Annotated in this window: 42 protein-coding genes and 1 pseudogene; 16 read left to right on the top strand and 27 right to left on the bottom strand. The window is 71.6% G+C overall.

Translation table 11 applies throughout. The features are described 5' to 3' along the window. Positions 1–272: 272 nt before the first annotated feature. Positions 273–596, bottom strand: a complete 324-nt coding sequence (locus ACWD4G_RS15675) for a hypothetical protein (protein ID WP_451293521.1) — start codon at positions 594–596, stop codon at positions 273–275. Positions 597–1,030: 434 nt separating this feature from the next. On the opposite strand from ACWD4G_RS15675, the gene ACWD4G_RS15670 reads away from it, so the two are divergent. Continuing rightward, a complete protein-coding gene (locus ACWD4G_RS15670; protein WP_451293520.1) occupies positions 1,031–2,176 on the top strand; it encodes a PLP-dependent cysteine synthase family protein in 1,146 nt (381 codons plus the stop codon). A gap of 92 nt (positions 2,177–2,268) precedes the next feature. Here ACWD4G_RS15670 and ACWD4G_RS15665 read toward each other — a convergent pair whose 3' ends face one another. Then, the gene (locus tag ACWD4G_RS15665) at positions 2,269–3,099 is read right to left on the bottom strand and encodes a DeoR/GlpR family DNA-binding transcription regulator (protein WP_451293518.1); all 831 of its coding nucleotides are present in this window, start codon (positions 3,097–3,099) and stop codon (positions 2,269–2,271) included. A 495-nt stretch (positions 3,100–3,594) separates the two neighbouring features. Here ACWD4G_RS15665 and ACWD4G_RS15660 point away from each other — a divergent pair, with 495 nt between their 5' ends. After that, entirely contained in the window at positions 3,595–5,871 is a 2,277-nt protein-coding gene (locus ACWD4G_RS15660) for a hypothetical protein (RefSeq protein WP_451293900.1), read from the top strand. 85 nt (positions 5,872–5,956) lie between these two features. Here ACWD4G_RS15660 and ACWD4G_RS15655 read toward each other — a convergent pair whose 3' ends face one another. The 5 genes from ACWD4G_RS15655 to ACWD4G_RS15635 form a co-directional block, all read right to left on the bottom strand. Next, positions 5,957–7,453, bottom strand: coding sequence for an alpha/beta fold hydrolase (locus tag ACWD4G_RS15655; RefSeq protein ID WP_451293516.1), 1,497 nt, complete (start codon positions 7,451–7,453; stop codon positions 5,957–5,959). A gap of 87 nt (positions 7,454–7,540) precedes the next feature. Then, entirely contained in the window at positions 7,541–9,988 is a 2,448-nt protein-coding gene (locus ACWD4G_RS15650) for a right-handed parallel beta-helix repeat-containing protein (RefSeq protein ID WP_451293514.1), read from the bottom strand. A 110-nt stretch (positions 9,989–10,098) separates the two neighbouring features. After that, positions 10,099–10,722, bottom strand: coding sequence for an Rv1733c family protein (locus tag ACWD4G_RS15645; protein WP_451293512.1), 624 nt, complete (start codon positions 10,720–10,722; stop codon positions 10,099–10,101). Between the two features lie 175 nt (positions 10,723–10,897). After that, on the bottom strand, positions 10,898–11,722 hold the full coding sequence (locus tag ACWD4G_RS15640; protein ID WP_451293510.1) for an MOSC domain-containing protein: 825 nt from the start codon (positions 11,720–11,722) through the stop codon (positions 10,898–10,900). Positions 11,723–11,809: 87 nt separating this feature from the next. Further along, the gene (locus ACWD4G_RS15635; RefSeq protein ID WP_451293508.1) at positions 11,810–12,259 is read right to left on the bottom strand and encodes a DUF6643 family protein; all 450 of its coding nucleotides are present in this window, start codon (positions 12,257–12,259) and stop codon (positions 11,810–11,812) included. A gap of 336 nt (positions 12,260–12,595) precedes the next feature. Here ACWD4G_RS15635 and ACWD4G_RS15630 point away from each other — a divergent pair, with 336 nt between their 5' ends. Continuing rightward, a complete protein-coding gene (locus ACWD4G_RS15630) occupies positions 12,596–13,918 on the top strand; it encodes a TerD family protein (RefSeq protein WP_451293506.1) in 1,323 nt (440 codons plus the stop codon). A gap of 40 nt (positions 13,919–13,958) precedes the next feature. On the opposite strand, the gene ACWD4G_RS15625 is transcribed toward ACWD4G_RS15630, so the two are convergent. Next, positions 13,959–15,134 carry a glycosyltransferase gene (locus ACWD4G_RS15625; RefSeq protein WP_451293504.1) on the bottom strand — a complete coding sequence of 392 codons (1,176 nt, stop codon included), beginning with the start codon at positions 15,132–15,134 and terminating at the stop codon, positions 13,959–13,961. Between the two features lie 57 nt (positions 15,135–15,191). On the opposite strand from ACWD4G_RS15625, the gene ACWD4G_RS15620 reads away from it, so the two are divergent. Together ACWD4G_RS15620 and ACWD4G_RS15615 are read left to right on the top strand one after the other, a co-directional pair. Next, complete coding sequence (locus tag ACWD4G_RS15620) at positions 15,192–15,998, top strand: glutamate racemase (RefSeq protein WP_451293502.1); 807 nt, start codon at positions 15,192–15,194, stop codon at positions 15,996–15,998. A 50-nt stretch (positions 15,999–16,048) separates the two neighbouring features. After that, positions 16,049–16,603 carry a hypothetical protein gene (locus tag ACWD4G_RS15615; RefSeq protein ID WP_451293500.1) on the top strand — a complete coding sequence of 185 codons (555 nt, stop codon included), beginning with the start codon at positions 16,049–16,051 and terminating at the stop codon, positions 16,601–16,603. Between the two features lie 49 nt (positions 16,604–16,652). Here the strand turns inward: ACWD4G_RS15615 and ACWD4G_RS15610 are convergent, their stop codons facing one another. Next, a complete protein-coding gene (locus ACWD4G_RS15610) occupies positions 16,653–17,636 on the bottom strand; it encodes an O-antigen ligase family protein (RefSeq protein WP_451293498.1) in 984 nt (327 codons plus the stop codon). A 293-nt stretch (positions 17,637–17,929) separates the two neighbouring features. Between ACWD4G_RS15610 and lnt the strand changes: the two genes are divergently transcribed. From lnt to ACWD4G_RS15595, 3 genes are all read left to right on the top strand, one after another. Further along, the gene (lnt, locus tag ACWD4G_RS15605) at positions 17,930–19,546 is read left to right on the top strand and encodes an apolipoprotein N-acyltransferase (RefSeq protein ID WP_451293496.1); all 1,617 of its coding nucleotides are present in this window, start codon (positions 17,930–17,932) and stop codon (positions 19,544–19,546) included. 67 nt (positions 19,547–19,613) lie between these two features. Further along, on the top strand, positions 19,614–20,087 hold the full coding sequence (locus ACWD4G_RS15600) for an NUDIX hydrolase (RefSeq protein ID WP_451293494.1): 474 nt from the start codon (positions 19,614–19,616) through the stop codon (positions 20,085–20,087). A gap of 129 nt (positions 20,088–20,216) precedes the next feature. Continuing rightward, positions 20,217–20,879: a DoxX family protein gene (locus ACWD4G_RS15595; protein WP_451293492.1), complete on the top strand. Its 663-nt coding sequence runs from the start codon at positions 20,217–20,219 to the stop codon at positions 20,877–20,879. 141 nt (positions 20,880–21,020) lie between these two features. On the opposite strand, the gene ACWD4G_RS15590 is transcribed toward ACWD4G_RS15595, so the two are convergent. The 6 genes from ACWD4G_RS15590 to ACWD4G_RS15565 all read right to left on the bottom strand — a co-directional run bounded on the left by ACWD4G_RS15590 (position 21,021) and on the right by ACWD4G_RS15565 (position 29,289). Continuing rightward, a complete protein-coding gene (locus tag ACWD4G_RS15590; protein WP_451293490.1) occupies positions 21,021–21,812 on the bottom strand; it encodes a thioesterase family protein in 792 nt (263 codons plus the stop codon). A 27-nt stretch (positions 21,813–21,839) separates the two neighbouring features. Continuing rightward, the gene (locus tag ACWD4G_RS15585; protein WP_451293489.1) at positions 21,840–22,496 is read right to left on the bottom strand and encodes a response regulator; all 657 of its coding nucleotides are present in this window, start codon (positions 22,494–22,496) and stop codon (positions 21,840–21,842) included. Next, positions 22,493–23,827 carry a sensor histidine kinase gene (locus ACWD4G_RS15580; protein WP_451293487.1) on the bottom strand — a complete coding sequence of 445 codons (1,335 nt, stop codon included), beginning with the start codon at positions 23,825–23,827 and terminating at the stop codon, positions 22,493–22,495. Before ACWD4G_RS15580 ends, ACWD4G_RS15585 begins: the two co-directional genes overlap by 4 nt. Positions 23,828–24,359: 532 nt before the next feature. Then, complete coding sequence (locus tag ACWD4G_RS15575) at positions 24,360–26,597, bottom strand: MMPL family transporter (protein WP_451293485.1); 2,238 nt, start codon at positions 26,595–26,597, stop codon at positions 24,360–24,362. 218 nt (positions 26,598–26,815) lie between these two features. Further along, the gene (locus ACWD4G_RS15570; RefSeq protein ID WP_451293483.1) at positions 26,816–27,073 is read right to left on the bottom strand and encodes an EF-hand domain-containing protein; all 258 of its coding nucleotides are present in this window, start codon (positions 27,071–27,073) and stop codon (positions 26,816–26,818) included. A 128-nt stretch (positions 27,074–27,201) separates the two neighbouring features. Then, positions 27,202–29,289, bottom strand: a complete 2,088-nt coding sequence (locus tag ACWD4G_RS15565) for a SpoIIE family protein phosphatase (protein WP_451293481.1) — start codon at positions 29,287–29,289, stop codon at positions 27,202–27,204. A gap of 292 nt (positions 29,290–29,581) precedes the next feature. Here ACWD4G_RS15565 and ACWD4G_RS15560 point away from each other — a divergent pair, with 292 nt between their 5' ends. Further along, positions 29,582–32,077 (top strand): SpoIIE family protein phosphatase, encoded by a 2,496-nt coding sequence (locus tag ACWD4G_RS15560; protein ID WP_451293479.1) that lies wholly within the window; start codon positions 29,582–29,584, stop codon positions 32,075–32,077. Positions 32,078–32,101: 24 nt separating this feature from the next. Here the strand turns inward: ACWD4G_RS15560 and ACWD4G_RS15555 are convergent, their stop codons facing one another. After that, positions 32,102–32,587, bottom strand: a complete 486-nt coding sequence (locus ACWD4G_RS15555) for an SRPBCC family protein (protein WP_451293477.1) — start codon at positions 32,585–32,587, stop codon at positions 32,102–32,104. Then, positions 32,584–32,946: an ArsR/SmtB family transcription factor gene (locus ACWD4G_RS15550; RefSeq protein ID WP_451293475.1), complete on the bottom strand. Its 363-nt coding sequence runs from the start codon at positions 32,944–32,946 to the stop codon at positions 32,584–32,586. Before ACWD4G_RS15550 ends, ACWD4G_RS15555 begins: the two co-directional genes overlap by 4 nt. A 118-nt stretch (positions 32,947–33,064) precedes the next feature. Between ACWD4G_RS15550 and ACWD4G_RS15545 the strand changes: the two genes are divergently transcribed. After that, positions 33,065–34,561: a glycoside hydrolase family 3 N-terminal domain-containing protein gene (locus tag ACWD4G_RS15545; RefSeq protein WP_451293473.1), complete on the top strand. Its 1,497-nt coding sequence runs from the start codon at positions 33,065–33,067 to the stop codon at positions 34,559–34,561. Between the two features lie 110 nt (positions 34,562–34,671). Here ACWD4G_RS15545 and ACWD4G_RS15540 read toward each other — a convergent pair whose 3' ends face one another. After that, the gene (locus tag ACWD4G_RS15540) at positions 34,672–35,940 is read right to left on the bottom strand and encodes a glycoside hydrolase 5 family protein (RefSeq protein WP_451293898.1); all 1,269 of its coding nucleotides are present in this window, start codon (positions 35,938–35,940) and stop codon (positions 34,672–34,674) included. Positions 35,941–36,013: 73 nt separating this feature from the next. On the opposite strand from ACWD4G_RS15540, the gene ACWD4G_RS15535 reads away from it, so the two are divergent. Both ACWD4G_RS15535 and ACWD4G_RS15530 read left to right on the top strand, forming a co-directional pair. Next, positions 36,014–37,063 (top strand): BadF/BadG/BcrA/BcrD ATPase family protein, encoded by a 1,050-nt coding sequence (locus ACWD4G_RS15535; protein WP_451293471.1) that lies wholly within the window; start codon positions 36,014–36,016, stop codon positions 37,061–37,063. A 128-nt stretch (positions 37,064–37,191) separates the two neighbouring features. Further along, complete coding sequence (locus ACWD4G_RS15530) at positions 37,192–39,489, top strand: glycoside hydrolase family 3 N-terminal domain-containing protein (RefSeq protein ID WP_451293469.1); 2,298 nt, start codon at positions 37,192–37,194, stop codon at positions 39,487–39,489. Here the strand turns inward: ACWD4G_RS15530 and ACWD4G_RS15525 are convergent. From ACWD4G_RS15525 to ACWD4G_RS15500, 6 genes are all read right to left on the bottom strand, one after another. Beyond that, entirely contained in the window at positions 39,453–40,346 is an 894-nt protein-coding gene (locus tag ACWD4G_RS15525; protein ID WP_451293467.1) for a carbohydrate ABC transporter permease, read from the bottom strand. The two genes, ACWD4G_RS15530 and ACWD4G_RS15525, sit on opposite strands and share 37 nt — an antisense overlap. After that, entirely contained in the window at positions 40,343–41,365 is a 1,023-nt protein-coding gene (locus ACWD4G_RS15520) for a carbohydrate ABC transporter permease (RefSeq protein WP_451293465.1), read from the bottom strand. The genes ACWD4G_RS15525 and ACWD4G_RS15520 overlap by 4 nt, the downstream gene beginning before the upstream one ends. A 2-nt stretch (positions 41,366–41,367) precedes the next feature. After that, positions 41,368–42,741 carry an extracellular solute-binding protein gene (locus ACWD4G_RS15515; RefSeq protein ID WP_451293463.1) on the bottom strand — a complete coding sequence of 458 codons (1,374 nt, stop codon included), beginning with the start codon at positions 42,739–42,741 and terminating at the stop codon, positions 41,368–41,370. Positions 42,742–42,926: 185 nt separating this feature from the next. After that, positions 42,927–43,553: a peptidyl-prolyl cis-trans isomerase gene (locus ACWD4G_RS15510; protein ID WP_451293461.1), complete on the bottom strand. Its 627-nt coding sequence runs from the start codon at positions 43,551–43,553 to the stop codon at positions 42,927–42,929. Further along, on the bottom strand, positions 43,550–47,824 hold the full coding sequence (locus ACWD4G_RS15505) for a glycoside hydrolase family 38 N-terminal domain-containing protein (protein ID WP_451293459.1): 4,275 nt from the start codon (positions 47,822–47,824) through the stop codon (positions 43,550–43,552). The genes ACWD4G_RS15510 and ACWD4G_RS15505 overlap by 4 nt, the downstream gene beginning before the upstream one ends. 138 nt (positions 47,825–47,962) lie before the next feature. After that, positions 47,963–48,847 (bottom strand): MurR/RpiR family transcriptional regulator, encoded by an 885-nt coding sequence (locus ACWD4G_RS15500; protein WP_451293457.1) that lies wholly within the window; start codon positions 48,845–48,847, stop codon positions 47,963–47,965. 234 nt (positions 48,848–49,081) lie between these two features. Between ACWD4G_RS15500 and ACWD4G_RS15495 the strand changes: the two genes are divergently transcribed. Continuing rightward, positions 49,082–49,843, top strand: a complete 762-nt coding sequence (locus ACWD4G_RS15495) for a sugar isomerase domain-containing protein (protein ID WP_451293896.1) — start codon at positions 49,082–49,084, stop codon at positions 49,841–49,843. 3 nt (positions 49,844–49,846) lie between these two features. Here ACWD4G_RS15495 and ACWD4G_RS15490 read toward each other — a convergent pair whose 3' ends face one another. After that, the gene (locus ACWD4G_RS15490; protein ID WP_451293455.1) at positions 49,847–52,972 is read right to left on the bottom strand and encodes a beta-N-acetylglucosaminidase domain-containing protein; all 3,126 of its coding nucleotides are present in this window, start codon (positions 52,970–52,972) and stop codon (positions 49,847–49,849) included. Positions 52,973–53,146: 174 nt separating this feature from the next. Between ACWD4G_RS15490 and ACWD4G_RS15485 the strand changes: the two genes are divergently transcribed. Then, on the top strand, positions 53,147–53,947 hold the full coding sequence (locus ACWD4G_RS15485; protein WP_451293453.1) for a VOC family protein: 801 nt from the start codon (positions 53,147–53,149) through the stop codon (positions 53,945–53,947). Between the two features lie 162 nt (positions 53,948–54,109). Here the strand turns inward: ACWD4G_RS15485 and ACWD4G_RS15480 are convergent, their stop codons facing one another. Next, positions 54,110–54,982: an AraC family transcriptional regulator gene (locus tag ACWD4G_RS15480; protein WP_451293894.1), complete on the bottom strand. Its 873-nt coding sequence runs from the start codon at positions 54,980–54,982 to the stop codon at positions 54,110–54,112. A 103-nt stretch (positions 54,983–55,085) separates the two neighbouring features. Here ACWD4G_RS15480 and ACWD4G_RS15475 point away from each other — a divergent pair, with 103 nt between their 5' ends. Continuing rightward, a complete protein-coding gene (locus tag ACWD4G_RS15475) occupies positions 55,086–55,226 on the top strand; it encodes a hypothetical protein (RefSeq protein ID WP_451293451.1) in 141 nt (46 codons plus the stop codon). A gap of 124 nt (positions 55,227–55,350) precedes the next feature. On the opposite strand, the gene ACWD4G_RS15470 is transcribed toward ACWD4G_RS15475, so the two are convergent. After that, positions 55,351–56,979: an alpha/beta hydrolase gene (locus ACWD4G_RS15470; protein WP_451293449.1), complete on the bottom strand. Its 1,629-nt coding sequence runs from the start codon at positions 56,977–56,979 to the stop codon at positions 55,351–55,353. Between the two features lie 293 nt (positions 56,980–57,272). Between ACWD4G_RS15470 and ACWD4G_RS15465 the strand changes: the two are divergent. Beyond that, positions 57,273–57,671: pseudogene (locus ACWD4G_RS15465) on the top strand (transposase); the annotation flags it as partial.

Genomic DNA, 57,671 nt, shown 5'->3' with positions numbered 1-57,671 from the left:
GTTGAGTCCGGAAGAAGACCGGAAGGAGATCGGAGTACGAAAACCAGCGAGGTGGCTGGGCGAAAACGCCGCCTGCTGTGGAACGGCTGCGTACAACTGCCGCTTCGTGGGGCGGCCTCCGACCGGCTGCCGCCTGCTCGTGGGGTGGCTGCGTACCGATCGCCGCCCGCTGTTCTGACCGGCGGGCTGGTTCGCAGCGTTATCGCCGGTAAACCCAGAGTGATGTGAGACCAGCGTGACTCAGGGGGTCCGGTCCCGCAACTCGCGGTGCGTCAGCCGCCGCGCCCCGCGGCCCTGCGTACCGCCTCTATGAACCGGCGCGCGGAAGGCGGCCCCGGCTTGCCCGGAGCCGGGTCGTGCTCGTTCAACGTAAGCGTGTAACGGGTGCCGTTGACATCGGCCAACGCCCGGTCCTCGTTGGCGAACCACGGCTTGGAGGCGCGCACCGCCTGCACCGGGGCGCTGTCGATCTCACTGCCGTAACTGGTCAACAGTTGCAGCCGGCCGTCCTCGATCCTGACCTGCCCCGCCCGGGTGAGCTGCCGCAACCTCTTCCCGATCCGCACACCCGTGGCCGTGAACTCCGGCTCCGCCATGTGCCCCGCCCCCTAGTGGATGTCGCCCGTCCTGTTGTCGTGATCCGGCGTGGGACCCCGGATTCACCTGATCCAGTGTGCCCGAGTGTCCCTGTCCTCCGTGCCCGGGTCCTGCTGTCCTCCGGGGCCACCGTCCCCTGTGCCCGAGGGGCGCTGTCTCCCGGCGCCCGGCCCCTTCGGCTCGGCTCGACCCGGCCCTGCCGTGAAGTCTGCACGTCCCCGAGGTCGAGCACCAGTGCGTACGGATGGCCGGGGCGGGCGTTCCGGCGCATGCGCGGCATGCGCCCCCCATGCGCCCCGCGCATCCCGTCACAGGAGTCCCTTTGAGGTACTCAAAGGGATGTTTATGCAGGTGAGAAGCGTGTGGAAGGTGTCTATCATCGGGACGTCCGACGCCGCGATCCGCCGTCGGCGCGATGCGTGAGGAGCACGCCGTGACCACCCCCCAGCCCCAACACCCGGGTGCGACCCTCGATGTCGACCACAGCGACAGCGAGTACCGGACCTGGCTCAAAGAAGCCGTCTGCAAGGTCCAGGCCGACGCCAACCGCTCCGCCGACACCCATCTGCTGCGCTTCCCCCTGCCCGAACACTGGGGCATCGACCTGTATCTCAAGGACGAGTCGACGCACCCCACCGGCAGCCTCAAACACCGCCTCGCCCGCTCCCTCTTCCTCTACGGCCTGTGCAACGGCTGGATTCGGCCGGGCCGCCCCGTCATCGAGGCGTCCAGCGGCTCCACGGCGGTCTCCGAGGCGTACTTCGCCAAGCTGATCGGCGTCCCCTTCATCGCCGTCATGCCCCGCACCACCAGCACCGAGAAGATCCGCCTGATCGAGTTCCACGGCGGGCGCTGCCACTTCGTGGACGACTCCCGGAAGATGTACGAGGAGTCGGCCCGCCTCGCCGTGGAGACCCGCGGCCACTACATGGACCAGTTCACCTACGCCGAGCGGGCCACGGACTGGCGAGGCAACAACAACATCGCCGAATCCGTCTTCCGCCAACTGGAGTTGGAGCGCTTCCCCGAGCCCGCATGGATCGTCGCCACCGCCGGCACCGGCGGCACCTCCGCGACCATCGCGCGCTACGTCCACTACATGCAGTACGACACCCGTATCTGTGTCGCCGACCCCGAGAACTCCTGCTTCTTCGAGGGCTGGACCACCTCGAACCCCGACGTCACCTGCGACTGCGGCTCCCGTATCGAGGGCATCGGCCGCCCCCGCATGGAGCCCAGCTTCGTCCCCGGCGCCGTCGACCGCATGATGAAGGTCCCCGACGCGGCCACCATCGCCGCCGTACGTGCCCTGGAGCAGGCCATCGGCCGCAAGGCGGGCGGCTCCACGGGAACGGGCCTGTGGAGCGCCCTCAAGATCACCGCCGAGATGGCGGCGGCGGGCCACCAGGGCAGCGTGGTAACCCTGCTGTGCGACCCGGGCGACCGCTACCTGGACAAGTACTACTCGGATACGTGGCTGGAGGAGCAGGGCTTGGACATCGAGCCGTACGCAACGGTCATCGAGAGACTGCTGGAGACGGGGGTATGGGTGGAGGGGGTGCCTGGTAACCGCCGTTGAGGGGGGCCCCTTAAGGGGCGCGGGGAACTGCGCGACCAGCCCCTGACGGCCCGCACTCTCAGGACGCCCCATCCCCTACGGCGAGTAGGAGCTCAACCCACCCCGCTGTCCTCACCCTCCCCGGCCACCACCAACCGCCGCAAATGCTCAGAGATCTCAGCCCGAGCCTGCTCGGGCAACCCCGCATCGGTCACCAAGGTGTCCACCTGCTCCAACGCCGCGAACGAACTCAACCCCACCGTCCCCCACTTGGTGTGGTCGGCGACGACAACGACCCGCCGCGCCGACTGCACGAGCCGCCGGTTGGTCTCGGCCTCCGCCAGATTCGGCGTGGACAGCCCGGCCTCGACCGATATCCCGTGCACCCCGAGGAACAGCACATCGAAGTGGAGCGCGGCGATCGCCTGATCGGCGACGGGCCCCACCAGCGAGTCGGACGGCGTCCGCACACCCCCGGTCAGCACCACGGTCGCCGCCCCCTGCCGGGGCCCCGACGACCGCTGGGCGGCATGGAACACATCGGCGACCCGCACCGAGTTGGTGACCACGGTCAGATCCGGCACGTCCACGAGGCGATGCGCGAGCGCGTACGTGGTCGTACCGCCCGAGAGGGCGATCGCCGACCCCGGCGCGACCAACTCGGCGGCGGCCCTCGCGATGTCCTCCTTGGCGCTCAGCTCCAGCCCGGACTTCGCCTCGAACCCCGGCTCGTGCGTACTGGCCTCGGCAACCGGCACCGCACCGCCGTGCACCTTCTCCACGGCGCCCTGGCGGGCGAGCGCGTCCAGATCGCGGCGCACCGTCATGTCCGAGACTCCGAGCTTGCGTGTCAGCTCATTGACCCGGACCCCGCCCCGCCGTCGCACCTCGTCGAGGATCAGGGCACGGCGCTGCTCCGCGAGGAGGTTCTGGTTCTCACTCACGCCCGCTACGGTCCTTTCGCCCCATCACGCCCGACATGCCTCCCATACCCCCTCCGACAAGGACATTCCCCCCGGTCCCGGCCCCGAGGACGTCCCATACTCGCACGTCGCACCGACAGCGGCGCCACCACCTGCACAGACGCGAGTACGTCACCATCCGTCCTCGCGCCCGCCACTATCACACGGATCGAGGAGATTCGGTGACCACAGGTGTACGAACCCCACCGAGCGGCGATCATCCGGGCCGGCACCTCACACCTGCCGCACACCTGCCACGCGGCGCATCACGGGGGAAGCAGCACAGTGGATCGTGCGACGGAAGACACGGAATATACGGACCGACCGGAACACACGGAAGAGGCACAGCCGCCCGACGAGGCGCACCTCCACGACCCGCCCGGCCCCACGCCCGCAGAGCCCGCCCGCCCCGCGTCCCACGGAACGGCGGCCCTCGAACTCCTGGTCCACGGCGTGGGCGGCACCACCCCCGAGCGCATGCTGGACGACCCCCGCACGGTCCGGGTCACCGGTGACGACACGGCGGCCGTCTTCCGCCGTATCGACGACGCCGACGCCGAGTCCCGCCCCGAGGACCACCAGGGCAAACCGGTCCCCGAGGCCTACGTCTGGTGCAACCTCACCTCGGGCAACGGCTCCCGCGCCCTGTGGCTGTTGCTGCTGCCGTTCATGGTCGTCAACCTCGCCCACTGGATGCGCCCCAGCACCCGCGACCGACAGCGGACGGTACGCCTCTACGGCCTCCTCGTCCGACTGACCGGCCTCACCCTGACCGTGCTGCTGGTCGCCGCCGCCTGCGAGGTCGCCCTCGACCTGATCGCCTGGCAGTGCGCCGGCACACGCGCGTGCGCGGGGGAGCACACCTGGCTCGGCTTCCTCTCCCCGACCGCCTCCGACCACGGCTGGTGGAGCGGGCCCGGGCGCCGCCTCGCCCTGGCCGCCGCGCTCCCCACCGCACTCACCGCCCTCCTCTGGTACCTCTCCCATCGCACCTGGAGCGCCTACGAATCCCAGCGCCCCATGGACCCGGACGGCGACCCCCACCCCACGACGCCCCACCCCACGGCACCCCGCTCCCGACCCCGCCCCGTCGACGCGGACACCGAACGGATCGCCCTCGGCCGCCCCGGCTTCTGGTACGGCCGCCGCCTGGTCGCCCGACTCCGCGCCGCCCACGCGGCGGCCGGCTTCCTGACGGTCTCGGCCGCCATCACCACCCCGACGGCCCACTACGACCTCCGAGCCGACGGCCCCGCCACCCTGGACCTCCTGGGCCGACTGCTCATCGCCGCCCTCGTCCTCCTCGCGGTGGCCGTGGTGTGGGTGGTCTGCCGCAGGGGCCGTTCGGAGAACCGCCTCGACCAGGACCTCGACGACCACCTGGTACGCCGTCTGCCCGCAGCCTCGATCACCCTGCTCCTGCTCGCCGTGCTGTACGCGGGCTGGTCCCGCCCCGACTGGACATCGACGGGCCGACTCCGGGGAGACACCGCCTTCGCCGGAATCGCCCTGGTCCAGGTCCTTCTGATCGTCGCCCTCGGTGCGGTCGCCCACTCCCTGCACCGCTCCCGCCCCGACCCGCGCACGGCGATGCGCGGTCTGGCGGGCCCCGCGGTCGCCATGCTGGCCTGCGCCCTCGGCGGCGTGATGTCGGCGGGAGTCTCCCAACGCGTGTCCGACTGGCTGGACGGCACCGGCGACCCCCTCCCGGGCCCACCGATCCTCCTCACCTGGCAGGCTTCGGCGATCCCACCCCTGCTGCTCGTCGCGCTCGCCCTCGCGATGTGGCTGGGCCGTCGCACCTGGGTGCTGCGGAGAGAGGCGACACGAGAAGTGGAAACCGAGTACGACCTGGACAAGGAGGGCGGAGAGCCGCACGAGTCCATGGACCCGGGCCGGACCCGCCGTATCGCTCAAGCCCGGGCCATGGCCGCCCTGACGGACCGCGCCCCCCGCATCATCGGCATCGTCTCCGCCCTCACCCTCCTCCTCGGCATCGCGGCCCTGACCGGCGCCCTGACCACCGGCGACACACCGGCGAACGCGGCGCACGGCTCGACCGCGTTCATCAACGGCGCCGCCCGGACCGCACAGGCCCTCGGCTCCTGGCTGATCGGCGCGGGCGTCCTCCTCTTCGTCACCTGGGGGCGCCGCGCCTACAAGGACCCCTCGGCCCGCCGCACGATCGGCATCCTCTGGGACGTGGGCACCTTCTGGCCCCGAGCCGCACACCCCTTCGCCCCACCCTGCTACGCGGAGCGCGCCGTCCCCGACCTGACCTGGCGGATGGCGACCTGGACACGTACGACGGGCGGCCGGCTGGTGATCTCCGGCCACTCCCAGGGCAGCGTCCTCGCGGCGGCCGCCGCCTGGCAGTTGACGGCCTCCGATCGAGGCAGAGTCGCGCTGCTCACCTACGGCTCACCCCTGGAGCGGCTCTACGGCCGCTGGTTCCCGGCCCACTTCGGCCCGTCGGCCCTTGCCTCGCTGCACCGCGAGGTCGACTGCTGGCGCAACCTGTACCGCCCCACCGACCCGATCGGGGGCCCGGTGCAGGTGCGCGGCGACGGAGGCCCCCAGGTCGACGCCGCCCCCCTGCGGGACCCCCTCGCCTACGGCCGCACCGCCGACCACCCGCTGCCCGCCCCGATCCTCGGCCACTCCGACTACCAGGCGGACCCCGCCTTCGCCGACGAACGCCGGCGACTGCTGGCACGCATCGGCCCGGACGTACCGGGTCCGCGCCGGAGCTAGCCGCCCACCGCCGGCGGTCGGCCGCGATGGCCGCGACGGCCGCGACGGCCGCGACGGCCGGGGCACGGGTGGCCCGGGAGCACGGTCAGTCGTCCGTACACGACACATCCCCTTCCGGCCGCTGCCCGGTGCGCAGGAACGTGGTCACCACACGGTCCCCGCAGGCGTTGTCGGGGTCCAGATAGACCCCGTGCCCACCGCGTTCCACCGTCACGAGCCGGGCCCGGTCGCCCAGCGCGGAACGCAACTTGAGGGCACCGGAGTACGGAGTCGCGGGGTCCCGCCGGTACTGGACCATCAAGATGTTGGACGGACCGTCGTCCGTGACGCGGGTCGGCGTCTCGGCCGGCGCGTCCTTCCAGAAGGAGCACGGAGTGATGTTCACCGGCATCCCGGCCGTGAGCGGATGCCGTGCGCGGTCGGCGGCAACCGCCCGCTCGTGCGCCGCGACCGAGGTGGGCCAGCGGACGTCGTTGCAGACCACCGCCATGGTGACCGCCGCGTCCTCGTCACCCATCGGCCCCGCCACATCGGGCGTCAGAACCGGTGTCGCCCGGGGGTCCTGAGCCTGCCGTATCAGCCGGGCCAGGTCGTCGAACGAGGCGTTGTCGTAGAGGGCGGTCTGCATCGCCTGCCGCAGCCGGTTCCCGGTGAGCGGCACACCGGCGGTGGTCGTCGCCCGTGGCACGCGGTCCAACTCGGCCGCCAGGGACAGGAACAACGGCCGTACGTCCTCCGCCCTCTCGGCCAGCCGCAGGCCCTGCGCCTCCCGCGCCGGGTCGGCCGCCCAGGCCGCGAAGTCCGGGAACCGGTCCTCCGCGCCCCGCGCCAGATTCGCCAGCCAGCGGCGGGCCACCCGACGCGGATCGGGGTCGTCGTTGCTGTCCAGCACCCAACGGTCGGTCCGCTCCGGGTACTTCTGCGCGTACACCGCGCCCACATACGTGCCGTACGACACCGCGAACGCCGACAGCCTCTCCTCGCCCAACGCCCGCCGGAAGCGCTCGATGTCCCGCACTTCGTTGGCCGTGGTGAGGCTGCGCAGCACCGGCCCGCCGTTGCGAGCGCAGGCCCGCGCCGTACGGCGGGAGCGGGCCACGTTCTCGGTGATGTCGCCGTCGGGGGCGGGCCAGGAACGCAGGCTCACCAGGTGCCGGTCCTCGGCGGGCAGGCCGCAGCCCGCCCGAGTACTGCCGCCCACGCCACGCGGATCGAGGCTGACGAGGTCGTACGTGCCGCCCAGTTCCCGGCGCAGCGCGTTCCCCTGCTGGGCCAGCCGCTTCACGCCGGAGCCGCCCGGCCCGCCCGGAAGCACCAGCAGCGCTCCGCGCCGCTCCTCGGGGTGCTCGCTGCGCAACCGGGAGACGGCGAGGGTGAGTCGGGGGCCGTCCGGGTCGCGGTAGTCGAGCGGCACCGGAAGCTCGGCGCACTCCTGTCCGGCGGGGCCGTCGGGCTGCGCGCAGGGGCGCCAGTGGAGGGTGGGTGAGGCGGAGGCCGCGGGGCCGGTGACCGCCGTCAGCGCGGTGGCGGCGGCCGAGAGCGAGAGGGCGAGGACAAGGGCTCGTCGAGTGCGATGCGTCATGCCGACCATGCTGTCCGCCGGACCACTTCCGCCCCATCCGGCCACCAACCCACCACCGGTGGGGATTACCCCCTGGGGCTCACCCCCTCACGGCAGCTCCGGCAGGTCCTCCTCGTACAGCAACGTCAGGTCGTCCGTGCTGGGTTCGTCGACCTGGGCGACGCGGCCCGCGTGGCGCTCCACCATCGCCTCGAACGTCTGGCGTGCCGTACGGCCGTTGCCGAAGGCGGGGCCCTTCGGGAGCGCGGTGAAGTACTTCAGCAGGGCGTCCCCGGCACCCGGCGCGAGCCGGTACTCGTGCTCCTCGGCCTGCTGCTCCACGATCCGCAGCAGTTCCTCGGGGACGTAGTCGTCGAAGGTGATGGTCCGTGAGAAACGGGATGCCACACCGGGGTTGACGGTCAGGAACCGCTCCATCTCGGCGGTGTAGCCGGCGACGATCACCACGACCGCGTCGCGGTGGTCCTCCATCAGCTTCACCAGGGTGTCGATGGCCTCCTTGCCGAAGTCCCGCCCCGAGTCCTCCGGCGACAGCGCGTACGCCTCGTCAATGAACAGCACACCGCCACGGGCCCGTTCGAACGCCTCCTGGGTGCGGATGGCGGTGGAGCCGATGTGCTCGCCCACCAGGTCGACGCGGGACACCTCGACGAGATGGCCCTTCTCCAGGACACCGAGCGAGGCCAGGATCTCGCCGTAGAGCCGGGCGACGGTGGTCTTGCCGGTGCCGGGGGAGCCCGTGAAGACCAGATGCCGTTTCACGGACGCCGCCTTGAGGCCCGCCTGCTGTCGACGGCGGCCCACCTCGATCATGTCGGTGAGGGCACGCACCTCGCGCTTGACGCTCTCCAGGCCCACCAGCGCGTCGAGTTCACCGAGGACTGCCTTCGACGTCCGTGACGGCTTCTCCGGCTCGGCGGCGGGCACCCCGGCCGTGTTCGGCTGCGGCTCGACCGTCCGCTGCACCGGGATGGAGCCCAGCAGACCGGGAGACTGGGCGGTCGTCGCCTGGGTGACCGTCTCCTGCGCCGTCGGGGGGCGTACGCCCGCGCTCTCGTCGCTGGTGCAGTCCTCGACCACCGGCCCGCCGCCGGTGGCCCCGGGCCCGCCGTCCGCGAACTCGTAACCGCCGCGCGCACAGCGCTCCGTACGGCACTTGCGCAGGGTGGCCCGGCAGCCGTCGATGATGTGGAAGCCGTAGCCGCCGCTGCCGGTCACCCGGCAGTTGTGGAAGCTGCCGCGGCCCTCCGCCGACACATAGAAGCCCGCCTCGGCGGGCGAGGTCACCGTGCAGCGCTCGATGGTGGGGTCCGCCCCCTTGGTGACGATCACGCCGGTCTGGGTGCCGTCCACCGTGCAGCCGTTGAGCGTGCCACCGCTGCCGTGGTCGCGGAACCAGGCGCCCGTGGCCGCGTCCTTGATGCGGCAGTCGTCGAGCTGGGCGGTGGCGCCGTCGCTCACCGACACCGCTGTGTTCCGCACCTGCGTCAGATCGCTGTCGACGACGTCCGCGCGCGAACCCCGGTCGAGTACGAACAGCGCGTCCGGCACATCGTGCACTCGGCACGACTCCAGCACCGCCGTCGCGCCGTCGCTGACCCAGACCGCCGGATAGTCACCGGTGCTGTCGAAGATCTCGCACTGGTTGGCGTCCACGCGCGTTCCCGGGTCCCACACCGACAGGCCGTTGCGCCCGAACTGCCGCACCGACGTACGGGTCAGCGTGAGGACCGAGCGGGAACGCAGGTCCACCGCGTTCTCCGGGATGTCGTGGATACGGCAGTCCGCGAGGGTCAGCACGGCGTCCGTGTCGAGGGTGACGCCGTCGGCGGTCGTACGGTGCACATCGCAGTCGGTGAGGTGGGCCGTGGCCCGCCCGGTGATCTGTACGCCGCTGCCGCGGATCTCGTAGACCTCGCAACCGATCGCCTCCAGCGCGGAGTTCTCCCCGGTCGCCGTCAGGCCCGAGCCCGAAGTGTGGTGAATCCGGCAGCGGTCCAGGCGCGGATGACCGCCGCCGCGCACCGCGACACCGGCCTGCCCTGCGGCCACCACCTCGCACTCCTCGAACACACCACCGCCGCCGTCCACCACGGCGATACCGATCCCGGCCGGATTGTCGACCGTGCACCGCCGTACGGTCGGGCGGGCATGCCCCCGGACCTCGATGCCGACCGCGGAGCGCGTGACGATCCTCAGGTCCAGCAGCTCGGGTGCGCCGTCCTCGACGAGCAGGGCGGGCGCCGCCGCGTCCTGGCCCTCGACATGCAGGTCCTGCACCACGGCCGAGGCGGCCACGGTCAGCGGCACCCCGTCCACGGGCGCGATACGGACCGAGCCGGGCGAGCCCTCCGGGCCGCGCAGCGTAACCCCGCGCTGCACGACGAGGTTCTCCCGGTATGTGCCGGGAGCGACGATGAGCACATCGCCGTCGCTCGCGGCCTCCAGGGCCGCGGCGAGCGATGAGTACTCACCCGTGCGGCGCCGCCACCGCGATGTACCGGTGTGCGTCACCTGGACCGTGCCCTGTGCCATGGCGTTGCTGTGCCCCCACCTCGTGGAACGCGGGTGATGCCGAACAGTTCGGCTGGTCGGTCCACCGTAGCGTGCGCGGGCAGGGCGAGTTGACCGTAGTGGCAAGGCGGTCAGCTACCGGTGCCCGTCCTGCCCCAGTCCGGTCCCGCCTTGTCCCATGCCTGGTCCAGGCGGGCGTATCTGCGGCGGACCATGCGCCAGACGATCAGCCGCCGGGCGCTCTCGACCACTCCGGCGGCGAGGACGGCGGTGCCGAATCCGGCCAGCACGGCATGGGTGGTCGCGGTGGCGGTGTCCAGGGGCCGGCCGACTATTCGGCCCTGTCCGTCCGTCCACAGCGTGAAGTGGTCCCCGGGGTGGGGGGTCTTGAGGCCGGCCATGACCGTGCCCTGATGGTCGGTGCCGTCCGGGCCGGTCCAGTCGGCGACCACCCGGCTCTGCCGGTCACGGGTCGTGGCGGTCTCGGGGTCGGGGTCCAGCGGGGAGCCGTCGACCTTCTTGACGACGGTGGCCGTCACCAGATGCCGGGACTTGTGCTGTTCGCGCACCGAGCGCTGCAGTGCGTCCTGGGCGGCTGTCCCGACGACGGCGCCGATCAGGGGCGTGACGAGGAGGATCACGACGAGGGCCCCGAGCGCGAGCCACGCCTCCGCCAGATCCGTCGCCCGGCGCAGCGGATTGCGTCGCCAACGCCACAGCCCCGCGCACGCCCGCAGCCCACCGATCGCCCGCACGATCCCCCACACCCCCTTCCGCGTCCGTGATCATCTCGACGGCCGTCTCATGAAGTTCTCATCACCCTCAACGGCCGGGCCGGGTGTGTGTGTTCCCCGTACATGGACCCGATCGCCCGGAATGAGGTTTGGTTTTCAAGGTTATTGGGGTCGGTCAAAGCCGAAAGGAACAGAACTATTCGAGAACGCGCAGAGGGTCACCGATCCGCACCATGCCCTCGGATTCCGGGATCAGGTTCTGCCCGAAGACGAGCTTGTCGCCGAAGCGGCGGTGCCGGGCGAGGGTGCGCAGGGGCTCCCGGCCGCGTGCGGCGGTGTCCTGGTCGGTGGTGGTCACCACGCAGCGCCCGCACATCTTGGCGACGCGGAAGGTGACCTCCCCGACGGCGACGCGCCGCCAGCCGTCCTCCTCCCAGGCGTCCGTGCCTCCGACCACCAGATTCGGCCGGAAACGATTCATGGGCAGCGGACCCTCTTCGGGGTGCTCGCCGTGTGCGATCAGGGAGTTGAGGGCGTCGAGAGAGGCGAGCGTCGTGATCAGCAGGGGGTAGCCGTCGGCGAAGCTCACGGTCTCGCCGGGACGGGCGTACTCGGGGTCGATCGCGCGGCGGGTCGCCGGGTCGTCGAGGTGCACCAGCCGTACGGGGATCTCCAGGTAGGCGCTGAACCAGGCGTGTGCCTCGGGGGCGGCCGGTATGCCCTCCACCTTGTCCCGCCACAGCTCCACCGTCGTCGTGTCGGCCGGCTCGGGCACGGGGACGGTGAGCGGCTCGCGGCCGGGCGCGGACAGCACGAGGCCGCCGCCGGGCAGCAGCCCGGCGGCGGCCAACGCCATACGCGGATGCGGACGTTGAGTGATGACCTTGCCCGAGTCGTCCACCAGCACCCAGCGGCGGTCGCCCGCCAGCCCCCAGGGCTCCACGACGGCCTCGTCGGGCGCGAAGCCCCGGGCCGCCTTCAGCGGGTGGACATGGATCGAGTGCAGTGCCGGATTCCCCATGGGGTCATCCTGCCAGCAGCCGATGACAACCCCACGCGGAATGTCCGGACGGATACCTCGGCCCCCGCGGTCCTTCCGGCCGCGGCCTCAGTACCCCCGGTACTGCTGTCCGTTGTTGTACGGGTCCTGCGGGTACGGGGCGGCCGGGGCCGGGCGGGGAGCCGCCGGGCGCATGGCCTCGTACCCGGTGCCGCCGCCCATGGGGCGCTGCTGCTGCGGCTGGACGCCCGGGTAACCGCGCGGACCCGCGGCCTGCTGCGGGATGTACGCGGTGGGCGCCTGCTGCAGCGGCGAGGGCTGCTGGGTCTGCGGATAGCCGTAGGCCGGGGAGGGCTGGGAGGGGCCCGCCGGAAGCGCGGGCAGCGCCGACGGGAGCGCGGGCAGATTGCTGCCCGGGGTGTCGTACTGGGCGGGGACTCGGATCGGCGCGATCTGAGGGGTTCCCCGCTCGGCGACGAGGGAGTCGTAGATCGGGGTGTCCGCGAAGGACGAGGCGGAGTAGTAACCGCCGCCATAGGTGGAGCGGGGGGAGGTCATGGCACATAAGTTAAGCCCACGATGTGCTGGTTGGGGAGACCGATAAGAGGGTTGTTTTCCGTGTCGGCGGTGACGCTGGATCGCCAATGCGAGCGAACTCGGCGAAAAAGGGCAGCAAAGAGCGTTCTGATCGTGTAAAGGGCGAGTTCCCGGCAGGTTACCGGGGGTTGACCACTCGTCTTTCGGTACGGGTTCTGGGGGTTCGGGCACCTGTGGGAATAGGTTTGGCGCCGACAACGGAGCCGTAGGGAACCGATCGGATCGGTTGGCCGGTGTGGTATCGGCTGGGCGATCACCATCGGGTGATCTTCTGGACGACCATTGATGGGGGCGAGCATGTCAATGCCGAAAGGATCGAACGTCGTCGTGCCGACGACGGCGCTTCGCGTGGAATTGGGCTGGCGTTCCGGACCGGGAGTACCCGACGCGGACGCCTCGGCGCTGCTGCTCGTCGCCGGAAAGGTGCGCTCCGACGCCGACTTCGTCTTCTACAACCAGCCGGCGCACTCCTCCGGCGCGGTCCGCCACGAGGGCAAACGGGACAACGGCGGCCAGGTGACCGACGTGCTCCTCGTCGACCTCGCGCGCGTGGAGCCCGCCGTGGAGACCGTCGTGCTCGCCGCCTCGGCCGACGGCGGCACCTTCGGGCAGGTGCCGGGGCTGCACATCCGGGTCGTCGACGACCGGGCGGGCACCGAGGTCGCGCGGTACGACAGCGCCGACGCGAGTGTGGAAACCGCCTTTGTGCTCGGGGAGTTCTACCGCAGGCAGGGCGCCTGGAAGTTCCGGGCCGTCGGGCAGGGCTACGGCAGCGGACTCGAAGGTCTCGCCACCGACTTCGGCATCACGGTCGACGAACCCCAACACGCTCAGCGGACGCCGACGGCCCCGCCGACACCGGTGGCACCACCCACCCCCGTCACACCGCCCACCCCGGTCGCCCCGCCGGTCACCGTGCCGCCCCCGGTGACGCACGCCCCGCCCGCGCCCCCGGCGCCACCCGCGCAGCCCCCGGCCCCCGTTCGCCTCACCAAGGTCACGCTCACCAAGGAGGCCCCGGCGGTCTCCCTGGCCAAGCAGGGCGGCACCTCTGGCGCCATGCGCGTCAACCTCAACTGGGAGGTGCGCAAGCAGTTCACCGGCTGGGGCAGCAAACTGGGCCGGGCCGTCGCCATGCACGCGGACCTGGACCTCGACCTGTGCGCCCTGTTCGAACTGTCCGACGGCAGCAAGGGCGTCGTCCAGGCCCTGGGCAACGCCTTCGGGGCGCTGCACCGGCCGCCGTTCATCCACCTCGACGGCGACGACCGCACCGGAGCCGTGGCCTCCGGCGAGAACCTCACCATCAATCTGGACCACAAGCACGCCTTCCGGCGCATCCTCATCTTCGTGACCATCTACGAGGGCGCCCGCTCCTTCGCCGACCTCCACGCCACGGTCACCCTCCAACCCCAGCACGGCGCCCCCGTCGACTTCTCCCTCGACGAATGCACCGTCCCCTCCACCGTCTGCGCCCTCGCCCTCATCACCCAGCAGAACGGCGACCTCATCGTCCAACGCGAGGCCCGCTACCTCGTCCCCGAACGCGGAGTGAGCCCACAGCGGACGGTCGACCACGCCTACGGCTGGGGCATGAACTGGACACCGGGCCGGAAGTAGAGGCCCATGCAGCCCGGAAGCAAAGGCCCATACAGAGGAGCTAGCCCTCCTCCGGGACCGTGTCCGGGCGGGAGTAGGTGCGGCCCTTCCAGGCCGCACCCCGGCCCCTGTAGTGCTGTACCGCCGAGTCGACCGTCATCAGGAGGTACAGGAACGCGGTGAAGGGCAGCAGGGGAGCGAGCCACAGGGGCTGGGCGTAGTAGCGGAGCATCGGGGCGTACGTCGCCGTCATCAGGGCCCAGGCCGCCGCCCCGGCGCCCACCGCCCAGGGGTCCGCCGTGATCAGGCCGATCAGGAGGGCGACGGGCGGGACCAGATACACCAGGGTCAGGCCCAGGACCGTGCCGAGGAGCAGCAGCGGGTTGTGCAGGAGCTGGGCGTAGGCGCTGCGGGAGATCATGCGCCACAGGTCGTGGAGGCGGGGGTAGGGGCGGATGCTGTCGACCCGTTCCGCGAGGCCCAGCCAGATGCGGCCGCCGGATCTCTTGACCGCCCGGGCCAGCGCGACGTCGTCGATGACGGCCTGGCGGATCGAGTCCGGCACACGGGCCCGTTCCGCCGCCTCCGCGCGCAGGAGCACGCAGCCGCCCGCTGCCGCCGCCGTGCGTGAACCCGCTACGGCGATCCGGCGGAACGGATACAGCTGGGCGAAGAAGTAGACGAACGCGGGGACGACGAGGCGTTCCCAGACGCTCTCCGCGCGCAGGCGGGCCATCTGCGAGACCAGGTCGTAGCCGCCGGTGCGCGCCGCCGCCACCAATCGGCGCAGGCTGTCGGGGCGGTGGGCGATGTCCGCGTCCGTGAGGAGGAGGAATTCCGGGCCACGCGCGCGTGCCAGGGCGATTCCGTGGCGTACGGCCCAGAGCTTGCCCGTCCAGCCGGGGGGTGGTTCACCGGGGGAGGAGACCGTGAGGGGCAGGGCGTCGGGGTGGCGGGACAGGGCGCGGGCGAGGTCGCCGGTGCCGTCCGTGCTGTTGTCGTCGATCAGGAAGATCTCCGCGCGGCCCGGGTAGTCCTGGGCCAGCAGCGACGGCAGGCTCTCGGGGAGGACCGACGCCTCGTCGCGGGCGGGCACGACCACACAGACGCGCGGCCAGTCCCCGGGGTCCCGCCGGGGTGGGAGGCGTACGTCCGTGCGCCAGAAGAAGCCCTGGCCGAGCAGCAGCCACAGCCAGGCGGCCAGTGAAACGGTGGCGGTCCACGCGATGCCGGTCACATCCGCAGTCTGCCCCACGGCGACGGGCCCACCGGGGCGATCGACTATCGTGGCCGGGTGAAGATCGCGCTCATGGACTCCGGTATCGGTCTGCTCCCCGCCGCCGTCGCGGTACGGCGACTGCGGCCCGACGCGCACCTCGTGATCTCCTCCGACCCCGACGGCATGCCCTGGGGCCCGCGTACCCCCGAGGACCTGACCCGGCGTGCCCTGGCCGTGGCCGAGGCCGCCGCCGCGCACCGCCCCGACGCCCTGATCGTCGGCTGCAACACCGCCTCCGTGCACGCCCTGCCCGCCCTGCGCGCCCTCCTCGAACCGGAACTTCCGGTCATCGGCACCGTCCCGGCGATCAAACCGGCCGCGGCATCCGGCGGCCCCTTCACCATCTGGGCCACCCCCGCCACCACCGGCAGTCCCTACCAGCGCGGGCTCATCGCGGAGTTCGCCGACGGCGTGCCGGTCACCGAGGTGCCCTGCTGGGGGCTCGCCGAAGCCGTGGAGCACGCCGACGAGACGGCCATCGACGCCGCCATCACCGCCGCCGCCGCGCTCACCCCCGACGATGTCATGACCGTCGTCCTGGGCTGCACCCATTACGAACTGGTCGCCGACCGCATCCGCGCCGCCCTCCAGAAGCCGGGCCGCCCGCCCCTCGTCCTGCACGGTTCCGCCGGTGCCGTCGCCGCCCAGGCGCTGCGCCGCATCGGTGAGTTCCCCGCGCCCGACGCCGAGCCGACCGACGCGACCCTCACGGTGATCCTCAGCGGACGAGAGGGCGCGCTGCCCGCGCCGGCGCTCGGCTACGAGGAGGCCAGACTGCTCGGCGCGGTCGGCCCGGCACTGGCCCTGCGCCCCGAGCAGTAACGTTCCGCGACCAGGTGCCCGCGCTACGGAACCTGAGTACGCTCATTGCCATGAGGGACCACCCCCACGGTGAGAAGGGCTCCCCCGAAGCCCCCCATCCCGAGGTCTGGACCGGACGCGCAACCAACCGCGCCCAGTGGCTCCTGGCACTCGGCGGTGCCGCCTGCATGGCACTCGGCATCGAACTCGCGGTCGACTCCGCATGGACGTCCGGCACCCCGCTCGTCATGTCCGTCGTCGGCTGCATCGCCGCCGGACTGCTGGTCATGTTCGGCACCCTCGCCTTCGTGCACGTCTCCGTGCGCATCGACAAGGACTGCCTGGAAGTGCGCTGCGGCCACATCGGCGTACCGCGCCGCCGCATCCCCCTCTCGCAGATCACCGACGTCGACTTCATCGCCTGTGTCACCCCTCACGAGTGGGGCGGCTGGGGCTACCGCTGGCGGCCGCACAAGGGCACCGCCGTCGTCGTACGGCGTGGTGAGGGCGTCGTGCTCATCCTGGGGGACGGCCATACGTTCACGATCACCGTGGACAACGCGGAGACCGCCGTACGCGTCATCCGCGCCCACCTCCGCCCGAAGGCCCCCGGCGCCGCCCGCTGACCGCCCCACCGGTCACTCGCCCTCGGGCACGCCCACGCCGTCATCCCCGTCAGCCGCCGTCCGGTACGCCGGTGCCGTCGGACCCGTCCGTGAGCGGTCGTGCCGTCGCCATGCCCGCCAGCAGGCCCGCGCCCGCGGTCACCGTCGTGAAGCTGAGCGCGTTGCCGACCGCGGCGATGGCGGCCAGCGCGGTGAGGGCGGCGCCGGCGGTGAGGACGACCGGGGTGGGGCGAGGGGCGCGCCACAGGACGTACAGGACCCAGCAGTAGACCGTGGCGAGCAGGGCGACACCGATGAGGCCCTGTTCGGCGGCCAGTTGGAGCGGTGCCGAGTGGGGCTTGTCGTCGGAGGACGCCGACAGGGTGATCGTCGTGCCGAGCTCCCCGAAACGGCCTGGGCCCGCGCCCAGCAGCGGATCGTCGTGGGCCAGGTGGAGCGCGTCGCGCCAGAGCAGGACGCGGTGCGCGGTGAGCCGGCCCTCCAGGGCGTCGGTCAGTCCGATCGGCAGGACGTCCTCGGCGATCGCCCAGGTCGTCCCCGTCACCACGGCTGTCAGCAGGGCCAGCCCGGCGAGCCCCACGCCCCGGTGGCGCATACGGGCGGCGGCGAGCGAGCACAGCAGGACCCCGGTGCAGGCGAAGAGGCCGGTGGCCGAGCCGAGCACCCCGGCGGTCACCGTCACCCCGGCGGCCAGCAGCGCCAGGGCGAACCGCACGCCGGAGGCACGGGCCGCCCAGGCCGCGCAGCAGGCGGCACCGGCGGAGAGGGCCAGCAGCGCGGCCGTCGCGCCCGTGTGGCCCAACGGGGTGACCAGAAGTGAGCCGCCCATGGTGTGCGGGGCGGTGATCGCCAGGCCGAGAGCCCCCAGCGCCCCCACGGTCGGGGCGAGCACCGGCAGCAGGGCCCCGCTGATCCGGCCCGCCGCGTAACCCGCCGACAGCGCGAGCACCGCCAGCAGCACCCCCTCCGGGCGCCCGCCCCGGCTCGCCGCCGTGATCAGCGCCCAGGCCGCGCACGCCCCGAGCAGCAGCACACCCGTGACATCAGAAACGTTCCGTCTGTCACCCGCGGCCGATGCACCGGCCGCGGACTCCGTCCCTGTGGACCCCTGCCCCCTCAACTGTGTCAGCCCCCCGACTGTGCCGGGCCCCGATCGCCCGGCCCTGCTCGGCCGCACGTCAGAGCCTCGGGCACACCGTAACGGGTGAGGTGGCGATGTGTGGATGAGTTGCGCAGGAACGTTGCGGCCGCGGTGAGGAAAACGCCTCACAGGGGCCGCGCCGACCGTCCTGTCGGCGCCGGGGTGACGCGCCGTAGACTCGCCGAGTGACCGTCACCGCCACTCCCATAGACGAGCCGGAACAGCTGGAACCGCAGGCCGCGCCCGTCTCCCGTGTCTCCCGCTGGGGGCGCAAGCTCCTTCCGGCCGCCGTCGCCGCGCTCTGCGGGGTGCTGCTCTACGTCAGCTTCCCGCCCCGGACCGTGTGGTGGCTGGCGCTGCCCGCCTTCGCGGGCTTCGGCTGGGTGGTGCGCGGGCGGAGCTGGAAGGCGGGGCTCGGGCTCGGCTATCTGTTCGGCCTCGGATTTCTGCTGCCGCTGCTGAAGTGGACCGGAGTCGAGGTCGGCCCCGTGCCGTGGATCGCGCTCGCCGCCATCGAGGCGGTGTTCGTGGCGTTCGTCGGCGCGGGTGTCGCCGTCGTGTCGAAGCTGCCGGGCGCGCCGGTGTGGGCCGCCGCGCTGTGGACCGCCGGGGAGGCGGCACGCGCGCGTGCCCCGTTCAGCGGCTTCCCCTGGGGCAAGATCGCCTTCGGTCAGGCCGACGGGGTCTTCCTGCCACTGGCCGCGCTCGGCGGCACCCCGGTCCTCGGTTTCGCCGTCGTGCTCTGCGGCTTCGGGCTCTACGAGGTCGTACGTCTGGTCGTCGAGGCGCGGCGCGGCGGGGCCGCCCCGCACAAGGCGACCGCGATCGTGGCGGCGCTCAGTCTGGCCGTGCCCCTGCTCGCCGCCTTCGCCTCGCGTGCCCTGGTCAGCGACAAGGCCGAGACCGGCACGGTCACCGTGGCGGCCATCCAGGGCAACGTCCCGCGTCTGGGGCTCGACTTCAACGCCCAGCGGCGGGCCGTCCTCGACTACCACGCCAGGGAGACCGAACGGCTGGCCGCCGAGGTCAAGGCCGGCAAGGTCGCACAGCCGGACCTCGTGCTGTGGCCGGAGAACTCCTCCGACATCGACCCCTTCGCCAACGCCGACGCCCGCGCGGTCATCGAGCAGGCCGCCCAGGCCATCGACGCCCCCATCTCCGTCGGCGGAGTCGTCGAGAAGGACGGCAAGCTCTACAACGAGCAGATCCTCTGGGACCCCGAGAAAGGTCCCGTCGACACCTACGACAAGCGCCAGATCCAGCCGTTCGGCGAGTACCTGCCGCTGCGCGGATTCATCGGGGCCATCAACAGCGAGTGGACGTCGATGGTCCGCCAGGACTTCAGCCGGGGCACCGAGCCCGGGGTGTTCACCATGGGCGGCGCCAAGGTCGGCCTCGTCACCTGCTACGAGGCGGCCTTCGACTGGGCGGTGCGCTCCGAGGTCACCGATGGCGCCCAGCTGATCTCGGTGCCGAGCAACAACGCGACGTTCGACCGCAGCGAGATGACGTACCAGCAGCTCGCCATGTCCCGGGTCCGGGCCGTCGAGCACAGCCGTACGGTCACCGTTCCGGTGACGAGTGGCGTCAGCGCGATCATCATGCCGGACGGCAGGGTCACCCAGAAGACGGGAATGTTCGTCGCCGATTCCCTGGTGCAGAAGGTGCCGCTGCGGTCCTCCGAGACGCCCGCGACCAAGCTCGGTGTGCTGCCCGAGATGCTTCTGGTACTGGTCGCGGCGGGTGGGCTCGGCTGGGCCATCGGGGCCGGTGTGCGCGGGAGGCGCGCCGGTGGCGTGTAGCCGTACGCCTCAGGTGCGCGTCCTGGCAGGGCGGGGATGAGGGAACCGGCCCGTTAGGGTCGGAGCCATGCCTACCCCTGACTTCATCCGCCACATCCGCGCCTCCGCCGGTCACCAACTCCTCTGGCTCCCCGGGGTCACCGCGCTCGTCTTCGACGACGAGGGGCGCGTGCTCCTCAACCGCCGCTCCGACACCGGCAAGTGGTCGCTGATCGGCGGCATCCCGGAGCCCGGGGAGCAGCCCGCCGCCTGTGCCGTGCGGGAGGTCTTCGAGGAGACGGCCGTGACGTGCGTGGCCGAGAAGGTCGTCCTGGTCCAGGCCCTGGACCAGGTCCGCTACGACAACGGTGACGTCTGCCAGTACATGGACACCACGTTCCGGTGCCGGGCCGTCGGCGGTGAGGCCCGCGTCAACGACGACGAGTCGCTGGACGTGGGCTGGTTCTCGCTCGACGATCTGCCGGACCTGCACGAGTTCGGGCTGTTCCGGATCAAGCAGGCGCTGTCCGACGGGCCCACCTGGTTCGACCCGACCGTCTGAGTCAAGGCCTGGGGCCGGTGCCCCGACGCTGGACGGGAACAGGATGTTCAGCGGGCGCCGGGCCCGGCCGACACTCGCCAGCCACGGCCCGATCCCCTGCTGCCCGAGCAACTGCCCGATGTCGCCTCGATGTTCGAGTTGGCGCCCAGGGTGGTAGTGCAGGAGCAGGCGGGCGCCGGTCACCTCACGGATGTCGGACGCACCGCCCTCGCCTGCCACTTGCACGTGCTCGCGTTCGTCGAGGAGTGCGCCCTCGGCGTGAGGGCACTGCCGACGGAGAGGGACACCACCATGGGTGAGGCATCCGACATCGCGTTGCTGGCCGTGCGGTTCGTACTGGGTGCGGTGATGATCGCGCACGGCTGGAACCACTGGCGCGGCGGAGGCGGCATCAGCGGTACGGCCGGATGGTTCGCCGGGCTCGGCCTGAGACGGCCCCGACTGCAGGCATGGCTCAGCGTGCTCACCGAGATGAGCGCCGGGGTTCTGATCATCGCCGGGTTCCTGACGCCGCTGGCCTGCGCGGCCGTACTCTCGGTGATGCTGATCGCCGGGCTCCTCGCCCACCGCCCCAATGGGTTCTTCGTGTTCAAGGAGGGCTACGAGTACGTCCTCGTCCTGGGCGTCCTCGTGGTGGCCCTCGGCGCGTGGGGGCCCGGCGAGATAGCCCTGGACACGGCCGCCGACACAGCGGTGACCGGCTGGGCGGGCGCCGGGGTGGTCCTGGGCGTGGGCCTGGCCGGGACGGCGGGGCTGCTGGGGGTGTTCTGGCGGCCGGAGAAGAAGCCGTGAACGCTTCGCCGTGAGCGCCGCGACGGGCGGTCGGGCGTCCGCAGCGTAGTCGTGGGTGGTCGCGTCCCGAGGGTGGTCACTGCCAGGCACCGTCGGTATGGTCCCCTCGCCCGAGGACTCGCACCTGACGGTGACGCTTCGTCAAGTTCCCGGCTGCGGGCGGACGGTGAGGATCTGCCGGGCGTGGCCGACCGGGCCGTCCGTGTCGTGCAGGATCGTGCTGGTGAGGCCCTGACCCGAGGGGCCGAAGGCGACCGTCGTGTCCAACCCCGTCCATCCGGCTCGCGGCGAGCGGTGGAGATGGACCGTCAGATCGACGTTGGGGAACATCCACGCGGTCGGCGGTTGCCGGACGGCGATGCCGTTGGCGGTGTCGACGAGCGCCAGATATGACGCGAGGGGGCTGACGGGGACCCCGGCGACCAGGTCGAGCGGTGTGGAGAGCCACGCGGTCGTGCGGCCGGGGCGGAGCGGTGAGACCGGGCGGACGTCCAGGGAGGAGACATAGCCGCCGGGCCAGACGTCGGACATGGGCCAGGGGGACAGCGACTCGGGCGAGGGGAGGGTGTCGTCGGGGCCGCCGGCGACCGCGGTGGTGTCGATGTCCGCCAGCAGCCAGGCCCGGGCCCGGACCACCGGGCGGCCGGCCATCCGTACGACCGCTTCCACGAGCTCGATGGTCCGTCCGGGGCGGATGGTCTCCACCTCGATCTCGCACTCGTCCAGGGCGAGTCGGCCGAGGATGTCGTAGCTGATCCGGGAGAGCAGCAGGCCGTTGTCCGAAGCGTCGGCCCGGTGGCGGTCGATGGCGTGGACGACGAGGCCGCCCAGCGGGCTGAAGTGCTGCTCGGCGGAGTTCCAGGCCCCGCCCGCGTGGGGCGTCGGCTTGTAGCGGTGGTCGTCGATGGCCTCGCCTTCCTCAGCGGGCGTCAAGCCGGGCCGCTGACGGGGCCCGGCCGTTCACGCGGGCCGGGCCAGGCCGACGTCGTACGCGAAGATCACCGCCTGGACGCGGTCGCGGGCGCCGATCTTGGTGAGGATGCGGCTGACGTGGGACTTGACGGTGGACTCGGCGAGGTGGAGGCCTTCGGCGATCTCGGCGTTGGTGGCGCCGGTGGCGATGGCGGTGAGCACCTCGCGTTCGCGTTCGGTGAGTTCGGCGAGCCGGCGGTCGTGTTCCTTCGTACCGCCGGGCCGATGGCTGGTGAAGGTGTCGATGAGCCTGCGGGTGATGCCGGGCGAGATCACGGAGTCCCCGGCGGCGACGGCGCGAATGCCGACGACGAGTTCGTCGGGGCGGGCGTCCTTGAGGAAGAAGCCGCTGGCCCCGGCGCGGAGCGCGCCATAGGCGTACTCGTCGAGGTCGAAGGTCGTCAGGACCAGGACCCGGGAGCGACCGCCGGACTCGGCGATGCGGCGGGTGGCCTCGATACCGTCCATGCCGGGCATCCGGACGTCCATCAGGACGACGTCGGGGCGCAGTTCGGCGGTCTTGCGGACGGCTTCGCCGCCGTTGGTGGCCTCGCCGGCGACGGTCATGTCGGGCTGGGCCTCCAGGAGCATCCGGAAGCCGAGGCGTTGCAGGGCCTGGTCGTCGACGATGAGGACGGTGGTCATAGCGGCGGATTCTCCGGGTGAGAGGTGGGGGTGGAGAGGGTGGCGGGTGTGGTGGGGACGAGATGGGCGTGGACGCTCCAGCCGCCTCGGGGGTTGGGGCCGGCGGTGACACCGCCCTGGTAGAGGGCGGCGCGTTCGCGCATGCCGACCAAGCCCTTGCCGCTGCCGCCATCGCCGCCCCGGTGGTCTTTGGGCGCGGTGGGGCGAGGCGGGCCGGTGTCCTCGACGGAGACGCGTACGGCGTCGGGGGTCGCGGTGACGGAGACGGTGACCGTCGTGTCGAGGGCGGCGTGCTTGAGGGTGTTGGTGAGGGCCTCCTGGACGATGCGGTACACGGCCAGTTGGAGGCCCTGGGACAGCGCGGTGAGATCGCCGTCGGTGTGCAGGGCGGCGGTGGGGCCCGCTGCCCGGAAGCGTTCCAGGAGGGCGTCGAGGTCGGCGAGCGAGGGCTGCGGGGCGAGCGGGGCGTCGCCGCCCGGCGTGTCCTCGACGCCGATGACGGCGAGGAGGCGGCGTAGTTCGCCGAGGGCGTCCCGGCCGCTCTCGGCGATGATCCGCAGGGTCTCGGCGCCGCGCTCCGGTTTGGTGGCGGCGAGCGCGGCGGCGCCGTCGGCGAGACCGACGATGACGGCGAGGGTGTGACCGAGGATGTCGTGCATCTCCCGTGACACCCGGGCGCGTTCCTGTGCGGCGGCCAGCCGCGCCTGCTGGTCGCGTTCCTTCTGCAGGGCGTCGATGACCACGTTGACCAGCCGACCGGCCAGGCCGAGACCGGCGAACGCGGCCATGGCGGCCATCGCCAGCACGGTCACCACCTCGGGACGGGCCGCGTACTCCAGCTGGCCGCCGGTCCAGTAGACCGTGGCCCAGGCCACCAGTTGGGCGACGGTGACGCCCAGCGCGACGGCCAGTTGGCGCGGGGTGCCGTGGCGGCCGATGTTGAACAGGGCCACGGCGCGGGCGGCGTCCGCGCCGTTGAAGGTGTCCAGGGCCATGGCGACCCCGGACACGGCGGTGACGATCGCGAACACGAGCACGGGACGGCGCTCCCGCCACAGCAGCGGAACGGCGAACGCCACGATCAGCGCCGACTGCACCTGCCACTCGGCGTGGTTGGCCGGGTTGAGCAGCGAGGGCACACCCGCCGTCGCGACCAGCGCCGGGACGCCCCAGCGGCGGGCCCAGGGATGCGCCTGGTCGGCCATCCGCCATCCGGCCAGCCGGAGCACGATCGGGACGATCAGGCGTTGCTCCGGGTCGGTGGACAGGGGGACGGGGAGCCGGGGCAGGCGGCGGCGGGTACGGGCCGCTGGTTCGGGTGGTGCGGTCATGGTGAGCGCCCTTCGTCGTGCAGGCGGGGCTGTCCGCCGGTCCGGGGGAGTGGACCGGCGGACGGGGTGGGGGAGGCGGGTCGGGTGGATGGTGGGGGGAGGGTGAGGGGGAGGCGGTGGAGGGGGAGACGGTCGGTCGGTGATCCACCACCGAGGTGGGGATCGTACGACCGCGCCGTCGTTCGCCCCCGACCGGGCTCGCGGAACCACGGCCTCGGCGGGCGGGCCACGCCTGGGCGGTGTCGGCTCCGGGCGGCCCCGACTATGTCGATTTTCGCCCCCGCCGCCCCTACCCATCCCTTCACCAGGGGCGGCTGCCCCTTTGACCCCCGCTTGGGCTTCGCCCTTGGGCGCGGACGAGCCCGGGTGTCGCGGTTCGTTGGCGGCGTTCGGTGTGTGGGGGCTGGTCGCGCCCGCGCGGCGGAGCCGCATATGGATACAGCCCCGCGCCCCTTTCGAGGGCCTTCGGCCTCTCGATCCCTCGGTCGAGGTCGCCTGCGCCGGCTTCGCCGCCCGGCCGCTTCGGGTTCGGTCAGCTCTGCCCCGTCGGCGCCGCCGGTACCCGCTCCTGTGCCTTTGGTTCGGCGGGCTCCTTCTGCTCTCGGGCCGCGAGGGCGTGGCGGAGTTTCTCGCCCTCCACGTCCACGTCGGGGATGGCTCGGTCGAGCCAGTCGGGCAGGGACCAGGCCCTGCGGCCGACCAGGGTCATCACCGCCGGGACTATGGTCATGCGGACCACGAAGGCGTCGAAGAGGACGGCGGCGGCCAGGCCCAGGCCGATGGACTTGACCAGGGCGGTGTCGTCGAGGAGGAACCCGGCGAACACCGAGATCATGATGACCGCGGCGGCCGTGACCACCCGGGCCCCGTGCCGGAACCCGGAGACGATCGCCTCGGTCGGCTCGGCCCCGTGGACGTACTCCTCGCGCATCCGGGTCACGAGGAACACCTCGTAGTCCATGGCGAGACCGAAGACCACACCGATCAGGAGGATCGGCAGCACGCTCACGATCGGCGCGGTCTGCTCGACCCCGAACACATCGGCGAGCCAGCCCCACTGGAAGACCGCGACCAGCACACCCAGGGTGGCGACCACGCTGAGCAGGAAGCCCAGGGCGGCCTTGAGCGGGACCAGGATCGAACGGAACACCAACAGCAGCAGCACCAGGGCGAGTCCGACCACGATGGCCAGATACGGGACCATGGCGTCGCCGAGCTTCTGCGACACGTCGATGTTCACGGCGGTCGTACCGGTGACCATCAGATCGGCGCCGGTCTCCCGCTTCAGCGCGGCGCTGTGGTCGCGGATGTCGTTGACGAGGTCCTTGGTGGCCTCACTCGTCGGGGAACTCTTCGGGATCGCGCCGATCAGGCCGACGTCACCGGCCTCGTTGAAGACGGCCGGACGTACGGTCGCGATGTCGTCGAGACCGCCGATCATGTCGTACGCGTTCTGCGCGGCCGTCTTCGGGTCGTCGGCGGCGCGGGCGTCGACGACCACCGTCAGCGGCCCGTTGTAGCCGTCGCCGAAGCCCTTGCTCACGGTGTCGTAGGCGATCCGCTGGGTGGAGCCGGGGGCGGCCATGCTGTCGTCGGGCAGGGTCAGCCGGAGCGAGGCGGCCGGGAGGGCGAGGAGACCGAGGCCGAGGACCGAGACGATGAGCATCTTCACCGGGTTGCGGGTGACGAACCGGCCCCAGCGCACACCCATCGTGTCGCCCTCGCCGCGTTCCTGGGCCCGCAGCCGCTTCGTGGTGAGCTTCCCCTCCGTGATCCGCGTCCCGGCGAAGCCGAGCACGGCCGGCAGCAGCGTCAGCGCGATCACCACGGCGACGGCCACGGCGAACGCGGCGGCCAGACCCATGCTGGTGAGCATCTTGATCCCGATGACACTCAGCCCGGCCAGCGCGATGATCACGGTCAGCCCGGCGAAGACGACGGCCGAACCGGCGGTGCCCAGCGCCCGTCCGGCGGCCTCCTCCGGATTGTGCCCCTCGCGCAGCTCACCGCGGTAGCGGGAGACGATGAACAGGGCGTAGTCGATGGCGACGGCGAGGCCCAGCATCAGGGCCAGCGTCGAGGAGGCCGAGGCCATGTCGACGAAGGACGTGGCGATGGTGATGGCGCAGATCGCCGCCACGACCCCGAAGATCGCGGTGACGAAGGGCAGCCCGGCCGCCAGCAGTGAGCCGAAGGTGACGACCAGGACGAAAGCGGCGACCGCCAGTCCGATCAACTCGGCTGCCTTGCTGGCCTGTTCCTCCTGTACGGCGTTGCCGCCGAGGCTGACCGTGAGTCCGGCCTTCTCACCCTGCCCGGCGATGTCGCGCAGGGCGTCGCCGGCCGCGTCGGTGAGGTCGGCCCGGGGGACCTTGTAGGTGACCTGGGCGTAGGCGATCGTGCCGTCCTTCGAGACCAGGCCGCTCGCGAAGGGCTCGGTGACACTCGCCACCTGCGGTGCCTTCAGCAACTCGGCGACCAGCGTGCCGATCTCCGCCTTGTTCGCCTCGGAGGTCAGCTTCCGACCCTTCGGCGCCTCGAAGACGACCTGGGCCGTGGCACCGCTCGCGGACGCCTGCGGGAACTCCTTCTCCAGCAGGTCGATGGCCTTCTGGGACTGGGTGCCGGGGAGGGTGAAGTCGTCCGTCGTGGTGCCGGAGACGCTGCCGGCGCCTATGCCGACGACGGCCAGTACGACGATCCACGCCATCAGGAACAGCCGTCGTCGCCGGAACGCCGCACGGCCCAGACGATAGAGGAAGGTGGCCACGCAAGTACTCCCACCAGGAGAAGAGGATCAGTGCGAGAGGTCGGGGCCGCTCGGCCCCGTGCTCAAGCTAGGAGCGGAATCTCGCGCTTCTCCGGCACCACGGGACCGAATCCGGTGGGGGACCAGTACCGCGGTACCGGTGGATCTCCTCCTTGGGTCTGCTCCTCGTGTCTCCTCCTGAGGGTTCCTCCTCGCGTCTCCTCCTCGGCCGTCGACGGCTAGTGCCAGCCGAAGCGGCGGTCCACCACCGCGGCGAACTCGTCCAGGGTCAGCACGGAGTCCCCGTTCTGGTCGGCGGCGTCGAACAGCGCGGAGGCGGCGTCGACGTCCCCGAGCGCCCAGAACGGCAGATCCCCGGACGCGGCGAGGGACGGCCCCTTCGACCGCAGGGCGGTGATCACCTCCAGCCGGGTCAGCGTCCCGTTGTGATCGAGGTCGAGCGCCTCGAACAGCTTCCGGGCCTTGTCACTCGCCATGCGATCTCGTCCCTTTCTCGGCGGAGGGCCCACGCCATGCGGTCCGGTGGGCGCCGTACGTTCCAAACGTTCTGTTCCATGCCGTGCGTTCCATGGAGTGTGTTCCACGGCGTACATTCCACGGCGTTCTACAGGGCGCGGGCGACGAGGAGGGCCACGTCGTCGTGGTCGTCGGGGTGGCGCAGACCGTACAGGAGCAGGTCGCAGGTCGCCTCCAGCGAGCGGTGGGGTTCGTCGAGGAAGCCGAGCAGGACGTCCAGACGGTCGTCGATCGGGTGGTGCCGGGTCTCCACGAGGCCGTCGGTGTAGAGGACCAGCAGGTCATCGGGGTCGAGACGGGTCGTGGTGGTCTCGAAGGGGATGCCGCCGACGCCGAGCGGGACGCCGGAGGGCAGGTCCAGCAGCGAGGCGTCACGGTGGGGGCCGGCCAGCGCGGGCGGCATATGGCCGGCGTTGGCGATACGGCACTGCCTGGTGCGGGGGTCGTACACCGCGTACAGGCAGGTGACGATGTAGTGCTCCAGATCGCAGGTGATCTTGTCGAGGTGCTGGAGCACGGCACCCGGGTCCAGATCCAGGTCGGCGTAGGCGCAGGTGGCGGTGCGCAGTCGGCCCATGGTGGCGGCGGCGTCGATGCCGTTGCCCATCACGTCACCGACGACCAGGGCGGTCTTGTCGTCCTCCAGCGGGATCACGTCGTACCAGTCGCCGCCGACCTCGCTCGTCGCCTGCGCGGGCTGGTAGCGGGTGGCCAGCTCCAGGCCCGTGTGGTGCGGGGGATGGTCGGGCAGCAGACTGCGCTGAAGGGTGAGCGCGGTGTTGCGCACGCTCTGGAACCAGCGGGCGTTGTCGATGGCCACCGCGGCCCGCCCGGCCAGCTCGGCGGCGAGTACGACGTCGTCCTCGTCGAACGGCAGCGGATTGCGGGTGCGCTTGAGATCGAGGGCGCCCAGCACCTCGCCGTGCGCGATCAACGGCACCGCCAGATACGAGTGGACACCGGCCCGGGCCAGCAGCGACCCGGCCTCCGCGTCCCGCGCGATCCTCGGCAGATCCTCCGCGCCGACATGCCGCACCAGCACCGGCCGACCGCTGTGCACACACAGGGTGACCAGCCGGTCCCCGTCGTACGCGGCGAGGTCGCCCGGCGGATCGGCGGCGCGCAACGCCACGGTCGGCCGCTCCGCCTTGAGCGCGAGGGCCCGGAACAGCTCGGGCCCGTTGTCGGGCCGGCGCGCCCTCCGGCAGGCGAGCGCCGAGTCCAGCACATCCACGGCGACGACATCGGCGAGCTGCGGTACGGCGATGTCGGCCAGCTCCCGGGCGGTCTCCTCCACCTCCAGCGTGGTCCCGACCCGCGCGGACGCCTCCGCGATGAGCGCCAGACGTCTACGGGCCCGGTCGGCCTCGGCGGCCGCGCGATGCCGCTCGGTGACGTCCACGACCGAGGTGGCCGCGCCCAGCACCCGGCCGCCGCTGTCCTCCAGCCGGTAGAAGGACAGCGACCAGGCGTGCTCATGCTCGGGGTCGGTCGGCGGGCGGCCCACGTGGTACTGGTCGAGGAGCGGGGTGCCGGTGGTGAGCACCTGCCGCAGCGCCGACTCGATGGTGTCGACGTCGGGGAGGGACAGGGTGTCCCGCAGCAGCCGTCCCACGTGCTCCTCCGCCGGGATGCCGTCGATGCGCTCCAACGCCGGGTTGACCAGCAGATACCGCAGATCGGGGTTGAGCAGGGCAAGACCGATCGGTGACTGGTCGATCAGCCGCTCGCACAGGGCCAGATCGGTTTCGACCCGCTGCAGGAGGCTGCGGTCGACGGCGATACCGAGCACGAAGACACCGCCGAGGTCGTCCTGCAACCGCATGTTGCGGAACTCCATCAGGCGGCTGCCGCCGTCCTTGTGCCGGATCGGGAAGGCGCCCGCCCAGCTCCGGCCGCTCTCCAGCACCTCCGCGAACAGCTTCGCGACCGCCTTCAGATGCTCGGGGTGGATGAACAGCCGCGCCGCGTACTTCCCCAAGGCTTCTTCCGACGAGTATCCGAACAGATCCTCCGCCTGGGGCGTCCAGAACACGATCCGGCCACTGCTGTCGACGACCATCGCGGCCACGCTCAGGACGTCCAGCAGCCCGGTGGGCGGCGGCGTCTCGACGACCGGGCGCGCTCCGCGGCCGTACACACCGTGCTCATCCGCTCGGAAGGATTCCCCTGCCATCCGCGGACCACCTCCACACCGGCGACCCCGCCGCACCCCACGTTCCCCGCACCGCCCCTTCCATGCTGCCCCCGGGCGGGGCCCACCGAAAGCACAGAGGGGGAGGGGGCCGAGGGCGCCGTCCATCGGTGAACCGTGCACGTCGGGCGGACACGCAGGAACATGGTCGTGTGACGGTACTGGGCACCGCGCAGGGGAGGCACCTCCTGGCCCACCCGATGTGACACCCGGTATCGCGCAGTACCACCGAGGGTCCACGCGACTCCGGCACCGTAATCCGAATCGAGCCTCCATGGCCTCCATCGATCCCGCTCGCGAAACGGCCCCCGGGCCGACCCCCGCCGGACCGCGTGATCCACTCGACGCCTCGACCGACGCCGCCGCGGTGGTGTCCGGCGCGGGCGTCGTCGTCGGATGGACGCGCGGCGCCGAGGCGCTGCTCGGGTACGCGGCCGACGAGGTGGTCGGCGGCTCGGCGGCGCCGCTCGTGGCGCTGCCCGCCGATCCGGCGCGGGTGGCCGGTGTGGCGGAGCGCTGCCGTGGCGGGATGGGCTGGAGCGGGGGCGTACCGCTGCGGCACCGGGACGGGCGTGCCGTCGAGGCCGACCTCCGGGTCTCGGCGTCCTTCCGCATCGACGACGACGAATGCTTCCTGATCTCCGCCAGGGAGCAGCGCCCCCAGTGGACGGTCGGCCAATCCGTCCTCGACGGCTTCCTCACCCGCTCACCGATCGGTATGGCGGTGATGGACCTGGAGCTGAGGTACGTCTGGCTGAACGAGACCCTGGAACGCTTCGGCGGCGTGCCCCGCGAACAGCGGCTGGGCCGACGGCTCAGCGACCTGCTGCCCGGGTTGCAGGCGGACACTCTGGAGGGCCTGATGCGCAAGGTCCTGGACACTGGGGTCCCGGTCACCGACTACGAGTACCTGGGCTGGAGTTGGGCCGACCCCGGCCGCCGTCGCGCCTACTCCACGTCCTTCTTCCCGCTGCTGGACGCCACGGACTCCGTCACCGGCGTCTGTTACCTGGTCCAGGACGTCACCGAGCGCTGGAACGCCCGCCAACTGCTGACGCTGGTCAACGAGGCCGGGGCCCGGGTCGGCACCAGCCTGGACGTGATGCGCACGGCTCAGGAACTCGCCGACTTCGCCGTCCCCCGGTTCGCCGACTTCGTCGTCGTGGATCTCCTCGACGACGTCTTCAGCACGGAGGGCCACGGCACCTGGCTCACCGACGCCGGACCGGCCACCACCACACCCGTACTGCGTCGCGCCGGACTGAGGTCGGTGCGCGAGGGAGCCCCGGAGGCGGTGGCCCGGATCGGGGACCGGGCAGGCTTCTTCCCTCCGGCCTACGACGCGGGCCTGCTCATCGACGGCGAGCCGGTCCTCATCCCGGTACTCGACCCGACCGACGACGTCTGGGTCGCCGAACAGCCCGAACGGGTCGCCAGCATCAGGGAGTTCGGCCTGCACTCCCTGATCTCGGTGCCGATGCGGGCCCGCAACACCGCCCTCGGCCTCACCACGTTCATACGGTCCGTCAATCCCGTCTCGTTCCAGTCCGACGACGTCCTGCTCGCCCGGGAACTGGTGGCACGGGCCGCGCTGTGCGTCGACAACGCCCGCCGCTACACGCGCGAGCACACGGCGGCCGTCACCCTCCAGCGGAGCCTGCTGCCGCAGGCCCTCACCGGCGGTACGGCCCTGGAGGTGGCCTCCGCGTATCTGCCGGCGGACCCGACGGACGGCGTGGGCGGCGACTGGTTCGATGTGATCCCCCTGTCCGGTGCCCGGGTCGGGCTGGTCGTCGGCGATGTCGTCGGCCATGGCATCACGGCCGCGGCGACAATGGGCCGACTGCGTACCGCCGTGCAGACCCTGGCCGACATGGAGATGCCGCCCGACGAACTCCTCTCCCACCTCGACGACCTGCTGCTCCGACTGAGCGCCGAGCAGCCCGACGACAAGGACGCCAAGGGTGCCGGCGCCACCGCCCGGAGCACGACGACACCCGTCTTCCTCGGCGCCACCTGCCTCTACGCCGTCTATGACCCGGTCACCCGGCGCTGCACCATGGCCCGTGCCGGACACCCGCCGCCCGTGGTCGTCACCCCCGATGGCCGGGTGTCGTTCCCCGAGCCCCCGGCCGGGCCTCCGCTCGGGCTCGGCGGGATGGCGTTCGAGGCCACCGAGATCGAACTCGCCGAGAACAGCCTGCTCGGCCTCTACACCGACGGCCTCATCGAGGGCACCGACCGCGATCTGGAGCGCGGTATGTCCCGGCTCGCCGAGCTGCTGGCCCACTGCGACACCGACCTCGCCACCCTGTGCACCTCCGCCGTACGCCGGCTGGTGCCGGTGCCCCAGCCGGACGACATCGCGCTGCTGCTGGCCCGCACCCATGCGCTCCGCCCCGACCAGGTCGTCTCCTGGGACGTGCCCGCCGACCCGGCCGCCGTCGCCGACCTGCGGGCCAGGGCGACCCGCCAGGTCGAGGCCTGGGGACTGGACGAGCTGGCCATGACGACGGAACTCATCGTCAGCGAACTCGTCACCAACGCCCTCCGCCACGCGGCCGCGCCCATCCGGCTGCGCCTCCTCCGCGACGCCCGGCTGACCTGCGAGGTCTTCGACGCCAGCAGCACGGCGCCCCGGCTGCGACACGCCCGCAGCCTCGACGAGGGAGGCCGCGGCCTGTTCCTCGTGGCCCAGCTCACCCACCGCTGGGGCACCCGCTACACCCCGGACGGAAAGATCATCTGGGCGGAACAGACGATCCCGTGAGGCGGACGGGTGCCCCCGCGGGCTTCAGCCCGTCAACAGGCCGTCCATCTGCCCGACCGCCTCCTTGAGGCCCTCCTCCATGCCCATGGTCACCAGCTTGTCCATGTCCTCACGGCTGGTGAACGCGGACCGGATCTCCATGCGGGTGCCGCCGTCGTGCCGGGTGAGCCGCATACGCATGATGGTGGTCGGCATGTCGGGGTTCGGCTTGCCCTCGTCGTCGGCGAAGCCGTCGGTGAGCTCCAGGGACGTGGGCGGGGCGACCGCCGTGATCCGCCACCAGCCGCGGAACTTGTCGCCCTCGGGGCCGGTCATGAAGTAGGTCGCCTCACCGCCCGGCACGAGATCGTGGGTCTCGAAGGTCGCCGGGTAGGTCGGCGGCCCCCACCAGCGCTCCAGCCGCCGGGGGTCCGCCCACAACTGCCACACCTTCTCGACCGGGGCCGCGAAGTCCGCGACCAGGGTGAGGGTGAGGTTGTCGTAGTCCTTGTCCACACTGGTCACACTCATCTGTCCAGTCCTCCTTGTGCGTCGTACGGGTCCTCCGCGAGCAGATCGGACATCCTCTCCACCCTGCCGCGCCACAGGTCTTCCAGCTCGTCGAGCGTCCGCCGGGCGAGGGCCACGCCCTCCGGCTCCGCGCGGACGAGCTGCTCCCGCCCGCGCCGCCGTTTGCCGACCAGCCCGGCCCGCTCCAGCACCGCCACGTGCTTCTGCACCGCGGCGAAACTCATCGGATAGGCCTCGGCCAGTCGTGAGACCGACAGCTCACCCTGACCGCAGCGGCGCAGGATGTCCCGCCGGGTCGGGTCCGCCAGAGCGTGGAAGACCCGGTCCAGGCTGCCGTCGCCACTCTTATCTACAACCATTTGGTTGTACGTTAGCCCGCCGGGCGTCTCTTGTAAACCGCCAAGGCGGAGGGGCTCTCTGAATCAACAAACCGTGGTTCTGTTGACTTTCGGCTTGGTGAGCCAGAGGATTCCGGAGGTGACCCTTCCTCCGTACGAGCCCTCAGGTCCCGTTCTGCCCACTGCCCTGGACGAGGCCGCGCACCGCTGTCTGGTCGCCGGTTTCGACGGCACCACGACCGTTCCCGACCCCCTGAAACGACTCGTCGACCGCGGACTGGGCGGGGTCATCCTGTTCACCCGCAATGTGCGCGACGCCGACCAGGTCCGCGAACTCACCGGCGCGCTCAGGGCATTGCGCCCCGATCTGCTGGTGGCCATCGACAACGAGGGCGGCGGCATCGGCCATCTGGTCGGCGCGGGCGCCCCCGAGGTCCCCGGTTCCTGGGCCCTCGGCTTCGTCGACGACCCCGCGCTCACCGCGTACTGTGCCGACGCGCTCGCCGGTCACCTCGCCATGCTCGGCATCACCGTCTCCTACGCCCCGGTCGCCGACCTCCAGCGACGGCCCGAGAACCCGATCGTGCGCACCCGCTCGTTCGGCTCCGACCCCGACCTCGTCTCCCGCCATCTGCACGCCTGGATCGCCGCCACCGAGGCCCGTGGCATCGCCTCCTGCGCCAAGCACTTCCCCGGCCACGGCGGCACGGTCACCGACAGCCACCACGAACTCGCCCTCGACCCCCGCCCGTACGCCGACCTCGACCTCGCTCCGTTCCGCGCGGCGATCACGGCGGGCGTACCGATGCTGATGAGCGCCCACGTGGTCTTCCCGGCCCTCGACCCCGACCGCCCCGCCACGCTCAGCCCCCGCGTCCTCCACGACCTGCTCCGCGACGAACTCCGCTTCGACGGCGTACTGGTGAGCGACGCGCTGGAGATGAAGGCCATCGCCGACCGCTACGGCGAGGCCGCCGGCGCCCGACTCGCCCTCGCCGCCGGAGCCGACCAGGTCATCGTCGCCGTACCCGATTTGGGTACGACCCTGGCCTGCCGGGACGCCGTCCTCGCGGCCCTGGCCGCCGGGGAGCTGCCGGAGGACCGGGTCATGGAGGCGGCGGGGCGGGTACGACGCCTCGCGGACCGGTACGCGACACCCACCGCCCCGGACCGGACGGCCCCCTGGGACACCGGCGCCGGACTCGAAGCGGCACGCCGAGCCGTACGCGCCCGGGGACCGCTCCCGCCCCCCGCCACCGGCGCCCACGTCGTCGACCTCTTCCCGCCTCCGCACCCCGCCCTCAACTGGGGCGGCGAGGACCTTCTCACCGAGGTCCGGGCACTGGACCCGACGGCGACGGGATCGGCCGTCGCCGGGGAGCCGAAGGACCCGGACGCCGTGGTGGCGCAGGCGCTGAGCGCGGCCGAGGGGCGGCCTCTGGTGGTCGCCGTGTGCGACGCCGGCCTGCACCCCTGGCAGGGCCGGCTCCGCGATGCCCTGCTGGCGGCACGTCCGGACGCGGTACGGGTGTCGACGGGGCTGCCGGAGCCGGACGCGGGGGACGCCGTCTGCGCGTACGGTCGGGGCCGCGTCAATCTGCGGGCCGTGGCGGAGGTGCTGACCGGGGTGCTGTGAGTGGAGCGGCCCCGTCGCTGTAAACCGAACTCAGCACGCTACGGGGGGCGCGGTCCGGTACGTCGTGAGCCGACCCGGTACGCCGAGTCGGCTCCGTACGGCGTTGCCCCTCACTCCGGGCGGATCAGCTCGGTGATCCCCCGCGCCGCCAGATACCCCGCGTCCTGCGCCCGCTCGGCGAGGACGACCGCCGGGCGAGCCCCCTCCTGCCGCAGCCGCATCCATGTCTCGAAGAAGGCACCGCCGGGGCCGGACACCGACCGCGTCCCCGGTGTGCACTCCAGGACCAGCGCGGTGTCCCGGACCGGCACCGGCGCGGCCCGCTCCGGCTTGGCGCGCAGTTCCGCGACCGTCTCGGCGAGCGCGTGGGCGATCGGCTTGGGACGGCCCGAGGAGTCGAACAGGCCCAGGGTGTATTCGAGCTCGGGGAAGTCGGCGAGGGAGCGGTCCACGTCGTGGGAGCACCACCAGGTCACGCCCCACAGCACGGTGCAGTCCGCCGCGTGTCGCAGGGTCGCCCGGGCGAAGTCGGGCGCGTCGGCGGCCGGGATGTGCGGCTCGGGCGCGCCCGTCTCCTGCACCCACACCGGGCGGTCCGGGTCGAGGGCGTATGCCTTCGCCAGCTCGGTCCCGTACTCGGCGAGATGCCCCACCTGCGGCGAACGGGGGCCGTAGAGGCGGGCACAGTTCGCGGAGAACACCCAGGGGTGAACGGTCGTGAGGTCGCCCTTGCGGGCCGACGCCTCCGGTGTGAAGGGGTGGTCGTCGCCGTACCAGGCCGCGTCGTACGCGGAGTGCGTGACCAGGCCACCGCCCTCGCCCAGTCCGTCGCGGGCCGCCGCGATCAGGGTGTCGAGGTAGTGGTCCACCTCGGCCACCGTCACCGGGTTGTGCTCGACCAGGTTGTTGAGTTCGTTGCCGAGCTGGAGGCCGATCAGGTTCGGGCGGCCGGTCAGGGCGCGGCCGAGGGCGTGCAACAGGTTCGCCTGCGCCTCGATCGCCTCGGGGTCGGTGAACACATTGCGGTGGTGCCAGCTGCGCGTCCACTCCGGGTAGAAGTCGAAGCTCGACAGATGGCCCTGCACCCCGTCCACCATGACATCCAGCCCGAACTCGGCGGCCAGGTCCACCAGCCGGCAGAGCTGGTCCAGGGCCGCCGTGCGGATCATGGTCCGGTTGGGCTGGAGCAGCGGCCAGAGGTGGAAGACCCGTACGTGATCCAGGCCCAGACCGGCGATCTGCGCCAGGTCCTCCCGGGCGAATCGCGGCTCGAAGTCGTGCCAGGCGTGAAACCAGCCGCGGCGCGGGGTGTAGTTGACGCCGAAACGTGGTTCGGGAGCCGGTGAGGGCGTGCCGGGAGCGGGCGGGGGCGTGTTGATGGCGTCCTCCTGGGGGCTCGGAACACTCCTGGGACCTTGTCTGCGGCGAATGTATCAACCACCATGGACGACAATGAATAGTGATTTGAACCAAGACTTCGGAGATCGCTCCGGAGATCTCCAGGGCCTCGTGGTCGGCCTCGACGCCGGCGGTACCCGTACGCGTGCGGTGTGCGCGTCCGCGCGCGACGGGCGACCGCTGGGAGAAGGGGCCGCCGGGCCGGGCAACGCACTGACCGTGCCCGGGCCGGAGCTGACCGATCACCTCGCCGACGCGATCGCCCGTGCGGTGCCGGAGGCTTCGCGCGGGCGAGTGCGGGCGGTGGCGGGCGGTTTCGCCGGGGCGGCGCGGAGTCCGGCCGACGAGCCGGGCCGGGTGCGGGCGCGGGACGCCCTCACCGCCGCGCTGGACCGACTCGGCATCGGCGCCCGCGCCGTCGAGGTCTACAGCGACATCGAGGCCGCGTTCGCCGGAGCGCCGGGGCACCCCGCTGACGGGCTCGCCCTCGTCGCCGGTACGGGGGCGGTCGCCGCGCGGATCGAGGGGAGGGTACTCGTCGCCACCTCCGGGGGCGACGGGTGGCTGCTCGGGGATGACGGGGGTGGGTTCTGGATCGGGCGCAGCGCGGTGCGGGCGGTTTTGCGGGCGGCGGACGGGAGGGGGCGGCACACGGTGCTGGTGGCCGAGGTCGGGCGGACGCTGGGGTTGCCGGAGAGGGTGCTGCCACCGGGGGCGTACGACGGCGAGGGCGACCTTGGCTGGACGGCCGGTCAGCGCGCCGCCTACCGGGCCCGCTTGCTGCCCGCCGTCATGGATCGGCCGCCGACGGGGCTCGCCGCGTTCGCTCCGCTGGTGACGCGGGCGGCTGAGGAGAAGGACGGTGTCGCGGTGGAGATTCTTCAGGAGGCGGGTGAGGTGTTGGCCGACATGGTTGTCGCGCTGAAGCCTCGTGTGGGGGAGCCGCTTGCCGTTACGGGTGGGTTGCTCGCGGGTGGGCCCTTGTTGGCGCCGCTGACCGAACGGATGGCTCACCTCGGCCTGGCGATCGCCCCTGTGGCGGATGGGTGCGACGGGGCGGTGGCCTTGGCCACGCAGGCGCTCGGGAGAAGGGGTGCTGTTTAGGTCGTAGTTCGGCTGCGGGTCCGTTGTGGCTGGTCGCGCAGTTCCCCGCGCCCCTAAAAGAACGGGCGTTGCAGTGCCCCCGTGTCTATACGGGCCCCCGTCGGTCACTTTCCGGAGGAAGCCTCCCGATGTCCGTCCCGCTCTATCGATCCCCCACAGCCCCCCTCGACGACCGCGTCACCGACCTCCTCTCCCGGATGACCCTCCGCGAGAAGGCCGGTCAGCTCAATCAGCGGATGTACGGGTGGGACGCCTACCGGCGTACCCCGGACGGCGGCTTCGAAGTCACCGAAGCCCTGATCGCCGAGACCGAGCGGTTCGCCGGGCTCGGGGCGTTGTACGGGCTGATGCGGGCCGATGCCTGGTCCGGGGTCGAGTACGGCAGCGGACCCGATGCCGACAGCGGTGCCGAGCTGGCCGACACCGTTCAGCGGCATGTCATCGAGCGCAGTCGGCTCGGGATTCCGGCGCTGTTCGTCGAGGAGGTGCCGCATGGACACATGGCGCTCGATGGGACGGTTCTCCCCGTCAATCTGGCCGTCGGGGCCACCTGGGACCCCGAGCTGTACGAGCGGGCCGCCGCGTTTGCCGCCGCCGAACTGCGGGCCCGGGGTGGACATATGGCCCTCGTCTCCGCTCTCGACATCGTTCGGGACCCGCGTTGGGGGCGGGCCGAGGAGTGCTTCGGCGAGGACCCGTATCTCGCGGCCCGACTGACCGAGGCGCTGGTGAAGGGGATGCAGGGGACGACCGGCAAGGACGGAGCCTTCGCCGTCGACCGCGCTCCCGTCGTGCTCAAGCACTTCGCCGGGCAGGGGGCCACCGTCGGTGGGCGGAACTCCGCCGAATCGGAGCTGGGCCCGCGCGAGCTGCACGAGATCCATCTGCCCGCCGCCCTCGCCGGGGTCCGTGCCGGGGCCGCCGCCGTGATGTCCGCCTACAACGAGGTCGATGGGCTGCCCTGTTCCGGCAACCGCGCCCTGCTCACCGGCCTCCTGCGTGAACGCTGGGGTTTCCAGGGGCTGGTGATGGCCGACGGGCTGGCCGTGGACCGGCTGGCCCGGATCACCGGGGACGCGGTCTCGGCGGGCGCGCTCGCGCTCAACTCCGGTGTGGATCTGAGCCTTTGGGACCAGGGGTTCACTCATCTCGAAGAGGCCGTCGAGTGGGGACTCGTGGCGGAGAAGACCCTCGATGATGCCGTTGCCCGTGTTCTGCGGCTGAAGTTCCGGCTGGGACTGTTCGAACAGCCCTACGCCCGCCCCGAGTCGCCGTCCCCCGAGGCGGGCCGTGCCGTGAGCACCGACCTCGCCCGTGCCGCCGTCACCCTCCTCCATGACACCGCCGGTGTTCTCCCCATCCACCCGTCCGTCCGGCGGATCGCCGTCCTCGGCCCGCACGCCGCCACCACCGCCCACCAACTCGGCGACTACACCGCCCCCCAACGGCCCGGCACCGGCACCGCCGTCCTCGACGCACTGCGACGCCTCGCCCCGCCCGGCACCGACATCCGTCATGCCCACGGGGCCGATCTCACCGGCGACGATCGCACCGGGATACCGGAGGCGGTCGCCACGGCCGCCGTCTGCGACCTCGCCGTCCTCGTGCTGGGCGGCAGCAGCGCCCGTACCGCCGACACGGGCTTCGACGCCAACGGAGCCGCCCGTACCGTGGTCTCCGAGATGACCTGCGGGGAGGGTGTCGACCTGGCCGGGCTCCGGCTCGGCGCCGCTCAGCGCGCTCTCCTCGACGCCGTCACCGCGACCGGTACGCCCACCGTGGTCGTGCTCGTCCAGGGGCGCCCCCACGCCGTACCGGAGGCCGCCGAGCGTGCCGCCGCCCTGCTCACCGCCTGGTACCCCGGGCCCTGGGGCGGCGACGCCATCGCCGAAGTGCTGCTCGGACTGCGTGAGCCTCGTGGGCGGCTGTCCGTATCCGTCCCTCGCGCGGCGGACCGACTCCCCGTGTACTACAACCACAAGGAAACCGAGTACGGCGGCTACGTCGACGGCAGCGCCGAACCGCTCTACGCCTTCGGACACGGGCTGGCGTACACGACCTTTCGGTACGGGCAGGCCCGCCTGTCGGGTGGTCGTGCGGTCGAGGTCGACGTCACCAACACCGGGGAGCGGCACGGCCGTACCGTCGTCCAGCTGTATGTCCGGCCGCTGCGTACGCCCGTCTGGCCGCGCACGCTGGAGCTTCGGGGCTTCCAGCCCGTCGAACTCGCTCCCGGTGAGTGCCGCACGGTCCGGATGCGGCTCGGCGCCGACCAACTGGAGCTGGTCGGCGCCGATCTGGGGAGGGGCGTACTGCCGGGGGTGACGTTCGAGGTCCGTGTCGCCGGGTCCGCGCGGGAGGCGTTGGGCGTCGTGCCGCTGCTGCTGGATCAGAGCTTCACGGCACCCGACGAGACGCCCTTGTAGAACCACCGCTGGGTGATCACGAACAGCACCAGGACCGGGACCACCGAGATCACCGAGCCCGCCATCACCAACCGCTGGTCGTAGCCGAAGGAGGAGGACGTGAGGCGGGCCAGGCCCAGGGTGAGGGTGAAGTGGTCCTCGGTGCGCAGCACGATCAGGGGCCACAGGAAGTCGTCCCAGGCGCTGATGAACGTGTTGATGGTGACGACGAGGATCGCTCCCCACGCCGAGGGGAGGTAGAGGTGGCGGAACCGCTTCCACTCGCCCGCGCCGTCCAGCATCGCCGCGTCCTCGATCTCGCGCGGTACGGCGAGGAACGCGGCCCGCATGATGAGGACGTTGATGGCGGCGACGAAACCGGGCAGCCAGACACCCACCAGGTTGTCGACCAGGCCCAGGTCACGGATGCTCAGGAACAGCGAGACCATGATCGACTCGAAGGGGAACATCATGGACGCCATCAGCAGTACCCACACCAGCCTGCGGCCCTTCCAACTCGGCTTGGAGAGCATGTAGCCGGCGAGCGTGGAGAAGATCAGCTGGCTGCCGACCGACAGGATGACGATGATCGTGCTGTTGCGGATGTACGTCCACACCGGGACCTGGTCGAAGACCTGGCGGTAGGCGTTCAGGGTGGGGTGGCGGGGGATCAGCGAGGCGCTCGCGCCGAAGACGTCCTCGCCGGCGCCCTTCAGGGACGACAGCAGCTGCCACACGAGTGGGCCGACCGTGATACCGAGCACGAACAGCAACAGCAGGTAGCGGACGATGAGTTCGCGGGGGCGGCCGTAGTCGCGCCAGCGGGGCATCAGGCGGCGCCGCTTCTCAACGGGGGTTGCCGGGGTCGCCGTCGTCATGCCTCGTCCTCCTTCGTCAGGCGCTGTGCGAGCAGTGTGAGGCCCAGGGTGAGTGCGAAGAGGGCGACGCTGACCGCCGAGCCGTAGCCGGCGTTGCCGGTGAGGGGGTCGAGGGCGACGTCCCGGATGTAGAAGGGGAGCGTGCGGTCGGCGCCGCCGGGGCCGCCGGTGGAGCCGCCGAGCATATAGATCTCGGTGAAGACGCGCAGCGAGCCGATGCCGGTGAGGGTGCCGACCAGCATCATCGACGTACGGACCCCGGGCATGGTGACATGCCAGAAGCGGCGGATCGCGCCCGCGCCGTCCACGGCGGCGGCCTCGTGGAGTTCCTTGGGCACGTTCCCGAGGGCGGCCAGATAGAAGATCATGTACCAGCCGAGGCCCTTCCACAGTGTCAGACCCATCGCCGACAGCAGGATCAGCCAGGAGTCGGAGAGGAACGGGATGGCCTCACGGATGATGTGGGCCTTCTGCAGCCAGGTGTTGACCAGGCCCTGGTCGCTCAGCAGCCACTGCCAGCTCAGACCCACGACCACGCTGGAGGCGAGGACCGGGGTGTAGAACGCGGAGCGGAAGAAGCCGATGCCGGGGAGGTTCTTCTCCACCAGCACCGCCAGCATCAGCGGCAGCAGCACCATCAGCGGGACCACGATCACCGCGTACAGCAGGCTGTTGCGGGTGGCGAGCCAGAAGTCCGGGTCGTCCAGCATCCGCGTGTAGTTGTCCAGGCCCACGAACGACGCGGCGCCGCCGAGCGGCTTGGCGTCGGTGAAGGACAGGAGCAGCGTGTTGAGGAACGGGTAGACGCCGAAGACCGTGACCCCGAGGATCGCCGGGGACATCCACAGCCAGGGCAGCCACCAGCGCCGGTAGAGCGCCGCCCCGCCCGCGTCGGCCGACGGGCCCGGCTTCACGGTGTGCCACAACCGCCGTATCCCGGTGGGGCGTTCGGGGGCCCGGGGGCCCGAGTCCGCGACGGTCGCGGACTCGGACACCGGGGTCAGGGTTTTCGCCGCCATGGTCAGCTGCCCTGCTCGATCAGTTCGTTCATCTTCTTCTGGGCCTCGTCCAGGGCGTCCTGCGCGCTCTTCTTGCCCTGCATCGCGAGCTGCACCTGGGCCGTGACCGCGTTCAACTCGCCCGGCGTCAGGGCGATCTCGTCGGCGGTCGCCGTCTGACGGTCACTCGCGACGATCTTGCGGGCCTCGGCGAACGGGTCGTCGCCCTTGACCGACTGGAAGAACGGGTCGTCGAGCGAGGCCGTGGTCGAGGGGAAGATGACCACGTTGGGGTCCTTCGCCCACTGAAGCTGGTTCTCCGCGTTGGTCAGGAACTGGGCGAAGGAGAGCGCGGTCGCGGCGTTCTTGCTGGTGGAGGCGACACCTATGTACTGGGGTGCGCCCACCGTGTGACCGAGCGCGTCCAGCGGATAGCGGGCGACGCCCGTCTTCTTGTAGACGCTCGGGTTGTTCTGCTCGATGAAGCGGAGGAAGTTCGGGTTGGTCGAGCCGTAGACCAGCTTGTTCTGCCCGTAGACGTTGGCCGGGTCCTGGTTGGAGGAGAGCGAGTCCCGGGGCATCGCACCCGCCTTGTACAGCTTGGTCATGCCCTCGACCCACTGGGCGGTCTTCGGGTCGTCGGCGAAGGTGAACTTCTTGCCGTCGTCGGAGAGGACCTTGATGCCCATCTGCTGCCAGTCGGCGGGGATGCGCAGCTGCGGATTGGCGAGGAAGGCGTAGTACTCGCCGTCCGACGCCTCGGCCACCTTCAGCGCGTCGTCGAAGAGACCGAGGATGGTCGTCGGAGGTTTGGCCGGATCGAGGCCCGCCTTCTTCGTCAGATCGGTGTTGAAGGTCTGCACGATGCCGCCCGAGTACCAGGGCAGCACACTGTGCACCTTGGTGCCGTCGGCCTGGGCGTAGGTGCTCGACTTCCACATCGACTCGGTGAACGGCTTCCCGGCGTCCGGGGCCTTCTCGTCGAGGTTGAGCAGATAGCCGTTCTTGGTGAGCGCGACCGCCGTGTTGACGTTGATGTTCACCACGTCGGGCAGGGTGCACGCCTGCGCGTCCGCGACCAGGCGCTGGGTGAACGTGGCGTCGCCCGGGTCGTCGATCCACTTGACCTTCGTGTCCGGGTGGGCTTTCTCGAACGCCTCGATGACGCCGTTGAAGTAGTCGCCGAAGTCCTTCTTCAAGTTGGTGGTCTGGAAGGTGATCGACCCCTTCACGTCGCCGGTGAGCTTCCCGGACCCGACGTTCCCCTTGTCGACCTCGCAACCGCCGGCGGTGGCCGAGCCGTCGTCGGAACCGCCGCCGGACAGTCCGCACCCGGCGGCCGTCAACGACAGCACGACGAGACAGGTCAGGGTTCCGGTCAGTCTTCTCGCACGCATGGATAGTCCTCCTGCGACCAGTGGTTGGTTGGAATCAAATCACCAACTTGGACTCCGATTGATGAAAAGGTGGACCAGAATTCATCGGAGGTCAATGGGTGTTCGTGTTGCGTTTGGGTTCCGTCTCCGGCACGAGGGACGGCGAAGGCACGGTGCAGGCGCGGCGATGCCACGGCGACGGCGGCTCAGTGCCGGTGCTCATGGTCCGGGTGCGACGGATCGCCGGGATGCTCGTAGCCGTGCGTGTACACGACGTCGGCGCGGGCCCGGTCCAGCCAGTCGAAGAAGGCCCGACGGCCCCTCGCCCGCCGCAGCTCCCGCGCCACCTCGTCCCGCACCCGCTCGTACGGCAGGAAGTCGCCCGGCGCCGCCCCGCCGTAGGGGTCGACACCGCGTCGTAGCGCGTCCCGGGTGAGATAGCGGTCCCGGTTGCGGTCGTAGTAGTCCCGTACGGCGTCCTCGGGCACCGCCTGCTCGGCCTCCAGCACGGCCAGCAGGGTCCGGGCGGCGCCGGAGTGCGCGAGCGTCACGGCGACGATGCTGCCGAGATCGGCGACATCGGTCCCGGCCACATCCAGCACCCGCGCCGGGGAGACCTCCTCCGGGGGCGCCAACCCCCGCTCGGCGCAGGCCCGCCGGGCCAGTTCATCGGCGACCACGATCTGCGTCGCCCATCGCCTGCGCTGCCGTTCCGCCCGAGCGAAGGCATCCGGCCGTGTCTCCCGGTCCCGGGCGGGCACGGCTCGCAGGACGGCGTCGACGCGTTCCCTCGATACGGCTTCACCGGCGACCACACACGCGAAGTCGCTCACTGGGTCACCTCCAGCACCACCGCCTCCGTATAGGCGACGCAGCCGTGCCACCCCACCTTCGCCATCAGCCAGTACGAGCCCGGCGGCACCGCCGAGCCGTCCACCTCCAGCGCGCACTCCAGCGACTCCCCGGCCGGCACCGTGAACCCCTGGCTGCCGGGCGCGACCCCGGCCCAGGTGCCCCACGACGACACCGCCCACAGGGTGCCGTCGACCGGGCCCCGGGTGGTGTTCCGCAAGGTCACCGGGACGCTCACCCGCTCACCCCGGCGCACGGAGACCCGCTCGACGCCGAGTCCGGTCACCAGCGTGGGCCCGGTCCGCCCATCCGGTTCACCCGGCGGCACCGTCCCCGGCACATCGAGGGCGACCACGTCCTCGTACGTCTGCCCGCCGTACGTCAGCCGCGCGGCCAGCCGATGCCGGCCGGGCGCCGCGTCCACCGGAGGCGTGATCGTGATGTCGGTGAGCGTGAAGCCGCCGGGGCCGAGCGCGTACGGCAGTTCGGCGGGCCCCGTGGACCAGCCGGGCGGTACGTCCAGGTGGACCGTGCCGGACACCGGCGCGTCGATCAGCTCGGAGGAGACCCGTACGGTCGCCGTCACGGGCCCGGAGACGGTGAGCGCGGACGGGGACGCGTACACGGCCACCGGCATGTTCCCGCGCGGCGCGGGCCCCGAGTTGTGCAGCCAATAGCGGGTGTGGATCGGCTGGGCCGGTTCATGGGCGGCGATCCCGGGTCCGGCGGTCGGTGCCCCGGCCTGCGGGGTGGCCAGGACGGTGGCGACCTCGAAACCGGTCAGCCCGATCTCCACACCACCGTCGGGCTCCAGCGCTTCCTCCCGCCGCTCCAGCACATCCGCCCGCGCCGCCTCCGTCCAGGCGGTCGGCCCGGTCACCCGCGCCCGCACCGGCCGTCCGTCCACCTCGTGCAGCCGTACGACGACCCCCGCGGCCGGGTCCACCGGCGCCGACCCGCCCCCGGCCAGCGGCGACCCGGTCGGCTTGAGGGCGTCGAGCATGACCCGGCCCTCGGGCTCCAACGCCAACAGCGTTGCCGTACGCGGCAGTTCGGCGGACTCCTCGGCGGTGGTGCGCACCCGTGCGGTGAGCGGATGGTTGAAGGCATGTCCGGCCTGCGGCAGCCGCTGCTCACGCCAGTCGCCCTCGCCCGTGACGACCGCGTAGTCGAAGGTGTGCGACCAGCGCTGGAGCTGGAAACCGGAGCCGTCGGGCGCGGTGCGGCGGGGCGGATCGACCCAGATGCCGGAGGGCCAGCCGGTGCAGGAGCGCATCAGGGACATATAGAGGTCGCCGGAAGGGGTGACCACACAGCCGGGCGTGCCCCGGTTGAGGACGGCGAAGCCGCGTCCGTCCCAGGCGTCGCCGGGCGGCAGTGCCTCGCCGCCGCCGGCCGCCGTGGCCCGTACGGTCGCGTCGTCGAGGTCGGCGATCAGCGCGTCCACCGCCTTGGCGTCGTCCTCGGGACCGTTGCCCGCGACGACCAGCAGGGGCAGGCGTTCGAGGTCGCGAAGGTCGGCGCCGGGCACCCACTCCTCGCGCAGGCTCGCGCGCGGGGCGACCCACACCGCCGCGAGACCGTTCCCGGCGAGCTGGCGGCGCAGTTCGCGGGCGGCCGCCGGGTCCCAGCCGAGCGCCTCGGCGACGAGCGTGTTGCGCTCGGGGCCGCCGACGGCGATACGGATGTCCGGCAGATTGGAGTCGACCTCCAGATCGCCGTAACGGGGGCCGCCCGCGATCGTGGAGGTGGCCGTGACACCGGCCCTGACCAGTGCGGCGGCGAGCGGGGCGCCCAGCTCCCCGGCGGCGTTCCAGTCGGAGTAGATCAGTTCGGCCACGCCGATCGACCGGTGGCCGAGGAGAAGCCCGGTGTCGTCGTGGACGGCGACGCGGGCCGTGGAGCCCAGCCCGAACCAGGTGTTGGCCGGGTTGTCGAGCGTCCACGGGAACCGCTCGCTGTCCACCTCCACAAAGCCGAAGCCGCGTCCGATCACCGCGTCGGCGACCTCGTGCACCGGCAGCCCGCCCCGGACGTCCGACGGCCAGCGGACCCGGATCAGCCGGTCGGCCCCGTCGTAGCCGTCGATGGTCGTGGACACGTCGAGGCGGTCGACGCCCGCCCAGAGGGTGAGGCGCTGGGTGTAGGTGAAAAGGCCCAGGTCGGCGCGGACGGTGAGGCGGGAGCCTGCGGGGGAGTGCTCGACATCGATGTCAGCGATGACGTCCCGGCTGCGGGCGGCCGTCGTCCCCGTCGGGGTGAGGTGCCAGGGGCCCTCACCGAAGCGAGGATGACGCGAGTACTCCTCCTGTACGACCAGCTCGTTGCCGATGTCACCGGCGCGCAGCAGCTCCCGGCCACCCTCGGCCAGGGCCCGCAGACTGCTGACCCCGCCGCCGCGCGCCGGGTCGACCGTGACCTCGTAGAACTCGTTGCGGATCGTCGCGCCCTCGCCCGATGTCCCGGGCGTCCACTCGGGGACCGCCCCCTCGGCGAGGGAGAGGGCCTTGAGCCCCATGCCGGGGACGTCCGGGACGACGACCTTCAGCTCGCCGTCCTCGCGTACGGCGGGCAGCGGGAGTCCGGTGAGGTCCAGCGGAACCAGCCCGGGGTCGTCTACCGTCAGGACGTCCTTGCGCTGCCAGGTCGATGCGTTGAAGACGACCAGGTCGGGGGCGCCGCCCGGCAGAGGGGCGACCCGGCGGGCGAGGGCGTCGGTGGCGTCCGTGTGCACGGTCTGGGCGAGGTCGTACAACTCCCGCCAGCCGGTGAGCAGGTCGATATAGACCTGGTCGGACTCCGAGCCGGTGATGGCGTCGTGGTGGGCGCCGTAGATCAGCTGCCGCCACGCCTTGTCGAGGGCCGCGTCCGGGTAGGGGTGCCCGGTGGTGAGGGAGGCGAGGGTCGCCCATGCCTCGGCATCCGCGAGCAGGGCCTCGCCGTGGCGCTGGGCCTGCTTGGTGTCGATGTAGGAGACGTCCTTGCCCGTGTAGATCGGGTTCATGTCCCGCGTCTGCGGCGACGCCCTGCGGCCCTCGGCGTCCAGTTCGGCGCGCACGGCCGCGAAGAAGTCCTTCGGCAGGGCGCTCACGAACCTCGGCCACACATAGCGCTCGTTCCAGTCCCGGTGGATGCCCATCACCCAGCGGCACGGCGGGGCGTAGTCACCGCCGACCGGCAACAGCACATTGCGGGTGAGCGCGACCTGCTTCAGCCCCTTGAACAGCTTCAGCGCGGCGGCCTCCGCCTCGGGGAGGGTGGGCGCGTTGTCGATGGCCCAGCCGGCGCCGTAGTGGTTGACCATGTACGCCGTGAGCAGCCCGCGCCCGGACGGGGCGATCCAGTCGAACTCGGCCGGGAACTGCATGCGGTTCGGATCGCGCGGCTCCTCACCGAAGACGGACAGCGTCGGCCCCCACTGGTGGAACGGCCCCCGCGCCCACGAGCTGGACGAGATCCCGGCGTCCGCCATCAGCCCCGGGAACTGCGGATCGTGCCCGAAGGCGTCCAACTGCCAGGCGGTGTCCGGGTCCGCGCCCATGATCCGGCGCTGGAAGCCGTCCCCGTACAGGGCGTTGCGGATGGTGGCCTCGGCGCCGGTGAGGTTGGTGTTGGGCTCGTTGTAGGTGCCGCCCATGATCTCGACGCGGCCGGTGCGGATCAGCTGCCGAAGGAAGGCCCGCTCCTCCGGGAAGGAGTCCCAGTAGGGCTTGAGGTAGTCGACCTCGGCGAGCACGAAGGTGTACGCCGGGTCGCGCCGGGCCAGATCGCAGTGGGCGCGCACCAGGCTCATCCCGGACTGGCCGCGCGAGTCGAACGTACGGGCGGGCAGGCCGCTGGAGGCGGGGTCGTCGGCGACGTCCCAGGTCTCGGTGTAGGCGGCCTGGGTGTTCCACCAGACGGGGTCGTAGTGGAAGTGGCTCACCATGAACATGGTCCAGCCGGGCTCGGCGGCGGTGAACTCGGCCTCGTGGAACACGAGTTGGCCCGCGCCCGCGTCCTCGGCGGTGACCGTGATCCCCCGCTTGTCGCCGGGGGCTAGCCCTTCGGCGGTCACGGATATCTCGGCGCGTACGGTGCCGTCCTCGCCCACGGTCGCGACGGTCTCCCCGACGCTGTGGATGCCCGGGCCCTTCACGGTGAGCCGGACCGGACGGCCGGGCTGATGCTCGATCTCGACGGCCACGACCTGATGCGGATGCTCGGCGGTACCGGTGAAGAGCTCGGTCGACTCGGCAGAGATGACGCGCATGGGGCTCCTACGAGTGCTCGGCGGAGCCCCATCCTGGCATCGCGGAATGATTCAATCAACCATGAATTGTCATTGTGGGTGATTCATTCATGCGGGTGCGGGTGCGGGTGCGGGTGCGAGACGGGGGTCGCGCGGTGCTCAGCGACCGCGCCGGGACTTCTGCGCGTGCTGCTTGGCGATGTGGTCGGTCAGGGCGAGGGAGGCACTGGCCCGCTGGTAGGTGAGCTGGGCGACCCGGACGTAGAGGCAGTCGACGAGGGTCAGCACGGAGTGGCGGGCGCCGATGCCCTCGGGGCGGAAGCTGGTCTCCGCCGAGGAGGAGACCAGCCGGATGTCGGCGGAGCGGGCGAGCCGGGAGCGCGGGTCTGAGGTGAGGGCGATCGTGGTCGCGCCACGCTCCTTGGCCAGCTCGAACGGCTCGATGACCTCGCGGGTCGAGCCGGAGTGCGAGATGGCGATGGCCACGTCCGCCGGGGTGAGCAGGGCGGCGGAGGTGGTCGCCGCGTGCACCTCGGTCCAGCCGCGCACCGAGCACCCGATACGGAACAGCCGGGTCTCGGTCTCCCAGGCCACCGCGCCGCTGCCGCCCACGCCGTACACGTCCACGCGGCGGGCGCGGGCCACGGACTGGGCCGCGCGCTCGATCGCGTCCAGGTCCATCCGGTCGATGGTCTGCTGCACCGCCCGCAGATCCGCGGTGCCCACGACCTGCACGACCCGTTCCAGGCTGTCGTCGGGGGAGATGTCCGGGCCGATCTCGGCCGTGCCCCAGTCCGAGGCCTCGCCCCGGCCGCGCTCCTGGGCCAGCTCGATCAGCAGATGCTGATACGAGTCCAGGCCGATGGCACGACAGAAACGGGTCACGGTCGCCTGGGAGGTACCGGTGCGGCGGCCCAGCTCGGCGGCCGAGCAGTGGGTGACGGCGGCCGGGTCCTCAAGGATCAGCTCGCCCACCTTCCGCAGCGAGCCCGCCAGCCGGGGCAACTCGGTGCGGATCAGGGTGGTCACGTCGGTGGAGGGCATGACAGAGAAGGTAGCAGCCACCGATCAACCCGGAAGGTGAATACCAGGACCGGGAAGGCCCGGCCGATCGGCCTCTGACCTCGCCGCATGTCACCACGCGTTGCTCGCGGCACACCGCGTATGGTTTATTGATTCATGACTGGAGATGGATAGGTGGTTCAATCCACCAGTGGGGAGTGTCAGGTGTCCGACGAGACCGCCAACGAGACCATCGAGGAGTCCGTCGAGGAGTCCGTGACCGGGCCGGTGAACTCCGAGCGCTTCGCACGCGAGGGTCTGGCCGTCCTGAACCACCTCACCGAGTCCTCCCGCGCCGACATCACCCGCGCCGCCGGGCTGATCGCCGACTGTGTACGCGCCGACGGTGTCATCCACGCCTTCGGCACCGGCCACTCCCAGGCACTCGTCCTCGAACTCGCCGGTCGCGCCGGCGGACTGGTCCCCACCAACCGCCTCAGCATCGCCGACCTGGTCCTCTACGGCGGCGACCACCCGAGCGTCCTCGACGACCCGCTCCTCGAACGCAAGCCGGGCATCGCCTCCCGCCTCTACCACCTCGCGGCACCCCGCCCGCAGGACCTGTTCGTCGTCATCTCCAACTCCGGCGTCAACAACGTGATCGTCGAGATGGCCCTCCACGCCAAGGAGAACGGCCACCGGCTGCTCGCCATCACCTCCCTCTCCCACACCCGAGCCGTCCCGGCCGGCCACTCCAGCGGCAAGAAGCTCGCCGACCTCGCCGATGTCGTCCTCGACAACGCGGCCCCCCGCGGCGACGCGCTGCTGGAGTTGCCGGGCGGCGGATCGGTCTGCGCCCTGTCCACCCTGACCGGCGTGATGCTCGTCCAGATGGCGGTCGCCGAGGCCACCGCCCACCTCCTCGCCTCCGGCGACCGCCCCCCGGTGTACGTCTCCGCCAACGTCCCCGGCGGCTTCGAGGGCAACCTGGAACTGGAGCGGCGGTACGCGGGACGCATCCGGCGTACCGCCAGTTGACCCCTACGGCACCGGCACCGGGGTGAGCGCCACGGCCAGCGGATAGGCGCCGGTCGCCAGGGGCGTCCCGACCGTCCCGTCCGCCGTGTCGACGGGGACCAGCACGTTCCCGTCGGCCGTGGTGACATACACCGTGCCGCCGTTCCAGTCCGGTGCCACGTCGAACGCGGACCTCCCGACCGTCACCGCCGTACCCGGTGCCCCCGTCGCCGTGTCGACCGGGGTGACCGTCGCGCCGGTGCTGGGGCTGACCCACAGCGTCCGGCCGTCCGGCGACAGGGCGAGCCCGTACGCCTGGCCGGTGACGAGAAGCGTGGGTTCCGTGTCGTTGGTGGCGGTGTCGATCGGGGTGACCGTCGAGCCGCCGGAGTTGGAGACGTACACCCGCTTGCCGTCCGGCGAGGCCACCACGTTGAACGGGCGCGGCCCGACCGGGATCGCCGTACCGGCCGTACGGGCCGTGAGGTCGACCGGGCTGACCGTGTTGTCGTGGATGTTCGCCACATACAAAGTCCTGCCGTCGGGTGTGATCGCCATGTTCTCCGGCCCGTCGCCCACCGCGATCGTCGCCCCGGCCGTGAGCGTCCCGGTGTCGATGGGCTGCACTGTGCCGTCGGTGTAGTTGGCGACCCAGAGCGTGGAATTGTCGGGCGTCAGGGCGAGCCCGGCCGGCACCCGGCCCACGGCGACGCTCGCCGTGACCTTGCCGCTGCTGATGTCGATCACACTCACGGTGTTCGACCCCTGGTTGGCCGCATACGCGGTACGGCCGTCCGCGCTCACCACCACCTCGCCGGGGTTGGCCCCCACCTTGATCTCGGAGCTCTTCCCGGACGACAGATCGACCGAACTGACCGAGGCGCCGCTGAAGTTGGCGGTGAGCGCCCGGAACGTGCCCGTGCCGTCGGTGACCTGGACGGGAAGGGCCCGGCCGAGGACACCGTCCCCGCCCGACACCACCACGGAACGCACCCCGGGCGAGGCGCCCTCACCGGCCGTGAAGGTGACGGCCGCGGTGGCACTGCCCCCGGCCGGCACGGAAACGGTGCCGCTGTCAGGGGATGCGGTGACGCCGTCCGGCACGGTCAGTTCCCAGGTCACCGACCGGGCGGCGGTGGACCGTTCGTCGGACAGTGTCAGCGTCACGGACTTCGGCTCGCCCGCCTTCAGGGAGAGGGAGCCAGGAGAGAAGGACGGATCGACGCCCGGGGCGGGGGCGTTCTCCAGCATGGTCGTGTAGAGGAACTGTTCCATGACCCCCGGTGAGACCTGCTGGGGTATCGCGTCCAGCGCCTTGCGCTCGGTGCGCAGCCGCTCGTAGTACCGCGCCACGGCCTCGTCGTCGCCGCGCTTGTTGGCCAACAGCAGCTCCACGGCCGTCCGCCCGGCGTCCCCGTACGCGCCCAGCTTGTCCAGCCAGGCCGAAGTCTCCGCCAGGAAGCCGGGGTTGGCGAGATGCGCCCGCAACTTCGCGGGCGTGGCGGCCATGTCGGTGAAGTACGCCTTCAGCGCGGCGGCGGCCTTGTCGAGTCCGCTGTCCCCCTCGTACGCCTCGCGGAAGTCGGCGATGAGACGGGTCAGGGTGGGGGACTCCGTGGCGTCGAGCTGGGAGGAGTAGTTGTTCTCCGCGAATATCCGCAGCCATTGCGATGCCTTGGCCCCGGCGAGATCGCGGACGGAGGCGAGGAACGCGGCGCGCGGGTCGTACGCCTTCGGGTTCCAGAGGTAGGTGGCCGAGGTGAACAGGGCGAGTCGGCTAGCCTGGCCCTGGACCATGGGGTTGGCGGTCACACCGGTGGCCGCGCTCGCCACGCCGGTCTCACGGCCGGTGTAGGGGCCGAGCAGGAGACGGCTGGTGACGTAGTCGTTGACGGGGTAGTTGTCCCAGATCAGGATCGGGTGGCCGTAGACCTCGCGGGCCTGCTTCACCTGTTCGGTGGTGATGGTGGGCGCGATCACTCCGACACCGGTCCACTCCACGACCACCTCCGGGTCCAACCGCTCCCTCAGCGCCTTCTTGTACGGGCTGTCGGCCAGGTCGGAGTACTCGGTGGGCACCATTTCGAGCGGCTGGAGCCCGCTGCGGCCGGCCGAGAAGTCCCGCCAGGCCTCGTTGATCAGATACGACTGCGCGGCACCGGCCGCCCCGCCGCCACTGCCGAACCTCTCCTCGTCGGCCGCGCAGTTCCACTTCGTGTAGCTGATGTCGTCCAACGGGATCGCGAAGGACCGTACGCCGATGTCGTACAGCGAGGCGAACTTGCGGACGAGGGCCGCGATGTCACCGGCGGAGGAGTAGCAGACCGACAGGCCGGGCGAGAGGGCGTAGGTGAAGCGGACGTGGTTGGCGTCGGCCCGGTCGACCAGTTCCCCCAGCCGCTTCAGCTCGGCGGCCGGATATTCGTCCCGCCAGCGCTCCCTCAAGTACGGGTCGTCCTTGGGGGAGTAGACGTACACGTTCTGCTTGGTACGTCCGTAGAAGTCGAGTTGGTCGAGTCGCTCGGCGTGGGTCCAGGGGGTGCCGTAGAACCCCTCGACGACACCGCGCAGTCGGGCCGTCGGCCAGTCGCGGACGGTGATGTCGGGGACGCGGTCCTTGGTGACCAGTTGGCGCAGGGTCTGGGCGGCGTAGAAGGTGCCGGTCGGATCGGTGCCGGAGAGGGCGAGGAGGGGGCCGGAGGCTGTGCGGCCGGAGGCGAGGACATGGCCGCCGGACGCGAGGCCGGTGGGGGAGGGGGCGCCAAGTCGCTTGAGGGCGTGGGCGGTCGCGGGGTTCTCCGCGGGGCCGCCCAGATAGACGGTGAGCCGGGCGGCGGGCGGGCGTTCCCCGGCGGGGACGACCACGAACCGCTCGGCACCGGCCTTGCGCAGCACCGCCTCGACGACCCGGCGCGCCGCCGGGTCCGTGTCCGCCCCGACGACCTCGACCACCCGCTCGGGTACGGCGACGGAGCCCCGGCCCGCCTCGATGTGCTGCGGGGTGGGCCAGATCTTCGGCAACGTTGTCGAAGCGGGGGACGGGGGCTCGGAGGCGGCCGACACGGGGTGGGGGGTGGTGAGGGATAGGCCGAGGGCCAGCAGCAGAGGCAAGGTCAGGCGTCTGCCCAGGACGTGGATGAATGAATCCATCGAAACATGCTAGGGATGTCGATTCAATCATTCAATGGTGCGGTGGGCGGTGGGTGAGGGGCGGGGGGAGCGAGGGGTGTGATCGACGGGGGACGTGCGGGGGCCGGTCGACGGGCGAGTGTCAGTGGGGGGTGTCACGCTGGGTTCACATGGGATCGACGAAAGGCAATCACCATGATCACCACCGACAACGCTCCCGGCTCCCCCTGCTGGGTCGACCTGGGCTCCCCCGACGTGGGGGCCGCGGCGGCCTTCTACGGCGACGTCCTCGGCTGGGAGTACGAGTCCATGGGCGGCGAGGGGGACGAGATGGAAGGCGGGATGTTCAAGAAGGACGGCAAGACCGTCGCCGGACTCGGCAAGCTGACGGAGGAGGGCGCGCGGTCGGCCTGGATGATCTACTACGCCGTCACCGACGCGAACGCCACCACCGAGGCCGTACGGAGCGCGGGCGGCACCGTGCGCGTCGAGCCGAGGGACCTTGAGGACTGGGGTCGGATGGCGCAGTTCAACGACCCGCTGGGCGGGCAGTTCGCCGTGTGGCAGCCGGGCAAGGACACGGGCTTCGAGATCGCGGACAAGCCGGGCTCGCTGACCTGGACCGAGTTGTACACCACCGATGTGTCGGCGGCGAAGGAGTTCTACGGCGGCATCTTCGGCTGGCAGTACAGCGAGATGGAGCTGCCGGGCGGTGGGGGCGCGTACACGCTGATCACCCCCGAGGGGAAGCCCGAGGAGCGGATGCAGGGCGGGCTGATGGAACTGCCGAAGGAGAACCTCGCCCTGGCGCACGGGCAGCCGTACTGGCACCCGGTCTTCGAGGTCGCCGACTGCGACGCGGCGGTCGCCAAGGTCACCGCGAACGGCGGAAGTGTGCAGATGGGGCCGGAGGACGCGGAGGGCGTGGGCCGGCTGGCCGTGTGCGTCGACCCGTTCAACGCGGACTTCGTGGTGCTGACTTCGGTACGGAGCTGAGCGGGCGGGTCGGGAGCCGAGGTCGGCTCGGGCGCCGGGGCGGGGGCTCGCCGAGTGACCGTTTCCGTGCGAGTGGGCCGGTGTTGAGGCCGTGGCGAGGCCGGCACCGCTGATCGGTCCGGCCCCGCGCTACCCGTCGACGCCTTCGGCGGTCGGCGGTCCTCAGCTGCCCTCGTTCTCCCGCTCCACCGGGAGCCACAGCTCCGCGTCGGCCTCGCCCGTGCTCGGTGACAGCCGGGTGCGGAGGATCTCCGGGCCGGGGCGGCTCCGGTACGGGTTGGACGGGAACCACTCCGCGTAGACGTCCCGCCACAGCTCCTGGATGGCCTGGGGTGCCGGGCCGGAGGCGGTGAACACGGCCCAGGTGCCGGCCGGGACGGACAGGGCGGTCATGCCCTCGGGGGCAGCCGCGGAGGTGATCACCCCGTGGTAGTAGTCGAGTTCGGTGCCCTCGGCGCGGCTCGGGTCGAGATCGTCGCAGACGGCGACGATGCCGTGCGGCTCCTGGTCCGACAGCTTCTCCAACCGCTCCACGGTCTGCCGTTCGATACTCCGGACGAAGTCGATGATCGCCTGGTTCGGCCCCAAGTGCACCAGCGGCACCCGGGCCTTGAGCCCCACGACCGTGAAGTCCGGCCGGTCCACTACGCGATATCGCATGCTGCTGTTCCCTTCGACGGTGAGGCGGAAGGACAGCCGGGGCTGTGACACGAGCGCGGCGCCGGTGCGCCGGGCCTCGCCCGGCCCGACACCGTGCACGGCACGGAACGCCCGCGCGAACGCCTCGCCCGAGCCGTAGCCGTACCGCACCGCGATCTCCAGCAGGGAGTCGCTGCCCGAGAGCACCTCGGCGCCCGCCACGGTGAGCCGTCGACGCCGGATGTACTCCGACAGCGGCATGCCCGCGAGCGCCGAGAACATCCGGCGCAGGTGGTACTCCGAGGTCGCGGCGATCCGCGCCAGCTCGGCCGCGTCGATCGACTGATCGAGACGACCCTCGATGTGCTCCATGGCCTGGTTGAGCCGCTCCAGCACCCCGGCCTCCTTCCTTCTGACACGCCTCAAGCTAGGCGCCCCGCACCCGACCCGACCCGACATCCTGTGCCCGATCGGATCGGGTACCCGCCGACCGGTCCGGGTGGCGCCTCCGACCCCGCCCCTCCGCACGGCGGCCTCCGCTCTGCGCGCCGCCGGGCCCCGACTGCTCGGATACGGCGACACCGACTACGGGCCATGCGACCACGACCGGATCATCGACGACGTACGCCGCTGCACGTAGGTCGACCAGTGGCGCTCGACGGTGCGGGCGAGCACCGTCCGCGCCGAGGCCCGTCGGCTGAAACTGGCGTCGATGCGGACGGAGTCGGAACTGAGGGTGTGGCGCAAGCCCTGCTGATACGAGGCTACTTGCGGCATATGAGGTCACGCTTCGGGAAGCTGCCGCCGGTCAGGTAGGCGTCCACCGTGCGGGTCACGCACTTCGGTGCGCCCGGGAGGCCGTAGATCGCGTGACCGCGTCCACCGGCGACGTACACCATGCGGGAGCTGTGCAGTGCCCGGTGCATGGCCCGGCCGCTGGCCAGCGGGGTCTGGGGGTCCCACTGGTTGTGCACGACCAGGGCCCGGACCCCGTTGTCGACCCGGGTGGCGGGCTCGGAGCCACGGGGCCAGAACGCGCAGGGGGTGACGTTGGACGCGAAGTCCCCGTACAGCGGGTAACGGGCGCCGTCGCGGGGCGCTTCGTGCCGGTAGCGGGCCGGGTCACGCGGCCAGGACGCGGAGTTGTCGCCGCACATGATCGCCCAGTACAGCGCGGTGGCGTTGTCCTCGATGGAGTCCGCGGGGTCCTTCGACACCGGGTCGCGACGGGTGGACCGGGCCTTGCGCAGCGCGACGACTTCGCGTGCGGCCTTGTCGGGGTCGGCGAAGAACTCCGCCCGCAGCCAGTCACGGATGTCGGCCCCGCTGAGCGCCTGGCCCCGGTGCCCCTCGTCGGAGCCCATGTACCGCAGGGGAGCGCGATCGGCACGCGCGACGAGCTTCCAGAAGGCGGCCCGCACTCTCGCGGGCGTGTGACCCAGGTGGTACGTACGGTCCTTGCGCGCCGTCAGCCGGCTCCACTCCCGGAACGCGGGCCCGGACCCGGAGGCCATGGCCTGGATCGTGCCCCGCCCGAACGCGTTGGGCGCCACGGCGCTGTCCAGCACGAAGCGGTCGCTGTGCCGGGGGAAGAGCTGGGTGTAGACGGCGCCCAGATAGGTGCCGTACGACCAGCCGACATAGGAGATCTTCTTCTCGCCCAGCACGCCTCGGATCACATCCATGTCGCGGGCGGTGTTCCGGGTGTTGATGTACGGCAGACGTGCCTTTTCTCGGGCCGCGCACTTGGTCGCGATGTCACGGGCCCGCGCGACGTCCTGGGCATGGGTAGCGGAACGGTACGGATGGAACGGCGTCAGCTCGTCCTCCGTCAGGCCGCAGCGCAGCGGGCTGCTGGTGTTGAGACCGCGTGGGTCGAAGCCGATCAGGTCGTAGCGCTCCTTGACCTTCTTCGACAGCGAGTCGTTCAGCTGGAGCGGGTTGCCGAGCGCCGCCGTGCTGGGGCCGCCCGGGTTGGACAGCAGCACACCGCGCCGCTTGCCCGGCACGGCGGTCTTCAGCCGCGAGAGGCGTAGCTTCAGCGTCGGACCGGTGGGGCGCGTGTAGTCCAGCGGCACGGTGATGTCGGCGCACCGGTACGCGGCGGGCGCCTCCCGCTGACAGCGCCGCCAGGCGGGGCGCTGGGCGTAGAAACGGTCGAGGGTGGCGGGATGATCCACCGAGGCCGACCGATCGGCACCACTCACGTCACCCACGCCATGCCCGCTGTCGGCGTCAGCCACGCCAGGCCCGCTGTTCGCGCCGGCCCCCTCGCGTGCGCCTCCCACACCTCCCGGGCCTCCCATGCCTTCCGCTCCCTCCGCCACGACGGGGGCGCAGAGGGTCGCGAGCAGTACGGCCGAAGCCAACGCCGCCTTGTGTGCCGAACGCATGCGGAAGTCCTTCCAGGAGAGGACCCGGTCCGGCCGTCCGGGGCCGGACCGGGTCAACCGGTCATGACCCCACTCTCGGCCCGACGCCCCCCTGCCCACCTCGGCCGAAAGGCCGGAGAACCAAGGCCCAAGGCCCACGCACCTGGCCGAAAGGCCGATCCCCGAAACCCATCTGCCAGCCCGAGGTTCCGTGCCCTCCACTGCCCGGCGACCGCCACTCCGCGCACCCCGGCCGCGCACCGCCCCTAAGACGTCGTCTCATTTGGCGCGCTGGGTAGTCTGCCCGTGTGGTGATGGTCGAGCGCATGGTGCCGGATGAGTTGTGGGAACTGTTCGAGCGGGTGGTCCCGCCTGCTCCATCGCGGCCTCAGGGCGGCGGCCGACGCCGGTACGGGGATCGCGAGGTGCTGGCTGCGATCATCTTCGTGGCCACGACGGGCTGCACCTGGCGGCAGCTGCCGCCGGTCTTCGGCCCGTCGGGGCCGACTGCGCACCGGCGCTTCACCGAGTGGACCGCTGCGCGGGTCTGGGCGAAGTTGCACCGCATCATCCTCGACGAGCTGGGTTCGCGCGGGGACCTGGACTGGTCGCGCTGCGCGATCGACTCGGTGAACATGCGGGCCCTGAAAGGGGGGACCTGACAGGTCCGAATCCTGTCGACCGGGGCAAGAAGGGCTCGAAGATCCACTTGA

The organism is Streptomyces sp. NPDC002643, from assembly GCF_053592555.1.
Note: the sequence above shows the minus strand (reverse complement) of the source record. Positions and strands in the feature narration are given on the sequence as shown.

Excerpts from the sequence above, each read along its gene's own strand:
- ACWD4G_RS15485 (WP_451293453.1), top strand. The coding sequence starts at position 53,147 with ATGATCACCACCGACAACGCTCCCGGCTCCCCCTGCTGGGTCGACCTG.
- ACWD4G_RS15535 (WP_451293471.1), top strand. The coding sequence starts at position 36,014 with ATGAATAGTGATTTGAACCAAGACTTCGGAGATCGCTCCGGAGATCTC.
- ACWD4G_RS15580 (WP_451293487.1), bottom strand. The coding sequence starts at position 23,827 with ATGACCGCACCACCCGAACCAGCGGCCCGTACCCGCCGCCGCCTGCCC.
- ACWD4G_RS15650 (WP_451293514.1), bottom strand. The coding sequence starts at position 9,988 with ATGGCACAGGGCACGGTCCAGGTGACGCACACCGGTACATCGCGGTGG.
- ACWD4G_RS15555 (WP_451293477.1), bottom strand. The coding sequence starts at position 32,587 with ATGAGTGTGACCAGTGTGGACAAGGACTACGACAACCTCACCCTCACC.
- ACWD4G_RS15530 (WP_451293469.1), top strand. The coding sequence starts at position 37,192 with ATGTCCGTCCCGCTCTATCGATCCCCCACAGCCCCCCTCGACGACCGC.
- ACWD4G_RS15655 (WP_451293516.1), bottom strand. The coding sequence starts at position 7,453 with ATGACGCATCGCACTCGACGAGCCCTTGTCCTCGCCCTCTCGCTCTCG.
- ACWD4G_RS15660 (WP_451293900.1), top strand. The coding sequence starts at position 3,595 with ATGCTGGACGACCCCCGCACGGTCCGGGTCACCGGTGACGACACGGCG.
- ACWD4G_RS15515 (WP_451293463.1), bottom strand. The coding sequence starts at position 42,741 with ATGCGTGCGAGAAGACTGACCGGAACCCTGACCTGTCTCGTCGTGCTG.
- ACWD4G_RS15470 (WP_451293449.1), bottom strand. The coding sequence starts at position 56,979 with ATGCGTTCGGCACACAAGGCGGCGTTGGCTTCGGCCGTACTGCTCGCG.
- ACWD4G_RS15565 (WP_451293481.1), bottom strand. The coding sequence starts at position 29,289 with ATGGCAGGGGAATCCTTCCGAGCGGATGAGCACGGTGTGTACGGCCGC.
- ACWD4G_RS15635 (WP_451293508.1), bottom strand. The coding sequence starts at position 12,259 with ATGACCTCCCCCCGCTCCACCTATGGCGGCGGTTACTACTCCGCCTCG.
- ACWD4G_RS15615 (WP_451293500.1), top strand. The coding sequence starts at position 16,049 with ATGAGGGACCACCCCCACGGTGAGAAGGGCTCCCCCGAAGCCCCCCAT.
- ACWD4G_RS15560 (WP_451293479.1), top strand. The coding sequence starts at position 29,582 with ATGGCCTCCATCGATCCCGCTCGCGAAACGGCCCCCGGGCCGACCCCC.
- ACWD4G_RS15585 (WP_451293489.1), bottom strand. The coding sequence starts at position 22,496 with ATGACCACCGTCCTCATCGTCGACGACCAGGCCCTGCAACGCCTCGGC.
- ACWD4G_RS15600 (WP_451293494.1), top strand. The coding sequence starts at position 19,614 with ATGCCTACCCCTGACTTCATCCGCCACATCCGCGCCTCCGCCGGTCAC.
- ACWD4G_RS15500 (WP_451293457.1), bottom strand. The coding sequence starts at position 48,847 with ATGCCCTCCACCGACGTGACCACCCTGATCCGCACCGAGTTGCCCCGG.
- ACWD4G_RS15550 (WP_451293475.1), bottom strand. The coding sequence starts at position 32,946 with ATGGTTGTAGATAAGAGTGGCGACGGCAGCCTGGACCGGGTCTTCCAC.
- ACWD4G_RS15675 (WP_451293521.1), bottom strand. The coding sequence starts at position 596 with ATGGCGGAGCCGGAGTTCACGGCCACGGGTGTGCGGATCGGGAAGAGG.
- ACWD4G_RS15640 (WP_451293510.1), bottom strand. The coding sequence starts at position 11,722 with ATGGGGAATCCGGCACTGCACTCGATCCATGTCCACCCGCTGAAGGCG.
- ACWD4G_RS15630 (WP_451293506.1), top strand. The coding sequence starts at position 12,596 with ATGTCAATGCCGAAAGGATCGAACGTCGTCGTGCCGACGACGGCGCTT.
- ACWD4G_RS15505 (WP_451293459.1), bottom strand. The coding sequence starts at position 47,824 with ATGCGCGTCATCTCTGCCGAGTCGACCGAGCTCTTCACCGGTACCGCC.
- ACWD4G_RS15520 (WP_451293465.1), bottom strand. The coding sequence starts at position 41,365 with ATGGCGGCGAAAACCCTGACCCCGGTGTCCGAGTCCGCGACCGTCGCG.
- ACWD4G_RS15490 (WP_451293455.1), bottom strand. The coding sequence starts at position 52,972 with ATGGATTCATTCATCCACGTCCTGGGCAGACGCCTGACCTTGCCTCTG.
- ACWD4G_RS15525 (WP_451293467.1), bottom strand. The coding sequence starts at position 40,346 with ATGACGACGGCGACCCCGGCAACCCCCGTTGAGAAGCGGCGCCGCCTG.
- ACWD4G_RS15595 (WP_451293492.1), top strand. The coding sequence starts at position 20,217 with ATGTTCGAGTTGGCGCCCAGGGTGGTAGTGCAGGAGCAGGCGGGCGCC.
- ACWD4G_RS15570 (WP_451293483.1), bottom strand. The coding sequence starts at position 27,073 with ATGGCGAGTGACAAGGCCCGGAAGCTGTTCGAGGCGCTCGACCTCGAT.